This window comes from Streptomyces sp. NPDC005423 (genome assembly GCF_040606415.1).
GTDB lineage: Bacteria > Actinomycetota > Actinomycetes > Streptomycetales > Streptomycetaceae > Streptomyces.
This window is the reverse complement of sequence record NZ_JBEXET010000047.1, coordinates 1-51,663: the sequence shown is the minus strand read 5'-3', so window position 1 is coordinate 51,663 and position 51,663 is coordinate 1. Positions and strand designations below refer to the sequence as shown.

The 51,663-nt window shown below is 71.4% G+C and carries 50 protein-coding genes, 1 pseudogene and 1 riboswitch; of the genes and pseudogenes, 36 read left to right on the top strand and 15 right to left on the bottom strand.

Annotated features, from left to right (window positions below; all coding sequences use genetic code 11):
• The first annotated feature begins 147 nt into the window (after window positions 1-147).
• Entirely contained in the window at window positions 148-834 is a 687-nt protein-coding gene (locus tag ABZT12_RS33250; protein WP_356391514.1) for an NAD(P)-binding domain-containing protein, read from the top strand.
• Window positions 835-879: 45 nt separating this feature from the next.
• Here the strand turns inward: ABZT12_RS33250 and ABZT12_RS33245 are convergent, their stop codons facing one another.
• Both ABZT12_RS33245 and ABZT12_RS33240 read right to left on the bottom strand, forming a co-directional pair.
• Window positions 880-1,437: a glycoside hydrolase family 25 protein gene (locus ABZT12_RS33245; RefSeq protein ID WP_356391510.1), complete on the bottom strand. Its 558-nt coding sequence runs from the start codon at window positions 1,435-1,437 to the stop codon at window positions 880-882.
• Between the two features lie 92 nt (window positions 1,438-1,529).
• Window positions 1,530-2,579 (bottom strand): phosphatidylinositol-specific phospholipase C domain-containing protein, encoded by a 1,050-nt coding sequence (locus ABZT12_RS33240; protein ID WP_356391508.1) that lies wholly within the window; start codon window positions 2,577-2,579, stop codon window positions 1,530-1,532.
• 240 nt (window positions 2,580-2,819) lie between these two features.
• Between ABZT12_RS33240 and ABZT12_RS33235 the strand changes: the two genes are divergently transcribed.
• The 3 genes from ABZT12_RS33235 (at window position 2,820) to ABZT12_RS33225 (ending at window position 6,623) form a co-directional block, all read left to right on the top strand.
• Window positions 2,820-5,666 (top strand): AAA family ATPase, encoded by a 2,847-nt coding sequence (locus ABZT12_RS33235; RefSeq protein ID WP_356391506.1) that lies wholly within the window; start codon window positions 2,820-2,822, stop codon window positions 5,664-5,666.
• A 100-nt stretch (window positions 5,667-5,766) separates the two neighbouring features.
• Window positions 5,767-6,006 carry a hypothetical protein gene (locus ABZT12_RS33230; RefSeq protein ID WP_356391504.1) on the top strand — a complete coding sequence of 80 codons (240 nt, stop codon included), beginning with the start codon at window positions 5,767-5,769 and terminating at the stop codon, window positions 6,004-6,006.
• 185 nt (window positions 6,007-6,191) lie between these two features.
• A complete protein-coding gene (locus ABZT12_RS33225) occupies window positions 6,192-6,623 on the top strand; it encodes a hypothetical protein (protein ID WP_356391502.1) in 432 nt (143 codons plus the stop codon).
• A gap of 25 nt (window positions 6,624-6,648) precedes the next feature.
• On the opposite strand, the gene ABZT12_RS33220 is transcribed toward ABZT12_RS33225, so the two are convergent.
• Window positions 6,649-7,005, bottom strand: coding sequence for a PRC-barrel domain-containing protein (locus tag ABZT12_RS33220; protein ID WP_356391500.1), 357 nt, complete (start codon window positions 7,003-7,005; stop codon window positions 6,649-6,651).
• A gap of 266 nt (window positions 7,006-7,271) precedes the next feature.
• Between ABZT12_RS33220 and ABZT12_RS33215 the strand changes: the two genes are divergently transcribed.
• The 3 genes and pseudogenes from ABZT12_RS33215 to ABZT12_RS33205 all read left to right on the top strand — a co-directional run.
• Window positions 7,272-7,559 (top strand): hypothetical protein, encoded by a 288-nt coding sequence (locus ABZT12_RS33215; RefSeq protein ID WP_356391498.1) that lies wholly within the window; start codon window positions 7,272-7,274, stop codon window positions 7,557-7,559.
• Window positions 7,560-7,922: 363 nt separating this feature from the next.
• Window positions 7,923-8,246 carry a DUF6479 family protein gene (locus tag ABZT12_RS33210; protein WP_356391496.1) on the top strand — a complete coding sequence of 108 codons (324 nt, stop codon included), beginning with the start codon at window positions 7,923-7,925 and terminating at the stop codon, window positions 8,244-8,246.
• 85 nt (window positions 8,247-8,331) lie between these two features.
• Window positions 8,332-8,478 (top strand): annotated as a pseudogene (locus ABZT12_RS33205) (ATP-dependent DNA ligase); the annotation flags it as partial.
• Window positions 8,479-8,657: 179 nt separating this feature from the next.
• On the opposite strand, the gene ABZT12_RS33200 reads toward ABZT12_RS33205, so the two are convergent.
• Entirely contained in the window at window positions 8,658-9,200 is a 543-nt protein-coding gene (locus ABZT12_RS33200; protein WP_356391494.1) for a type 1 glutamine amidotransferase domain-containing protein, read from the bottom strand.
• 332 nt (window positions 9,201-9,532) lie between these two features.
• Here ABZT12_RS33200 and ABZT12_RS33195 point away from each other — a divergent pair, with 332 nt between their 5' ends.
• Window positions 9,533-10,357, top strand: coding sequence for a SigB/SigF/SigG family RNA polymerase sigma factor (locus tag ABZT12_RS33195; RefSeq protein ID WP_356391492.1), 825 nt, complete (start codon window positions 9,533-9,535; stop codon window positions 10,355-10,357).
• 202 nt (window positions 10,358-10,559) lie between these two features.
• On the opposite strand, the gene ABZT12_RS33190 is transcribed toward ABZT12_RS33195, so the two are convergent.
• The 4 genes from ABZT12_RS33190 to gcvT all read right to left on the bottom strand — a co-directional run bounded on the left by ABZT12_RS33190 (window position 10,560) and on the right by gcvT (window position 14,938).
• Window positions 10,560-11,927 (bottom strand): L-serine ammonia-lyase, encoded by a 1,368-nt coding sequence (locus ABZT12_RS33190; RefSeq protein ID WP_356391490.1) that lies wholly within the window; start codon window positions 11,925-11,927, stop codon window positions 10,560-10,562.
• Window positions 11,928-12,024: 97 nt separating this feature from the next.
• Complete coding sequence (gene glyA, locus ABZT12_RS33185) at window positions 12,025-13,281, bottom strand: serine hydroxymethyltransferase (RefSeq protein ID WP_356391488.1); 1,257 nt, start codon at window positions 13,279-13,281, stop codon at window positions 12,025-12,027.
• Window positions 13,282-13,295: 14 nt separating this feature from the next.
• Entirely contained in the window at window positions 13,296-13,670 is a 375-nt protein-coding gene (gene gcvH, locus ABZT12_RS33180; protein WP_356391486.1) for a glycine cleavage system protein GcvH, read from the bottom strand.
• Between the two features lie 110 nt (window positions 13,671-13,780).
• Entirely contained in the window at window positions 13,781-14,938 is a 1,158-nt protein-coding gene (gene gcvT / locus ABZT12_RS33175; protein ID WP_356391484.1) for a glycine cleavage system aminomethyltransferase GcvT, read from the bottom strand.
• Window positions 14,939-15,085: 147 nt separating this feature from the next.
• Window positions 15,086-15,184: riboswitch (glycine riboswitch) on the bottom strand.
• Window positions 15,185-15,355: 171 nt separating this feature from the next.
• Here gcvT and ABZT12_RS33170 point away from each other — a divergent pair.
• From ABZT12_RS33170 to ABZT12_RS33125, 10 genes are all read left to right on the top strand, one after another.
• A complete protein-coding gene (locus tag ABZT12_RS33170; RefSeq protein ID WP_356391512.1) occupies window positions 15,356-16,030 on the top strand; it encodes an AAA family ATPase in 675 nt (224 codons plus the stop codon).
• Window positions 16,031-16,102: 72 nt separating this feature from the next.
• Window positions 16,103-16,888 (top strand): enhanced serine sensitivity protein SseB, encoded by a 786-nt coding sequence (locus ABZT12_RS33165; RefSeq protein WP_356391482.1) that lies wholly within the window; start codon window positions 16,103-16,105, stop codon window positions 16,886-16,888.
• A 147-nt stretch (window positions 16,889-17,035) separates the two neighbouring features.
• Entirely contained in the window at window positions 17,036-17,824 is a 789-nt protein-coding gene (locus ABZT12_RS33160; RefSeq protein WP_356391480.1) for an enhanced serine sensitivity protein SseB C-terminal domain-containing protein, read from the top strand.
• Window positions 17,825-18,166: 342 nt separating this feature from the next.
• Window positions 18,167-19,165 (top strand): ABC transporter permease, encoded by a 999-nt coding sequence (locus ABZT12_RS33155; protein ID WP_356391478.1) that lies wholly within the window; start codon window positions 18,167-18,169, stop codon window positions 19,163-19,165.
• A gap of 55 nt (window positions 19,166-19,220) precedes the next feature.
• On the top strand, window positions 19,221-20,969 hold the full coding sequence (locus ABZT12_RS33150) for an ABC transporter substrate-binding protein (RefSeq protein WP_356391476.1): 1,749 nt from the start codon (window positions 19,221-19,223) through the stop codon (window positions 20,967-20,969).
• A gap of 76 nt (window positions 20,970-21,045) precedes the next feature.
• Window positions 21,046-22,053: an ABC transporter permease gene (locus tag ABZT12_RS33145; protein WP_356391474.1), complete on the top strand. Its 1,008-nt coding sequence runs from the start codon at window positions 21,046-21,048 to the stop codon at window positions 22,051-22,053.
• The gene (locus tag ABZT12_RS33140; protein WP_356391472.1) at window positions 22,050-23,156 is read left to right on the top strand and encodes an ABC transporter ATP-binding protein; all 1,107 of its coding nucleotides are present in this window, start codon (window positions 22,050-22,052) and stop codon (window positions 23,154-23,156) included. The genes ABZT12_RS33145 and ABZT12_RS33140 overlap by 4 nt, the downstream gene beginning before the upstream one ends.
• A complete protein-coding gene (locus tag ABZT12_RS33135; RefSeq protein ID WP_356391470.1) occupies window positions 23,153-24,463 on the top strand; it encodes a dipeptide ABC transporter ATP-binding protein in 1,311 nt (436 codons plus the stop codon). Before ABZT12_RS33140 ends, ABZT12_RS33135 begins: the two co-directional genes overlap by 4 nt.
• Window positions 24,464-24,561: 98 nt before the next feature.
• Window positions 24,562-25,953, top strand: coding sequence for a M1 family metallopeptidase (locus ABZT12_RS33130; RefSeq protein WP_356391468.1), 1,392 nt, complete (start codon window positions 24,562-24,564; stop codon window positions 25,951-25,953).
• Window positions 25,954-25,976: 23 nt separating this feature from the next.
• Window positions 25,977-26,633: a trimeric intracellular cation channel family protein gene (locus ABZT12_RS33125; RefSeq protein ID WP_356391466.1), complete on the top strand. Its 657-nt coding sequence runs from the start codon at window positions 25,977-25,979 to the stop codon at window positions 26,631-26,633.
• On the opposite strand, the gene ABZT12_RS33120 is transcribed toward ABZT12_RS33125, so the two are convergent.
• Window positions 26,542-27,780 (bottom strand): alpha/beta hydrolase-fold protein, encoded by a 1,239-nt coding sequence (locus ABZT12_RS33120; RefSeq protein ID WP_356391464.1) that lies wholly within the window; start codon window positions 27,778-27,780, stop codon window positions 26,542-26,544. The genes ABZT12_RS33125 and ABZT12_RS33120 overlap by 92 nt on opposite strands.
• Window positions 27,781-27,918: 138 nt before the next feature.
• On the opposite strand from ABZT12_RS33120, the gene ABZT12_RS33115 reads away from it, so the two are divergent.
• Window positions 27,919-28,779: a thioesterase family protein gene (locus tag ABZT12_RS33115; protein WP_356391462.1), complete on the top strand. Its 861-nt coding sequence runs from the start codon at window positions 27,919-27,921 to the stop codon at window positions 28,777-28,779.
• Window positions 28,780-29,002: 223 nt separating this feature from the next.
• On the top strand, window positions 29,003-29,362 hold the full coding sequence (locus ABZT12_RS33110) for a hypothetical protein (RefSeq protein WP_356391460.1): 360 nt from the start codon (window positions 29,003-29,005) through the stop codon (window positions 29,360-29,362).
• Between the two features lie 127 nt (window positions 29,363-29,489).
• On the opposite strand, the gene ABZT12_RS33105 is transcribed toward ABZT12_RS33110, so the two are convergent.
• Window positions 29,490-30,161, bottom strand: a complete 672-nt coding sequence (locus ABZT12_RS33105) for a TetR family transcriptional regulator (RefSeq protein ID WP_356391458.1) — start codon at window positions 30,159-30,161, stop codon at window positions 29,490-29,492.
• Between the two features lie 161 nt (window positions 30,162-30,322).
• On the opposite strand from ABZT12_RS33105, the gene ABZT12_RS33100 reads away from it, so the two are divergent.
• From ABZT12_RS33100 to ABZT12_RS33090, 3 genes are all read left to right on the top strand, one after another.
• Window positions 30,323-30,490: a hypothetical protein gene (locus tag ABZT12_RS33100; RefSeq protein ID WP_356391456.1), complete on the top strand. Its 168-nt coding sequence runs from the start codon at window positions 30,323-30,325 to the stop codon at window positions 30,488-30,490.
• A 43-nt stretch (window positions 30,491-30,533) separates the two neighbouring features.
• A complete protein-coding gene (locus tag ABZT12_RS33095; protein ID WP_356391454.1) occupies window positions 30,534-30,848 on the top strand; it encodes a DUF4190 domain-containing protein in 315 nt (104 codons plus the stop codon).
• Between the two features lie 84 nt (window positions 30,849-30,932).
• Complete coding sequence (locus ABZT12_RS33090) at window positions 30,933-32,102, top strand: cysteine desulfurase family protein (protein ID WP_356391452.1); 1,170 nt, start codon at window positions 30,933-30,935, stop codon at window positions 32,100-32,102.
• 66 nt (window positions 32,103-32,168) lie between these two features.
• On the opposite strand, the gene ABZT12_RS33085 is transcribed toward ABZT12_RS33090, so the two are convergent.
• Together ABZT12_RS33085 and ABZT12_RS33080 are read right to left on the bottom strand one after the other, a co-directional pair.
• Window positions 32,169-33,758: a multicopper oxidase domain-containing protein gene (locus ABZT12_RS33085; RefSeq protein ID WP_356391451.1), complete on the bottom strand. Its 1,590-nt coding sequence runs from the start codon at window positions 33,756-33,758 to the stop codon at window positions 32,169-32,171.
• 213 nt (window positions 33,759-33,971) lie between these two features.
• Window positions 33,972-34,631: an N-acetylmuramoyl-L-alanine amidase gene (locus tag ABZT12_RS33080; RefSeq protein ID WP_356391450.1), complete on the bottom strand. Its 660-nt coding sequence runs from the start codon at window positions 34,629-34,631 to the stop codon at window positions 33,972-33,974.
• 80 nt (window positions 34,632-34,711) lie between these two features.
• Between ABZT12_RS33080 and mnmA the strand changes: the two genes are divergently transcribed.
• On the top strand, window positions 34,712-35,842 hold the full coding sequence (mnmA, locus tag ABZT12_RS33075; protein ID WP_356391448.1) for a tRNA 2-thiouridine(34) synthase MnmA: 1,131 nt from the start codon (window positions 34,712-34,714) through the stop codon (window positions 35,840-35,842).
• Between the two features lie 64 nt (window positions 35,843-35,906).
• Here the strand turns inward: mnmA and ABZT12_RS33070 are convergent, their stop codons facing one another.
• Window positions 35,907-36,053, bottom strand: a complete 147-nt coding sequence (locus ABZT12_RS33070) for a hypothetical protein (RefSeq protein WP_356391446.1) — start codon at window positions 36,051-36,053, stop codon at window positions 35,907-35,909.
• Window positions 36,054-36,710: 657 nt separating this feature from the next.
• Between ABZT12_RS33070 and ABZT12_RS33065 the strand changes: the two genes are divergently transcribed.
• Window positions 36,711-37,259 (top strand): ATP-binding protein, encoded by a 549-nt coding sequence (locus ABZT12_RS33065; RefSeq protein ID WP_356391444.1) that lies wholly within the window; start codon window positions 36,711-36,713, stop codon window positions 37,257-37,259.
• Between the two features lie 429 nt (window positions 37,260-37,688).
• Here ABZT12_RS33065 and ABZT12_RS33060 read toward each other — a convergent pair whose 3' ends face one another.
• Together ABZT12_RS33060 and ABZT12_RS33055 are read right to left on the bottom strand one after the other, a co-directional pair.
• Window positions 37,689-38,471, bottom strand: a complete 783-nt coding sequence (locus ABZT12_RS33060) for an alpha/beta hydrolase (RefSeq protein ID WP_356391442.1) — start codon at window positions 38,469-38,471, stop codon at window positions 37,689-37,691.
• Window positions 38,472-38,508: 37 nt separating this feature from the next.
• Entirely contained in the window at window positions 38,509-38,832 is a 324-nt protein-coding gene (locus ABZT12_RS33055) for a DUF427 domain-containing protein (protein WP_356391439.1), read from the bottom strand.
• A 50-nt stretch (window positions 38,833-38,882) separates the two neighbouring features.
• Between ABZT12_RS33055 and ABZT12_RS33050 the strand changes: the two genes are divergently transcribed.
• From ABZT12_RS33050 to ABZT12_RS33000, 11 genes are all read left to right on the top strand, one after another.
• The gene (locus tag ABZT12_RS33050; RefSeq protein ID WP_356391437.1) at window positions 38,883-39,422 is read left to right on the top strand and encodes a TIGR00730 family Rossman fold protein; all 540 of its coding nucleotides are present in this window, start codon (window positions 38,883-38,885) and stop codon (window positions 39,420-39,422) included.
• Between the two features lie 7 nt (window positions 39,423-39,429).
• Window positions 39,430-40,128: an SDR family oxidoreductase gene (locus tag ABZT12_RS33045; protein ID WP_356391435.1), complete on the top strand. Its 699-nt coding sequence runs from the start codon at window positions 39,430-39,432 to the stop codon at window positions 40,126-40,128.
• Window positions 40,129-40,421: 293 nt separating this feature from the next.
• Window positions 40,422-41,429, top strand: coding sequence for a methionine synthase (locus ABZT12_RS33040; protein WP_356391433.1), 1,008 nt, complete (start codon window positions 40,422-40,424; stop codon window positions 41,427-41,429).
• Window positions 41,430-41,444: 15 nt separating this feature from the next.
• Window positions 41,445-43,667, top strand: a complete 2,223-nt coding sequence (ligA, locus tag ABZT12_RS33035; RefSeq protein ID WP_356391431.1) for an NAD-dependent DNA ligase LigA — start codon at window positions 41,445-41,447, stop codon at window positions 43,665-43,667.
• A 317-nt stretch (window positions 43,668-43,984) separates the two neighbouring features.
• Window positions 43,985-46,264 (top strand): bifunctional diguanylate cyclase/phosphodiesterase, encoded by a 2,280-nt coding sequence (locus ABZT12_RS33030; protein ID WP_356391429.1) that lies wholly within the window; start codon window positions 43,985-43,987, stop codon window positions 46,262-46,264.
• A gap of 227 nt (window positions 46,265-46,491) precedes the next feature.
• Window positions 46,492-46,788 carry an Asp-tRNA(Asn)/Glu-tRNA(Gln) amidotransferase subunit GatC gene (gatC, locus tag ABZT12_RS33025; RefSeq protein WP_007384860.1) on the top strand — a complete coding sequence of 99 codons (297 nt, stop codon included), beginning with the start codon at window positions 46,492-46,494 and terminating at the stop codon, window positions 46,786-46,788.
• A gap of 6 nt (window positions 46,789-46,794) precedes the next feature.
• On the top strand, window positions 46,795-48,303 hold the full coding sequence (gatA, locus tag ABZT12_RS33020) for an Asp-tRNA(Asn)/Glu-tRNA(Gln) amidotransferase subunit GatA (RefSeq protein WP_356391427.1): 1,509 nt from the start codon (window positions 46,795-46,797) through the stop codon (window positions 48,301-48,303).
• A complete protein-coding gene (locus tag ABZT12_RS33015) occupies window positions 48,300-48,542 on the top strand; it encodes a hypothetical protein (RefSeq protein ID WP_356391425.1) in 243 nt (80 codons plus the stop codon). The genes gatA and ABZT12_RS33015 overlap by 4 nt, the downstream gene beginning before the upstream one ends.
• A 14-nt stretch (window positions 48,543-48,556) precedes the next feature.
• Window positions 48,557-50,071 carry an Asp-tRNA(Asn)/Glu-tRNA(Gln) amidotransferase subunit GatB gene (gene gatB / locus ABZT12_RS33010; protein ID WP_356391423.1) on the top strand — a complete coding sequence of 505 codons (1,515 nt, stop codon included), beginning with the start codon at window positions 48,557-48,559 and terminating at the stop codon, window positions 50,069-50,071.
• A gap of 255 nt (window positions 50,072-50,326) precedes the next feature.
• On the top strand, window positions 50,327-50,899 hold the full coding sequence (locus ABZT12_RS33005; protein ID WP_356391421.1) for a GNAT family protein: 573 nt from the start codon (window positions 50,327-50,329) through the stop codon (window positions 50,897-50,899).
• A 35-nt stretch (window positions 50,900-50,934) separates the two neighbouring features.
• Entirely contained in the window at window positions 50,935-51,546 is a 612-nt protein-coding gene (locus tag ABZT12_RS33000) for a hypothetical protein (RefSeq protein WP_356391419.1), read from the top strand.
• Window positions 51,547-51,663: the final 117 nt, after the last annotated feature.

Here is a 51,663-nt window from a genome sequence, read left to right as displayed (position 1 = left end):
ACCCCCACTCCTCCGGCCCGGGGGGGGCCCCCCCCGCCCCCCGGCCCCCCCCCCCCCCTCCGTCATGTCGCCTCACCTGATCGGCGCAGCGCCGGAATAGGGGGTGGCGCGCCGGGGTTGACACCCCAGACGCATGCGCGTGCATCGATCCGGAACGGCGAAAGGTCTGTCATGAAGATCGGCATCATCGGCGCGGGCAACATCGGCGGCAACCTGGCCCGGCGGCTCACCGCCGTCGGTCACGACGTCCGCGTGGCCAACTCCCGCGGCCCGCAGACGCTCACCGAACTGGCCGAGGAGACGGGCGCGACCCCCGTACCGGTCGAGGAGGCCGCGCGCGGTGCCGAGGTCGTCGTGGTCACGATCCCGCTCAAGGCGGTCCCCGGCCTTCCGTCGGGCGTGCTGGACGGCGCGGCGGAGGGGCTCGTGGTGATCGACACCGGCAACTACTACCCGCAGCAGCGCGACGGCAGGATCGCGGCGATCGAGGACGAGGGCCGCACGGAGAGCCGCTGGACGGCCGAGCACCTCGGGCACACCGTGGTCAAGGCGTTCAACGGCACCTACGCCCAGGACATCCTGGACCGCCACCGCCCGGCCGGCGACCCCGAGCGCATCGCGCTGCCCGTCGCCGGTGACGACGAGGCGGCCAAGCGCGTGGTGCGGGCCCTGATCGACGAGCTCGGCTTCGACACGGTCGACGCCGGCCCCCTCGACGAGTCCTGGCGCCAGCAGCCCGGCACCCCGGTGTACGGCCTGCGCGAGGGCGTCGACGGCGTCACCAAGGCCCTGGCGGAGGCCTCCCCGGAGCGGACGCCGGACTTCCAGGGCTGAGGGCTGACCCCACCGACCGGACAGCCGGGACCGGGGGCGCCCCCTTCAGGCGTCCTCGGCCCAGGCGCGCAGCGCCGCCGCGTCGGCGAAGTCCGCGACGTTCTTGTCGTGCGGGTCGCTGCTGTACTGGTGGAACCGCCACTTCGCCTTGATCCGCGGCTTGCCCGCCGTCGTGTAGTCGGCGATCCACAGGCCGTCGCCCGCGTACGACGTCTTGTCCACGGTGAGCCAGAAGTTGCGGTCGCAGTACAGCACGACCCGGTTGCCCGGCCGCAGCGACTTCACCTTGCGGATGAAGCTGTCCTTCTCCGCGTTGCTCGCGTGGGTGCCGTCGGCGGTGGTCTCCCAGTCGACGGCGAGCAGGTCGCCCTCCTTCTCGGGGGCCTTGCTCACGAAGTACTCCGCCTGGGCCGTGAGGTCGCCCGGCCAGAGGAAGTGGTAGAAGCCCGTGACCAGGCCCGCGTCGCGAGCCGTCTTCGTCTGGGCGGTGAGCCGTGGGTTGACATACGAATGGCCCTCCGTCGCCTTGATGAAGGCGAAGGAGAGGCCGTCCGTGTCGTAGGCGGTGGACTGGAACGCGCTCACGTCGATGCCGCGCAGCATGGAAGCTCCTGAGGTACCGGTGGGGGAGGGGAGTCGAGTGGTCGTCGGGTTCCCCACACTGACAGGGCTGATTCCCGCTCGCGGCCGGAACGTCACCCCCGGGCGGCCACCGAACTCAGGACCGAGACCGGCTTCGCGGACCAGTCCGAGGTGATCACGCTCGCGTGGTACCCGGCCAACTGGGCCAGTTTGGCGGCGACTTCCGCATCGGTCGGGGTGGTCGACGAGATCGCCGGAGCCACCTGGGCGGCGTCCGTCATGATGAGGACGTAGTGGCCGGCCGAGTAGAACGACGTGTCGTAGCCGTTGTTGACGTACGTCGCCGCGTCACCGTCGAAGAAGACGAACCAGGGCTGGATCGAGGCGTCGTAGCGGCTGGTGCGCGGGTCGCCGCCGGCCGCGCCGAGCACCGCCGGGAAGGCCTGCGCCGCCGCGATGCCGCCGGTCGCGTACAGGTCGCGCAGATGGTCGCCGTACTCCTCGTCGGTCCAGTAGTGGTCGAAGGGGTTGGCCTCCTCCACCGTGCCCGGGATCAGCTCGAAGAGGAACTTGCCCTTGAGCGCGTCGCGCGAGGGCCACGCGTCCGCCCTGGCCGCCGCGTCCGCCGTGGCGTACGAACCGCCCAGCAGATCGGCCGGCTTGTACACGCTGTCGCCGAGCTTCCGCGCCACCAGGGTGTCGAACTCGTCCGGTCCGAGGCCCACGTTGTTGTTGAAGCCGGCCTTCATCTCCACCTTGAAGATGATCGGCGCGTGGTCGGGGTGGAGCTGGTTCCAGGCGGCGATGTTGTCGAGGCAGCCGCCGAGATCCTGGTTGCGGACCTGGCCGTACAGCTCGCTCGGGGTGTCCGCCTTCTCGCAGTTGTTGTCGTCGCCGAACGGGTTGCTGTGGCTGACCCGCCACCGCTTGCTCAGGCTGTCGGCGTAGACGTCGAGTTCGAGCAGCGAGGCGCCGGAGTCCAACGCCTGGGCGAAGTACGTGTACTTGGCCTTGTCGTACGCGTTGTGCGTGCCGATCGTCGTCGTCTCGGAGAGTTTCGGCGCCGCCGCGTGGGCGTTGCCGGGTGCCGTCATCAGCAGGGCGGCGGCACCCAACAGTGCCGCCAGCCGTCGTGTCGCTCCTGCCGCGCGCGAGCTTCGCATGAGACCGATCCCCTTCGCTGTCGTCCGGTTGGCGGCAGCGTAGGAGCAAGCGGTTACCGCACGGTAGCCCCGGGAGGAACACATCCTGGCTACGAAAACTTCCAACTCCCGTACCGCGCAGGCTCTTTGGACTGCCGGGACGGAGCTGGTCCGGCCATACTGGGCGTCCTTCGCCGGGGGTGGCGGACGGCGGACGAGTCGCGGGCGGCCGTCCGGGCGCGGGTGGGAAAGGGCAACGCAGTGGGCTCCAGCAAGGACTTGTTCGACCTGTACTCGGGTCCGCCGGCCGGACGCGAACCGGAGCTGGCCGCACTGACGGCCGCCTGGCGCGACACCCTGCGCAACCGGCCCACCGTCGTGGCGGTGGAGGGACCCGCGGGGATCGGCAAGTCGGCCCTGGTCGCCGGTTTCCTGCGCCGGACCGCACCACCCCTGGTGGCCCGTTCCTACGGCGACGAGGCCTGGGAACGCCGGCCCTGGGAAGTGGTGCGCCAGCTCACGCACGACCTGCCCGACGCCCCGGACACCCATGGCGGGGCCACCGCGGACACCCTGACCGAGCTGGCCGACCCCGCCCTGGTGGCGCGGGCGCTCGCCGCCGACCTGCGCCGCGCCGCCCCGCTCGTCGTGGTCGTCGACGACGCGCACTGGGGGGACCGGCCGTCGATGACGGCGCTCCGGCTGGCCGCCCGGTCACTGCGCACGGAACCGGTCCTCTTCGTCGTCGCGCACGTACCGGTGGACGCGGTGAGCGCCGGGGAACGCCCCTGGGCCCGCGCCCACGACGGGCTCCACGAGGGCTGGCGGCGGCTGTTCGAGTCCGAGGGCGGCGCGGTCGTACGGCTCGGCGGACTCAGCGCCGACACCCTGCTGCGGCTCGCCCCGGAGTGGGGCCAGCCCCGGCTCTCCCCGGCCGGCGCCGCCCACCTGCACGAGCTGACCGGCGGAAACCCGCTGCACGCACGGCAGTTGCTGCAACAGGTCGACCCGCACACCCTCGCCTACGGCCGGGGTCCGCTGCCCGCCCACCGCAGCATGCCGCTCACCCTCATCTCCCGGCTCGGCTCCTGCGCGCCCGCCACCCGCGACCTGATCGCCGCCGGTGCCGTACTGGGCCGCCGGTTCGCGCTCGCCCAGGCCCGCGAACTCGCCGGACTCACCGGCAGGGAAAGCGAGTTGGACGAGGCGCTCGACGAGGCCGTGCGCTCCGGGCTCGTGGTGGAGGCACCGGGCACCGGCGGCCGTACGCTCGCCTTCCCCAACGGGGTGATCGGCGACTACGTCTACAGCGACATGAGCCCCGGCCGCAGACGCCGGCTGCACGGCGGCGCCGGCCGGCTCGGCGGCCCCGACGCGCTCTGGCACCGGATCGCCGCCGAACAGGGCCGGGACGAAGCCCTCGCGACCGAGGCCGAACGCGAGTCACAGCGGCAACTCTCCCTCGGCAACCTGCGGTTGGCCGCCGTGTACGCGGGCCACGCCCTGGAACTGACCCCGCCCGGCCCGCACGTGCGGGCCCGCCTGCTCACCGCCGTCGAGGCGCTCCTGGTCAGCGGTGACGCGAGCACGGCCCGGCGGTACGCGGGCGACCTCCCGGCACAGGCACCGGGGCCCTGGCTGGACTACGTGCACGGCTACCTGGTGCTGCTGGACGGGCAGGTCGCGGAGGCGGGGAAGCTGTTCCGGCGGGCGCTGGACGCGGTCCGGGAGGGCGTGGCGGACCCGGCCGGCACCGCGCGGGAGGGGCGGACCGGGGCGCCGGCCGACCTGGAGGCCCGGGTCACCAGCCAGCTCGCGATCATCGGCGTGGTGCAGCTGGACTACCGGGACATGGTCGAGTACGGCGTCGCGGCCGTCGCCGCCGAGACCCGCGAGGCGTGGGTGCGGGCGTTCGCGTGGTTCGCGAAGACCGTCGGCACGGCGCTCGCCGGGGACGCGCCGGGGGCGCTGCGCGACCTCGGCGCCGTCCACCTGCCGGGGGCCGCCGCCGGGCTGGACGGGCTGGTCGCGCGGGGGATGATCCGGCTGTGGTCCGACGACCTGGCGGGCGCGCACGCCGATCTGAGCGGGGCGGTGGAACGGGCCACCCGGGGCGAGGCGTTGCGCGTCGGACAGGCGCTCGGCTTCCTCGGCGAGACGGAGTACCGCCGGGGCAACCTGGCGGAAGCGGCCCGGCTGACGGCGTCCGCGATCGGCGACGCGGCCGAGAACGGACGGGTGTGGGACTACCCGCTGCTGCACGCCCTGGCCTGCTATCCCCTTGCCGCACAGGGGCGTTGGGAGGAGGCGGCGCGGCACACCCGGCAGGCGACCGACTGGTCCCAGCTCATCGCCAGCCCGATGAGCTTCGCGTTCGCCGCCGCCGCCCGCGCCGCCGTCGCCCAGGCCGCCGAGGACCTGCCCGGCCTGCTCGACGCGGCCGAGGCGATGGAGACGCACTACTCCTCCCGCGAACCCGGCACCCATCTCTTCGGCCCCGTCCGCGCCGACGCCCTGTCCCGCCTGGGCCGTACCGGCGAGGCCGCCCGGTCCCTCGCGGACTTCGTCGCTCGCACCGACGCCGTCGGACGTACCTCGGCGCGGCTCGCCGTGGCCCGGGTACGGGCGCAGATCAGCGCCGCCGAGGGCGCCCCGGCCGCCGCCGTCGCCGACTGCGAAGAGGCCCTCCGCCTCGCGGAGCGGGCCGGACTGCCCCTCGAAGGCGCCCGGGTCCGATTACTGCAAGCCGGCCAACTCGCAGCCCTGGGGCAGGGGTTGGCGGCCGAGAAAGCCCTGCGTTCGGCGCTGCGAGTGTTCGAGGAGGCCGGGGCGACGGCCTACGCCGACCAGGCCCGGCGCCTCGCGGAGGAACTGGGGCTGCGCCTCACCGGACCGGTCTCGGCACTCGCCGTACTCACCCGGCGCGAGCGGGAGGCCGTACAGCTGATGCGCGGCGGCCTCTCCAACCAGGCCATCGCCCGGCGGCTGGGCGTCGCCGAGAAGACGGTCGAGTCCCACCTCCAGCACGCCTACGACAAACTCCACCTGGGCCGGGAGCAGTTGAGGGCGCTGAAGCTGGACGACGACGAGGCTACGACGGCGGATTAGGGGGCGGCCCCGGGGTTTCTCGGGGGCCGGTACCGACGCGGCCGCGACACCGGCGATCTACCGTGGCCCGGGGGCATTCCCGCCAGGAACGGAGTCCGACGTGCTGGTCCTCCTCGAAGTGCGCAGATCGGCCAAGGGGCATCTGGAGGGCACCGTGAAGGCCGGCCCCCAGGACCCCGGGGACCCCTTCCACGGAGTCGTGGGGCTGGTGTCCGCGCTGGAGTCCCGGCTGGACGAGGCCGGCTCCCCGGAGCCCGAGCCCCCGTGCGACCGGACGCCGTACCCGTTCCCGGGCCGCTTCTCAGGAGGTCCGGGGGAAGAACCGGGGGGCGGCCCCTGAAGACCGTCGAGCACTCACGGGCTTACGGTGCGCGGGCGGCCGGGGCGGTACGGACCGGGGAGCCGACGCGCGGACGGCCGCACCGGGGGACGGGCAGGGGTCCGTGCCTCACTGGGCCGGCCGGTGCAGCGGACGTCGGGACTCCGCACCCGGCCGGCCCCACGCAGGATGCGACGGGGGAGCACATGGAGAGGGAACCGGCAGGTCTGGTGGCGACCGCGGCGAGCGCGCTCGTCGATGCCCTGGCAGGTGACGACTGGGAACGGGCCCGCGCGCTCGTCGGCCGTCTGTGGGGACACCACGAGCCGCACCGCAGGAGCGACACGGACCGCGAAGTCGCCCGCGACCGGGCGATGTTGCTGATCGAACCGGACGACGAGGCGAACATCGCCGACCTCACCGCCGCCTGGCGCGTGCGGTTCCGCCGGCTGCTCGCCGCCGAGCCCGCCGCCGCCCGCGCCCTGCTCGGACTCCTCGCGGAACTGACGGCCGGCGACGGCTCCTCCGACGCCCGCACGGCCCAGCACGTCAACCTGGGCGCGGCCGGCCGCGGCCGGGTGCCCATTCCGGTCGTGCACCGGGCCAACGGCGACATCACACGTCTCAGGTACAGGTGACGGCCGACCTGACGACCAACCACCCTCAGCGGCGCGCCAGTTGACGTTCGCCGGCCGCACCGGGCCGGTAGGGGAGACCGTAGTGGCGGAAGATCTCCTCCTCGTTCTCGGCCGGCAGCACGTCGTCGGTGCCGATCGAAGGGGCCTGCTTCACCAGCGACTTGGGATAGGCGACCTTGAGGTAACCCGGCCCGGCGATCACGTCGTGCAGCGGCACGAAGAGCAGTCGGTGCCGGGTGGGCAGCCCGGTCCGTACCGTGGCCATGGCCGGTTCGTCGGTGGCGGTGTCCACGTAGATCGCCTCCAGCACACCGATCTTGTGCGCCTCGGCGTCGACGACATCCTGCTCGCGCCACTCCCGGAGATCGGCGGTCTGAATCATGGCTTCTCCTCGCCTGGACTACTGACTGGACAACGAACTGCTGGGCAACCGGCTGGGACCGCCGACGGGTGGGGCAACTGGCAACCGAACGGGGCATTTCACCTGCTGAAAGCGTAGCTCCGCCCCGGAACCGCGGACGCCGGGTGACCACCGTCGCCCCTCCTACCGCATGCCCCGCCCGCCGACGCCGACGCCGAAACCTGTGAATCGGCAGCCGGATCCGGCCGGTGAGGTTTCAAATCCCCGGTCGGGGCCAGTTGTTGGGCATGTCCAGACGCTATGGCGGAAGCCCCGTGGGGACGGTCATATCCGTCATCGCGGACCTCGCCGCACTCATCCTGATCCTGTGGATCGCCTTCTACCTGTTCGACGCCAACACCGGAAACGGTCTGGTGTCATGGGTCCACCACGCCGCGAACTGGCTCGCGGGCTGGTCACGCGACCTGTTCACCATCCACTCCGACGACTGGCGCACCGTGGTCAACTACGGTCTGCCCGCGGTCGTCTACCTGGCGATCGGCCACACCCTGGCCGGTCGCACCGGCCGCTCCTAGTGCCGCAACAGGCAACATCCACCCCGTCGCGACGCCCTGCACGCTCCCCCACTGCCTTGAGGGCGTGGGAGGTGCCCCCACTCGCGCCGCACCGGCCGAAAGCCCGAGTACGTCCAGTACGAGGACTTCCGGCCGGCCCGCCGAGAGCACGCACCTGACGCCGCTCCTTCACGGGCAAACGTTGCCTGCCGCGGCACTAGCCGTCCCCGTTTCCTCGTCGGCCGCCGGGAAAGCACCACCTCCCGGCGGCCGCACTCCCTGACCCTCGGTGGTGCCGGTCAGTCATCCGGTTGACCGGTCGGGCGGGTTGGCCGCGCCGGGCCGGGGTACCCGGGTCCCATGATGATCGCCCAACATGAACCCGTGGAAATCGCCGCGTCCGGTGCCGCCGTAGGTGTGGCGGTCGCTTTCGTCGGCGGCCTGGTCGTGGTCGCGCTGCTCATCTGGGCCGTGCGCGCCGGTATCGGTGTACGTCGCCATGAATCGAGGCGGCCCCGCCCGGAGGAGCAGCCCAGACTGCCGGAGTCGGGCCCCGTCGGGGAGATCCACGAAGTCCGCGAGCCCAACGAGATGCCGCAGGTCGGACCGGACGGGGAGCGACTGCTGCCGCACCAGATCGACCAGGCCGGCAGCAGGCCGAACGAGGACCAGAAGCGCCGGCGCTGGAGCGGCTCCGGAGGCGTGTGAACCCGGTCCGCGCGCACGGGCGGCCCCCCGCACCCACACCGCGGGGAGGCCGCCGGGGCGCGGGCCCGCTTGACCGGAGAGCGGCATGAGCGACACCCGAACGGTACGGGCCGGTCGGCGCGGCCTCGACATCCACCGGCCCGACAAGGTGCTGTTCCCGGCCGAGGGGACCGGAGGAGTGGCGTACGCGAAGAGTGACCTCGTCGCGTACCACCGGGACGTCGCCCCCTTCAGAGCCTGCGGGGCTGACCGGGCAGGCGACGCGGGCCGACGGCGGGCCCCACACCGGGGGCGACAGAGCCGACGACGGACGGGCGGCCCCCCCGTGCGGGTCCCACCGTGCGCCACGCGAACCGTGCGCCTCGCCCGCCTCGCGCCTCGCCCGCCTCGCGCCTCGCGCGCGACTGACGCCTAGCCGGCGGACTTCTTGAACTCGGTCAGGAAGGTCTCGCAGAACGCCTTGAGATCATCGGGCTTGCGGCTGGTGATCAGCGTGTTGGGACCCTCCACGCAGACCCGCACCTGCTCGTCGACCCAGGTGCCGCCCGCGTTGCTGATGTCGGTACGCAGGCTCGGCCACGAGGTGAGCACCCGGCCCGCGAGCACGTCCGCCTCGATCAGCGTCCAGGGGGCGTGACAGATGGCGGCCACCGGGCGCCCCAGCTCGAAGAAGGACCGGACGAACGACACGGCCGTCCCGTCCAGCCGCAGCACGTCCGGGTTGGCCACCCCGCCCGGCAGCACCAGCCCGTCGAAGGACTCCGCCGTCACCTCGCCGACCACCTGGTCCACCGGGAACGTCTCACCCCGGTCGAGATGGTCGAAAGCCTGTATCTCACCGGGCTCCGTCGACACGAGGACGGGTTCGCCCCCCGCGTCGGTCACCGCCTGCCAGGGCTCGGTGAGCTCGATCTGCTCGACGCCCTCCGGCGCCATCAGGAATGCGATACGCACGCTGGCTCGTCTCCTCTCCCGGCCGTCCGCCGGACGTCACCGCCGACTCGCACACCCGGTCCGTCCAGAGCTCCGGTCCGGTCGGGTCTCTCCCGCTCGTGTGCCTTTCGCGGCCTTTCGTGCCGCTGGACGCGTACCCCCGGCTTGGGAGCCGACACGTCCGTTTCGACTGCTCCCGTTGGGGCAGGCGGAGTAATGAGTGCTTCGGACAGGAGGCACGTCCGTGGGAGTCGGCGTATGCCGGATCGCGGGTGTGCGCCTTCACCTGTTCCGCCGTACGCCTCTCCCAGGGGACCGCCATCCGGCAACCCCGTCAGGGAGTTGTGAGCACCATGCGTACACCCGCAGCCAAAGTCACCGGTGTGACGACCACAGGGTCCCGCAGGCGCCACCCGCACGACGACGCCCCCCGCACCGCCGCGGACTTCGGCCGCCTCTCCCGCCTCCCCGACGGACCCGAGCGCGACGCGCTGCGCGGCGCCCTCGTGGAGGCCTGGCTCCCCATGGCGGAGCGCATCGCCGGCCGCTACCGCGGCAAGGGCGAGCCCTACGAGGACCTGTGCCAGGTCGCGGCACTCGGCCTGGTCAAAGCCGTCGACGGCTACGACCCCGACCGCGGCCACGCCTTCGAGAGCTACGCCGTACCGACCGTCACCGGCGAGATCAAGCGCCACTTCCGTGACCACATGTGGGCCCTGCACGTCCCGCGCCGCGTCCAGGAGGTCCGCAACCGGGTACGGCTGGCGCTGCGCGAACTGGCCCCCCTGGAATCCGGCCGGCGCCCCTCCGTGGCCGCCATCGCCGCGTACGCCCAGCTCAGCGAGGACGAGGTACGGGCCGGACTGGAAGCGCTGGACAGCTTCGCCACCCTGTCGCTGGACGCGGAGCTGCCCGGCGAGAACACCGGCATGACGCTCGCCGGCGTACTGGGCCGCAGCGACGCCGGATTCGACCTGGTCGTCGACCGCGAGGCGGTCAAACCGGCCCTGCGCTGCCTCCCCGAGCGCGAGCGCACCATCCTCTACCTGCGCTTCTTCCGGGGCATGACCCAGAGCTGCATCGCGGAGCAGCTCGGCGTCTCACAGATGCACGTCTCCCGCCTCATCAGCACCTCCTGCGCCACCCTGCGCGAACGGGTCATGGCCGACGTCCGGTGACCGCCACCCGATGACGGCGATCCGGCCGCCCCGGTGAAACGCGCCCCGGGACGGCCGGCGGCGAGCTCACTGCCGAACCCTCCCGGGAGCGGTTGGCCAGCGCGACGCCACTCTCCGGACTACCGGGCTGCGGCCGGTTCAAACGGCCCGGAGATCACAGAAAGCGAGGACCCGGGATCTCGCGGGCCCCCAAGGCGGTCCCTCAGCACTCGATGATGTTCACCGCGAGCCCGCCCCGGGCTGTCTCCTTGTACTTGACGCTCATGTCGGCCCCCGTCTCCTTCATGGTCTTGATGACCTTGTCCAAGGAGACCATGTGGGAGCCGTCGCCGCGCATGGCCATGCGGGCGGCGGTGACGGCCTTGGCGGCGGCCATGCCGTTGCGTTCGATGCAGGGGATCTGGACGAGGCCGCCGACCGGGTCGCAGGTGAGGCCGAGGTTGTGTTCCATGCCGATCTCGGCGGCGTTCTCGACCTGCTCGGGGGAGCCGCCCAGGACCTCGGCCAGGGCGCCGGCCGCCATCGAGCAGGCGGAGCCGACCTCGCCCTGGCAGCCGACCTCGGCGCCGGAGATGGAGGCGTTCTCCTTGAAGAGCATGCCGATGGCGCCGGCCGCCAGGAGGAAGCGGACCACGCCCTCCTCGTCCGCGCCGGGTACGAAGTTGACGTAGTAGTGGAGGACGGCCGGGATGATGCCGGCGGCGCCGTTCGTGGGGGCGGTGACGACCCGGCCGCCCGCCGCGTTCTCCTCGTTGACGGCCATCGCGTAGAGCGTGATCCACTCCATCGCGTGCGCCAACGCGTCGCCCTCCGCCCGGAGTTGGCGTGCCGAGTGGGCCGCGCGCCGGCGTACCTTCAGGCCGCCGGGCAGGATGCCCTCGCGGGACATGCCCTGGGAGACGCAGGCCCGCATGACCCGCCAGATCTCCAGCAGCCCGGCCCGGATCTCCTCCTCGGTGCGCCAGGCCCGCTCGTTCTCCAGCATCAGCGCGGAGATGGACAGACCGGTCTCGGCGGTCAGCCGCAGCAGCTCGTCGCCGGTCCGGAAGGGGTACTTGAGGACGGTGTCGTCGAGCTTGATGCGGTCGGCGCCCACCGCGTCCTCGTCGACGACGAAGCCGCCGCCCACCGAGTAGTACGTCTTCGACGTCAGCTCGGTGCCCGAGGCGTCGTACGCCCACAGCGTCATGCCGTTGGCGTGGTAGGGCAGCGCCTTGCGGCGGTGCAGTTTCAGGTCGGAATCGTGGTCGAAGGCGATCTCGTGCTCGCCCAGCAGCCGCAGCCGCCCCGAATCCCGGATCGCCGCGACCCGTTCGTCGGCCTTCTCCACGTCCACCGTGCGCGGCGACTCGCCCTCCAGGCCGAGCAGCACCGCCTTGGGCGTGCCGTGACCGTGCCCGGTCGCGCCGAGGGAGCCGTACAGCTCGGTCCGTACCGACGCGACGGAGTCCAGCACTTCCTCGTTGCGCAGCCGGCGGGCGAACATCCGGGCCGCCCGCATCGGGCCGACCGTGTGGGAGCTGGACGGGCCGATGCCGATCGAGAACAGGTCGAAGACCGAGACGGCCACGGTGACTCCTCATAACGGGGTGGTGCGGGGCCCGCACGGGCGGGGCGAGGGCGGGGCACCCGCGCGCCTTCGGGCTGCGGGTGCCCCCGGGGGCCTGCTACAGCCCGGGGTAGAGCGGGTGCTTCTCGGCCAGCGCGGTCACGCGGGCCTTCAGCGCGTCGGCGTCGTAGGACGGCTTGAGGGTCTCGGCGATGATGTCCGCGACCTCGGTGAAGTCCTCGGTGGTGAAGCCGCGGGTGGCGAGGGCCGGCGTGCCGATCCGCAGCCCCGAGGTCACCATCGGCGGTCGCGGGTCATTCGGGATCGCGTTCCGGTTGACCGTGATGCCGACCTCGTGCAGCCGGTCCTCGGCCTGCTTCCCGTCCAGCGCGGAGTCGCGCAGGTCCACCAGGACCAGGTGCACGTCCGTTCCGCCGGACAGGACGTCGACCCCTACGGCCTGCACGTCGTCCCGCACCAGCCGCTCGGCCAGGATCCGCGCCCCCTCCACGGTACGCCGCTGGCGCTCCTTGAACTCCTCCGAGGCGGCGACCTTGAAGGAGACGGCCTTGGCGGCGATCACGTGCTCCAGGGGACCGCCCTGGAAGCCGGGGAAGACGGAGGAGTTGAGCTTCTTCGCGAACTCCTTCCGGGCCAGGATGATCCCGCCGCGCGGGCCGCCCAGCGTCTTGTGGGTGGTGGAGGTGACCACGTCGGCGTACTCGACCGGGTTGGGGTGCAGCCCGGCCGCGACCAGGCCGGCGAAGTGCGCCATGTCCACCCAGAGGTGGGCCTCGACCTCGTCCGCGATCCGGCGGAACTCGGCGAAGTCCAGCTGCCGCGGATACGCCGACCAGCCCGCGATGATCACCTTCGGCCGGTGCTCCTTGGCGAGCCGCTCGACCTCGGCCATGTCGACCAGTCCGGCGCCGTCCACGTGGTAGGCGACCACGTCGAACTGCTTGCCGGAGAAGTTCAGCCGCATCCCGTGGGTGAGGTGGCCGCCGTGCGCGAGGTCCAGGCCGAGGATGGTGTCGCCGGGCTGGGCCAGCGCGAAGAGCGCGGCCTGGTTGGCGGAGGCGCCCGAGTGCGGCTGCACGTTCGCGTACTCGGCGCCGAAGAGCGCCTTGACCCGGTCGATGGCGATCTGCTCGGCGACGTCCACGTGCTCGCAGCCGCCGTAGTAGCGGCGGCCCGGGTAGCCCTCGGCGTACTTGTTGGTGAGGACCGAGCCCTGCGCCTCCATCACCGCGACCGGAGCGAAGTTCTCCGAGGCGATCATCTCCAGCGTGGACTGCTGGCGGCGCAGCTCGGCGTCGACGGCGGCGGCGATGTCCGGGTCGAGCTCGTGCAGGGGGGTGTTCATGACGGACATGTGGCTACGACTCCTCAGCCGGCGAAGGCGGTGTACTCGTCGGCGGAGAGCAGGTCGCCCGGCTCGTCCGTGACCCGTACCTTGAACAGCCAACCGCCTTCGAAGGGGGCGGAGTTGACCAGCGAGGGGTCGTCCACGACGTCGGCGTTGGTGGCGACGATCTCGCCGGTGACCGGCGCGTACAGGTCGGACACCGACTTGGTCGACTCCAGTTCGCCGCAGGACTCGCCCGCGGTCACCGTGTCACCGACCTCCGGGAGCTGGACGAAGACGACGTCACCGAGCGCGTTGGCCGCGTGCTCCGTGATGCCGACCGTCGAGACGCCGTCCTCGGCGTCCGACAGCCACTCGTGCTCCTTGCTGTACCGCAGCTGCTGGGGGTTGCTCATGGCTCGGATTCTCCTGTACGCGGTGATGTGCTGATGACGGTGGAGCGGGGAAACCGCGGGTGGGCAGGGGTGATGTGCCCGACGTCACGCGGTCTGCCGTCGGAACGGTGTCACTTCTGGCGCTTGTAGAAGGGCAGCGCCACGACCTCGTACGGTTCGTGACTGCCCCGGATGTCCACGCCGACACCGGTCGTGCCCGGCACCGCGTGCGCGGCGTCGACGTAGGCCATGGCGATGGGTCTGCCCAGCGTGGGGGAGGGGGCACCGGAGGTGACCTCGCCGATCACCTCGCCGCCGGCGACGACCGGGTATCCGGCGCGCGGCACCCGGCGGCCCTCGGCGATCAGGCCGACCAGGAGGCGCGGCGGGGTCTCCCGGGCGCGCTCGGCGGCCTCGGTGAGCGCCTCGCGGCCCACGAAGTCACCGTCCTTCTCGAACTTGACCACCCGGCCGAGCCCCGCGTCGAACGGGGTCAGCGAGGTCGACAGCTCGTGCCCGTACAGCGGCATGCCCGCCTCCAGGCGCAGCGTGTCCCGGCAGGACAGACCGCAGGGCACCAGCCCGGCCGGGGCGCCCGCCTCGGTCAGCGCCTGCCACAGCCGCTCGGCGTCCTCGGGCGCGACGAAGAGTTCGAAGCCGTCCTCGCCGGTGTAGCCGGTGCGCGCGATCAGCGCGGGGACGCCGGCGACCGTGCCGGGCAGGCCCGCGTAGTACTTCAGGCCGTCGAGGCCGGCGTCGGTGAGCGAGCCGAGGATGCCGGCGGACTCGGGGCCCTGCACGGCGAGCAGCGCGTAGGCGTCACGGTCGTCGCGGACGACGGCGTCGAAGCCCGCGGCCCGCTCGGTGAGCGCGTCCAGGACCACCTGGGCGTTGGATGCGTTGGCGACGACCATGTAGGTGGGGGACGCCGTGTCGGGGGACGCGGCATCGGCGGTCCCGCTCGCCGCGAGCCGGTAGACGATCAGGTCGTCCAGGATGCCGCCGTCGGCCCGGCAGATCATGGTGTAGCGGGCGCGGCCGACGCCGACGGAGGAGATGTTCCCCACCAGGGCGTAGTCGAGGAGTGTCGCCGCCTGCGGGCCGCTGACCGTGATCTCGCCCATGTGCGAGAGGTCGAAGAGGCCGGCTTTCGTGCGGACGGCGAGGTGCTCGTCGCGCTCGGAGCCGTAGCGCAGGGGCATGTCCCAGCCGGCGAAGTCGGTCATGGTGGCGCCGAGCGCGCGGTGTACGGCGTCGAGCGCGGTGAGACGGGGTGCGTTACTGCTCATCGGTGTGGCTCCCAGGGCATGACGGCGAGGTCGTTCCTCCCCATCTGTCATCGGAACCTGAGAGGTTCGTCGTGACCGCGCAGGGCGGTGGACACGACTTGCACCTTGGGTGGAGCCGCTGGAGAGCGGCCCGCTTTTCAGATGTGCCTCGCCCGCGCGGTAACGGGGCCTGAGAGATTCAAGGGAGGGACTTGCTCCTTCGGCGCCCCACCAGGACGTGGCTGGGGACTCTCCCGCGCGGATTCAAGCGGCCGGTATGCAGTTGGCGGGCACATCATCGCACGCCTCGTCCGGGCGCGGCAGGCCCGCGTCCGTGACCGGCCCGTGGCGGTTCGGGTACGAAAACACGAGACATCGCGCATTACCTTCTCTTTACACTCGACGGGGACGGGGAACTCCGCACCCAAGGGGAGGACGATCACGGTGAACAGGCCCTCGGCATACGCCACTTGCTCGGCACTCGCGCTGCCCGAGCAGCAAGCCGCCGCGGCCGGGGAGGTGAGCCGGGACCGCCCGGCCCCCGTCGTCCGCGACCTGCGCGAGCGCGGCGGACGCAGCCCGCACGGGCTGCTCTTCGGCTCCCGCGACCTGGTCGTGATCACCGGTCTGCCCGGCAGCGGCAAGTCGACCCTGATGCGGCGCGCGGTCGCCGGGCCGCGCGTCGACTCCCAGGACACGCGCGACCGCTGGGACGCCCGCGCACCCCGTTCCCTGCCGTACGCCCTTTACCGCCCCTTGGTGCGCCTCGCGCACTACGCCGGTCTCGCCCGCGCCCTGCGCTCCGGGGCCGGGGTCGTCGTGCACGACTGCGGTACCCAGCGCTGGGTACGAGGCTGGCTGGGCCGCGCGGCCCGCCGCCGGGGCGGCACCCTGCACCTGGTCTTCCTCGACGTCGCCCCGGTCACGGCCCTGCGCGGCCAGCGCGAGCGGGGCCGTGTGGTCTCGCGGTACGCGTTCCTGCGCCACCGCGGGGCGGCCGGCCGACTGCTGCGTGCCGTGGAGCGAGGCACACTGCCCCAGGGGTGCGGTTCGGCGGTGCTGCTCGACCGGGACGCGGCGGACGTGCTGCGCCGGATCGACTTCGCGCGGTGAGCGGACGGGTGCGCCGGCGCGGCACCCGATAGCCTTTTCAGCCACAGCAGGTTTACAGCAGGCGGTAGGAAGATGGACTTCCCGGCGGACTTCCCCGGACAGGCGCAACCTCACCCGCATCCGCACGGCGGATGGCCGGGCAACGAACTGGAAGAGGTGCTCTCGGCGTCTCTCGGTATCCCCTCGGCCGGCGGCCGGATCATCGAGGTGCTCGGCCGCAGCTTCGTCTGGGTGCCGTTGCCGGGCGGCGGCGGCCCGCACAGCGGCCCCCTCGATCTGCCCACCCTCGACATCGACGGCCAGGCCTACGTCCCGGTCTTCAGCTCCGAGGAGCAGTTCCGCCAGGTCGCGGGGGGCCACATGTCGTACACCATCGCGCCCGCGGTGGAGTTCGCCCGCGGGCTGCCCCCGCAGGTGGGCATCGCGCTCAACCCCGACGGCGTGGTCGGCGTGCCCCTCCCGCCGCCGGCCGTCGCCGAACTGTGCCGGACGGGCCGTACCGCGCTCGACGGCCCCACGAGCGGCGGTCGGGTCCGGCTCTTCGAGCCCGACTGGCAGGACGATCCGGTCGACTTCCTCGCCGCCGCCTCCGCCGAGTTCGCCGGCACCGGCGTGGTCCGCACGGCCCGCCGCTGCCTCGCCGCGATCGAGACGGCCGAGCCCGTCATGTTCGTCGGTGTCGAACTCGCCACCTGGGAGGGTGACTTGAGGGCGGCCCCGATGGACGCCCTGGCCAGGGCCCTGAACCGGGTGGCGGTGCCGTGGCCGGTCAACCTGGTCCTGCTGGACGTGGCGCAGGATCCGGTGGGGGACTGGATGCGGGCGCAGGTCCGGCCCTTCTACCAGTACGGCCAGTAGGAAAGGCGGCGGGGAGGCGGGAGACGGCACGGCGGACGGCTGTGTCCCGCGCCCGAAGATCGCCGCGAGCCCCGGCTCCCGACGGCCAACACCCGGCACCGCCTAAGCTGTTACACATCCAAGGGTCACAACAGAGGGACGGTACAGGTGAGCGCCAGCGGCACCGCGGCCGGGCAGGTCGAGCACATGCTGCGCCAGGTGACGCCCGGGCGCTACGACGCCTACGAGGCACTCCTGCGCGCGCTCGCCACCCCCAATTCCGGCCAGGTATGGATGCTCCTGTGGCACGGCCAGGCCGGCTCCCCCGATGCCCAGTACGGAAACATGGAGGTGGAGGGGTACGGCTACGCGCCGTGCGTCACCTCCGCGCAGGAGCTCTCCGCCAGCGGCTGGAACCGCTCCTACGAGGTGGTCGACGGGGTCGACGTGGCCCGCACCCTCTATCCCGACCACTTCGGCCTCTGGCTCAACCCGCACGCCCCCGGCGGCGGAGTCGGCATCCCGTGGCTGGATCTGCGCCGGATCGCCACCGGCCTGGAGCGCCAGCCCGCGGGGCCCCTCAGCCTCTCCGAACCGGCCATCGAGATCCCGCAGTTCTACGCCCTGCTCACCCAGAACGCCCACCGCACCCCGGCGGTCCGCGCCCTGCGCCGGGCCTGGGTGCAGCCCGCGCTCGGAGCGCCGTATCTCGCCATCGGCCTCGATGTCTACGACACCCGTCCGGCCGCCGTGGACTCGGTGCGCGCGATGATGCAGCAGTCGATCGGCGCGGTGCCCGAGGGGCTGCCGGTGTCGACCGTGGCGATGTCCGACGAGTACGACCCGGTCGCCCTCTGGCTGCGGGCGAACGCCCGCCCGTTCTACGACCGTGAGGTCCACCCGGCCCCCGTCCAGACGGGCGGGTACGGCTACCCCCCCGCGCGTGGTGGATACTGACTCCCGAGCCCCTTCCCCGCTTCTCCGCACTTTTTACGTCTACGACACATTTCTTCGCGCGTAGACAGCGGTGAAGTGCCCCGGAAGGCGCCGAATCGTCGTTCTGCCCCAACTGTCCCGCGTCCGGGGGCCGTTACCCACTGTTCGGATAACGGAATCCTTTTTTAAGCATCACGGTTGCGCATACTTTCGCCGTCAGGCCTGGCGGGTGATCGCGGCCACGCTGAAGACTCGCGACTCAGACCCGGGGTCGACGACTCCGTATCTGCATGCAAGTCGACAAAGCCGCTGATCCGCGGCAGGCGTAGGCCGGTCACCACCGGCGAGAGGGGTCGGGTCACAGTGACCGCACCGATCGAGACCACCGGGGCGGAAGCCGGGGCGCAGCCAGAGGCTGTGCTGGCCGGCGCCGATAAGGGGCAGATCGAGGGCCGTTCCCTTGGGCAGATCGCCTGGTCCCGTTTCAAGAAGGACAGAGTCGCCGTCGCGGGCGGCGTGATCGTCGTCCTGCTGATCGTGGTCGCCGCGCTCTCCCGGCCCATCCAGGCGATGCTGGGTCTCGACCCCGACGCCTTCCACCAGAACCTGATCGACGCCAACACCTCGCTGCCGAACGGCGGTTGGGGCGGCATGAGCTGGAGCCACCCGCTGGGTGTGGACCCGCAGTTCGGCCGGGACGTCGCCTCCCGCATCCTGGAGGGCTCCTGGGTGTCGCTGGTCGTCGCCTTCGGCGCCACCGTCCTGTCGAACGTGATCGGCACGATCCTGGGCGTCGTGGCGGGCTACTACGGCGGCCGGGTCGACTCGGTGATCAGCCGCCTGATGGACACCTTCCTCGCCTTCCCCCTGCTGCTCTTCGCCATCGCGATCTCGGCCACGCTCCAGGGCGGTGCCTTCGGCCTCAACGGGCTGCCGCTGCACCTGAGCGTGCTGATCTTCGTCATCGGCTTCTTCAACTGGCCCTACCTGGGCCGGATCGTCCGCGGCCAGACGCTCGCCCTGCGCGAGCGGGAGTTCGTGGACGCCTCCCGGGGCATGGGCGCCAGGGGCCCGTACATCCTCTTCCGGGAGCTGCTGCCCAACCTGGTCGGCCCGATCATCGTCTACTCGACGCTGCTCATCCCGACCAACATCCTCTTCGAGGCCTCCCTCAGCTTCCTCGGGGTCGGCATCCAGCCCCCGCAGGCATCGTGGGGCGGCATGTTGCGTGACGCGGTCACCTACTACGAGGTCGACCCCGCGTACATGATCGTTCCTGGCCTCGCCATCTTCGTGACCGTCCTGGCGTTCAACCTGCTGGGTGACGGTCTCCGCGACGCTCTCGACCCCCGCAGCCGCTAGGGCCCGCACCCGAGAGTCCCATCGAGTTTCCGACATAAAGGGGAAGCAGACCATCATGCGAAGGTCAGCGCTGGCCGCAGTTGCGGCCATCGGCTCAGCGAGCCTGCTCTTGGCAGGTTGCAGCAAGGCCGATGACAACAAGAGTGACAACGGGACGAAGGCTGCCGGGGCCAACGCAGCGACCACGGACGTCGTCAACGTCTCGACCCACAAGGGCGGGACGGTCACGTACGAACTGTCCGACGTTCCGGACTCGTTCGACCCGGGCAACACGTACTACGCGTACATGTACAACTTCAGCCGGCTGTACGCCCGCCCGCTGATGACGTTCGAGCCCGGCCCCGGTTCCAAGGGCAACACGCTCGCCCCGGACCTCGCCGCGAGCAAGGGTGTCTCCAGCGACGGCGGCAAGACCTGGACGTACAAGCTGCGTTCGGGCCTGAAGTACCAGGACGGCACGGCGATCACGTCCAAGGACGTCAAGTACGCCGTGGAGCGCTCCAACTTCGCGCGTGACGTGCTCTCCCTCGGCCCGAACTACTTCCAGCAGTTCCTGGTCGGCGGCAAGGACTACAAGGGCCCGTACAAGGACAAGAGCGCCGGCGGCCTCAAGTCCATCGCGACGCCGGACGACACCACGATCGTCTTCCACCTGAACACGGCCTTCCAGGAGTTCGACTACCTGGTCGCGGCGCCGCAGACGGCTCCGGTGCCGCAGGCGAAGGACACGGGCGTCGACTACGTCAAGAACATCGTCTCCTCCGGTTCGTACCAGTTCCAGAGCTACCAGGACGGCAAGCAGGCCGTCCTCGTGCGCAACAAGAACTGGGACGCCTCGACGGACCCGCTGCGCAAGCAGTACCCGGACAAGATCGTCGTCAACCTCAAGGTGAACGCCGACACGATCGACAAGGACGTGCTGGCCGGCAGCGCGATCGACCTCGGTGGTACGGGCGTCCAGTCCGCCACCCAGGCGCAGCTGCTGACCTCCGCCGACAAGAAGGCGGGCACGGACAACACCTACGGTGGCCGTCTCGTCTACACGGCGATCAACACCAAGGTCGCGCCGTTCAACAACGTGCAGTGCCGCAAGGCCGTCGAGTACGCCATCGACAAGGTCTCCGTGCAGACCGCCGAGGGCGGCCCGGTCCGCGGTGACGTCGCCACCACCGTCCTGCCGCCGGACATCACCGGCTACGCCAAGGACGACCAGTACGCGAGCACCGGCAGCAAGGGTGACGTCACCAAGGCCAAGGCCGCGCTGAAGGCCTGTGGCAAGACGTCGATCTCGACCAACCTCTCGGCCCGCAGTGACCGCCCGCAGGAGATCTCCGCGGCCACCGCGATCATCAACTCGCTGAAGGCGGTCGGCATCAACGCCAGCCTGAAGCAGTACCCGTCGGGCAAGTACTTCACCGACTACGCGGGTGTCCCGAAGTTCACCGAGAAGCAGAACATCGGCCTGATCATGATGCAGTGGGGTGCCGACTGGCCCTCCGGCTACGGCTTCCTGCAGCAGATCCTGAACGGCAGCGCGATCGGCGCCTCGGGTAACACCAACCTGTCGCAGTACGACAACAAGACCGTCAACGGACTGCTGGCCAAGGCCATCGGCACCGAGGACGCGTCGGCCCGTAACACCATCTACGCCCAGATCGACAAGCAGACCATGAGCGACGCGGTCATCGTCCCGCTGACCTACTTCAAGGTCCTGCTGGCGCGTCCGGCGAACTACAGCAACCTGGTGTCGACGGCGGCCTTCAGCGGCCAGTACGACTACCTCAACGTCGGCACCACGAAGTAGTTAGCAGCCCCGGAAGGCAGGTGAAGGCATTGGTGCCCGCGGGCTCAACGGCCCGCGGGCACCAGCGCCGATCCCCGTGATCTCGTACATTCTCCGTCGGACGGTCGCAGCGGTGATCCTGCTGCTGGTCGTCTCCGCGGTCACCTTCGGCATCTTCTTCCTGCTGCCACGGCTCGCCGGCCAGACCGCGGACCAACTGGCCCAGCAGTACATCGGGAAGAGCCCGTCGGCGGCGGACATCGCCGCCGTCAAGCACAACCTCGGTCTGGATCAGCCCCTTTACCTGCAGTACTGGCACTTCATCAAGGGGATCGTGGCGGGCGCCACCTACAACCTCGGCCCCACCACCGTGCACTGCGACGCGCCCTGCTTCGGCTACTCCTTCAAGGACCACGTCGAGGTCTGGCCGCAGCTCACCTCCCGCCTCCCGGTGACCATCTCGCTGGCGGCGGGCGCCGCCGTGCTGTGGCTGGTCTCCGGCGTGACGGTCGGTGTGATCTCCGCGCTCAAGCCGCGGTCGTTCTTCGACCGCGCCTTCATGGGCGTGGCGCTCGCGGGTGTCTCGCTGCCCATGTTCTTCACGGGCAACCTCGCCATCCTGCTCTTCACCTACCAGTGGCCGATCTTCGGCCGCACCTACGTCCCGTTCACCGAGAACCCCGGGCAGTGGGCCAACACCCTGTTCCCGGCGTGGTGTTCGCTCGCGCTCCTCTACTCCGCCATCTACGCGCGGCTGACCCGCTCGGGCATGCTGGAGACGATGAACGAGGACTTCATCCGCACGGCCCGCGCCAAGGGTCTGCGGGAGCGCAAGGTCGTCGTCAAGCACGGTCTGCGGGCCGCCCTGACGCCGATCATCACCGTCTTCGGCATGGACCTCGGTCTGCTGCTCGGCGGTGCCCTGATCACCGAGTCGGTGTTCTCCCTGCACGGCATCGGCCAGTACGCGGTGCAGTCGATCGAGAGCAACGACCTGCCCCCGATCCTCGGCGTGACCCTGCTCGCAGCGTTCTTCGTCGTGATCGCCAATCTCCTGGTGGACCTGCTCTACGCCGCCGCCGACCCGCGGGTGAGGCTCTCGTGACCGACCTTGATCCCCTGTCCGCGACCGGCGCCGCGGTCGGCGAGCCTGTCGCCGCGGCCGGGACCGCCCCGAACGCGTTCCTGGAGGTCCGCGACCTCAAGGTGCACTTCCCGACCGACGACGGCCTGGTGAAGTCCGTCGACGGGCTCAGCTTCTCGCTGGAGAAGGGCAAGACCCTCTCCATCGTGGGCGAGTCGGGCTCCGGCAAGTCCGTCACCTCGCTGGCGATCATGGGCCTGCACCGGCTCGGCGCACGGGGCAAGAACGTGCGGATGTCCGGTGAGATCTGGCTCGACGGGCAGGAGCTGGTGAACGCCCGGCCGGACGAGGTGCGCAAGCTCCGCGGCCGGCAGATGTCCATGATCTTCCAGGACCCGCTCTCCGCGATGCACCCGTACTACAAGATCGGCGACCAGATCGTCGAGGCGTACCGGGTCCACCACGACGTCAGCAAGAAGGTCGCCCGCACCCGGGCGATCGAGATGCTCGACCGGGTCGGCATCCCCGAGCCGGCCAAGCGCGTCGACGGCTACCCGCACGAGTTCTCCGGCGGTATGCGCCAGCGCGCCATGATCGCCATGGCCCTGGTGAACAACCCCGAACTGCTCATCGCGGACGAGCCGACGACCGCCCTGGACGTCACCGTCCAGGCGCAGATCCTCGACCTGATCCGGGACCTGCAGAAGGAGTTCGGCTCCGCGGTCGTCCTGATCACCCACGATCTCGGTGTGGTCGCCGAGATCGCCGACGACGTCCTGGTGATGTACGGCGGCCGGTGCGTGGAGCGCGGCCCGGTCGACGAGATCTTCGAGAAGCCCCAACACCCCTACACCTGGGGCCTGTTGGGCTCGATGCCGCGTATCGACCGCGACACCTCGGACCGGCTCATCCCGGTCAAGGGCCAGCCGCCGAGCCTCATCAACGTCCCCTCGGGCTGCGCCTTCCACCCGCGCTGCCCGTACGCGGACATCCCCAAGGGCGACGTCACGCGAACCGTGCGCCCCGAGCTGGCCCAGGTCGACGGCGGGCACTGGTCCGCCTGCCACCTCCCGGCCGAGGACCGTACGCGGATCTGGACCGAAGAGATTGCGCCGAAGCTGTGAGTGAGACGAAGAAAGAGACCGCCGCCGCGGCCGTACCGCACCAGGCGTCCTCCCCGGAGGACCGCGAGGTGCTGCTCAAGGTCGAGGGCCTGAAGAAGCACTTCCCCATCAAGAAGGGGATCCTGCAGCGTCAGGTCGCCGCGGTGAAGGCCGTCGACGGCATCGACTTCGAGGTGCGCAAGGGCGAGACCCTCGGCGTCGTAGGCGAGTCGGGCTGCGGCAAGTCGACCATGGGCCGGGTCATCACCCGGCTCCAGGACCCGACCGGCGGCTCGATCCACTTCGAGGGCCAGGACATCACGCGGCTGAACTCGGCCGGGATGCGTCCGCTGCGGCGGGACATCCAGATGATCTTCCAGGACCCCTACGGCTCGTTGAACCCGCGGCACACCATCGGCTCGATCGTCTCGGCGCCGTTCCGGCTGCAGAGCGTGGAGCCGGAGGGCGGGGTCAAGAAGGAGGTCCAGCGGCTGCTGGAGCTGGTGGGCCTGAGCCCGGAGCACTTCAACCGCTACCCGCACGAGTTCTCCGGCGGCCAGCGCCAGCGCATCGGCATCGCCCGCGCGCTCGCCCTGAAGCCCAAGCTCGTGGTGGCGGACGAACCGGTCTCGGCGCTCGACGTGTCGATCCAGGCGCAGGTCGTCAACCTCATGGACGACCTCCAGTCGGAGCTCGGCCTGACGTACGTGATCATCGCGCACGACCTCTCCGTCGTACGCCATGTCTCGGACCGTATCGCCGTGATGTACCTCGGCAAGATCGTCGAACTCGCCGACCGCAACTCGCTGTACCGGGCGCCGATGCACCCGTACACCAAGGCCCTGATGTCGGCCGTGCCGGTGCCGGACCCCAAGCGGCGGGGCGCCAAGAGCGAGCGCATCCTGCTCAAGGGCGACGTCCCCTCGCCGATCTCCCCGCCGAGCGGCTGCCGGTTCCACACCCGGTGCTGGAAGGCGACGGAGATCTGCCGGACGGCCGAGCCCCAGCTGGTCGAGTTGCGCCCCGGCCAGCGGGTCGCCTGCCACCACCCGGAGAACTTCGCGGACCAGGCCCCGCAGGACACCGTCCTGCTGTCCGCCGCGAAGGAGGCGGTGACGCTGGTCGGTCCCGCGGTGCTGGAGAAGCCGGCGGAGACGCCCAAGGCGGTGGCTCCTGAGGCGGAGACGCCGGAGGCGGTGGCCCCCGAGGTGGCGGCTCCGGCTCCCAAGGCGGCGGCTCCGGCTCCCGCGGCGGAGATTCCCGCTCCGGCGGCGGAGTCCTCGGCTCCCGCGGCGGAGCCCGGTGAGCAGGAGTCAACCGGCCAGTAGGGCATGACGAGTTGGCAAAGTCATGGCCATGACCAAACGGGAGAGTGCAGAGTCTGGCGTGTCCGACTGATCGGAAACACGCACCGAAGGGACGACTCATGGCACTCTCCCGTTCGGCACGTCTGGGGGCCCTCGCTACCGCGGCGGCCTCTTTTCTTGTCATAGCCGCCTCCTCCGCCCCCACCCCCGGCGCCGACGGCATCGGCGACAGCTACTTCCCGCAACTGGGCAACGGCGGCTTCGACGCCCGCCACTACGGCCTCGACATCGCCTACAACCCCGACACCGACCGCCTCGACGGCCGTACGACCCTCACCGCCCGCGCCACCCAGAACCTCACCTCCTTCGACCTGGACCTCCAGCAGTTGGAGGTCACCCGGGTTCAAGTGGACGGCAGACCGGCCCAGTTCACCCGCACCGGCGACGAACTGCGCGTCACCCCGCGCGGGTTCCTGCGCAAGGGACGGGACTTCACGGTCGAGGTCACCTACGGCGGGGTCCCCGAACCCCTCAACGGACCGATCGTCTTCGGCTCCGACTACGGCTGGATGAAGACCACCGACGGCGTCTTCGTCGCCTGCGAACCCAACGCCGCCTCCACCTGGTTCCCCTCCAGCGATCACCCCTCCGACAAGGCCACCTACGACATCCGGATCAAGGCGCCCAAGGGCCTGACCGGCGTCTCCAACGGGCGGCTCGTCTCGACGTACGACAAGGGCGACTCGACGTACACGCACTGGCGCGAGTCGAAGCCCATGGCGACCTACCTGGCCACGGCCACGATCGGCAAGTTCGACGTGCAGACCGGCCGGACCCCCGGCGGGACCCCGATCTACGTCGCCATCGACCCCGTCCTCGCCAACAGCAACAGCGTGGACGTGTACGCCGTGACGGCCGCGGCCACCGACTACTGGTCGCAGGTCTTCGGGCCGTATCCCTTCGAGGAGACCGGCGCGATCGTGGACGACATGCCGCAGGCCGGGTTCTCGCTCGAAGTGCAGAGCAAGCCCGCCTACTCGGCCGTGCGCAGCGAGTCGACGATCGTGCACGAGCTGGCCCACCAGTGGTTCGGTGACTCCGTGTCGGTGGCGCACTGGAAGGACATCTGGCTCAACGAGGGCTTCGCGACCTACGCCCAGTGGCTGTGGGCCGAGCACCAGGGCACCCGGTCGGCGCACGACTCCTTCCTCGCCGCCTACAACGCCCGCCCCGCCGACAGCGCCTTCTGGCAGACCGTGGTCGCCGACCCGCAGCGGGACACGATGTTCGCCTCGGCGGTCTACCAGCGCGGCGCGATGACCCTCCAGACGCTGCGGGAGCGGATCGGGGACACCGCCTTCTTCGAGCTGCTGCCCGCCTGGACGAAGCTCCACCGCTACGGCAACGGCTCCACGGCCGGCTTCGTCAGGCTCGCGGAGAAGATCTCCGGACAGAACCTCGACGACCTGTTCCAGAAGTGGATCCACACGACGGGCAAGCCCGCCCTGTAGGAGCGCCCGAGTAACAATGTGGGGTGCTCCAGCAACTGTTCAGCCCCTCCGTCCAGCACACGCTCGACCTCGTCGGCATCTTCGTGTTCGCCATCTCCGGCGCGCTGCTGGCCGTCCGAAAGAACTTCGACGTCTTCGGCATCGCCGTGCTCGCCGAGGTTACCGCGCTGGGCGGAGGGCTGTTCCGGGACCTCATCATCGGGGCCGTACCCCCGGCCGCCTTCACCGACCTCGGGTACTTCCTCACCCCGCTCTTCGCCGCCCTCCTGGTCTTCTTCCTCCACCCGCAGGTGGAGCGGATCCAGTTGGGCGTCAACGTCTTCGACGCGGCCGGCCTGGGCCTGTTCTGCGTCTCCGGCACGGTCAAGGCGTACGACTACGGGCTCAACCTCACCTCCTCCGCCGCCCTCGGTCTCGCCACGGCCGTGGGCGGCGGTGTGCTCCGGGACGTCCTCGCCAACGAGGTCCCCTCGCTGCTCCGCTGGGACCGCGACCTCTACGCGGTACCGGCGATCGTCGGCGCCACCCTGGCCGTGCTGTGCATCCGCTTCGACACGCTGACCCCCTTCACCAGCGGGTTCGCCGTCGTCACCGCTTTCGTGCTGCGTCTGCTCGCGATGCGGTTCCACTGGCGAGCGCCGCGTGCGTGGCACCGCCGTTCGACGGTGCGCGAGGAGTAGTCGGCCCGGCCGGGGCCTTCGGCCGGTTCTTGCCCATCTCCAGGGTGAGCCAGCGGAAGACCGTCGTCACCTGCGGACGCCACAGCGACATCGTGTGGCCGCCCGCGCTGCGCGGCAGGAACACCGCGTGCACGGTGGTCGGCGCCTTGGCGACCGCCTCCAGCGCCACGCCCGCCTCGTAGCCGTCGCCGGCCTCGCCGGAGAGGTAGAGGGCGATCGGCGGCGGGGTCGCCTTCTTCCGCAGCAGCAGGTACGGGTTGTTCTCGGCGCGCAGGGCCGGGCTCTGCGCGGCGAGCGAATTGCGTTCCCCGATCGGGTCGTTGTAGCCGGACATGCCGACCGCCGCCCGGTAGCGGTCGGGGTGGGCCACCGCCAGCTTGACCGCGCAGTGCGCCCCGGCCGAGTAGCCGGCCACCGCCCAGCCCGCGGGCCCCGGTTCGGCGCGGAAGTTGTCCCTGACCATCTTCGGCACGTCGACGCTCAGCCAGCTGTCCGCGTTCACGGTGCCCGGGATGTTGGCGCACCCCGTGTCCACGCCGGCCAGCAGGTTGGTCCGCGGGGCGACCAGGATGAACGGCGCGACCTGGCCGCTCCGCATCAGCGGCAGCAGCTGCTCGTGCGCCTTCAGCGACCCGAACCAGGCCTTGGCGGAGCCGGGGAAGCCGGGCAGCAGTTCCACGACGGGGAACCTGTGGTGCCGGTAGGCCGGCCTGTCGTACTGCGGCGGCAGCCAGACGTAGACCTCGGCGTTGACGCCGGACACCCGGCCCTTGAGCTGGGTTTCGAGCACCCCGCCGGCGGCGCGCATGCCGGCGCCCTGGGCGCGGCCGAACCTCTGTCTGACCCTGGGCAGCTTGGTCAGCGCGATCCCGCCGGTGCCGTTCGCCCCGAGGTCGGCGGCCTGCTGGACGTGGTTGCCGGTGCCCAGCAGGTCGGCCCAGTTGTCGTAGAGGTTGTTCTGGTTGTTGACCAGGACGAAGACCAGCGCGACGGCCGTGCCCTGGGCGAACAGCAGCATCAGCGCCCGCGCCGCGACGCGCACGACCCTGGGTCCGCGCATCCGCGTCCACAGCGCGAGCGGCAGTATCAACGCGACGAAGGAGAGCACGACGGTGGTGTAGAGGAAGGGAGTCCCGGTGAGGCTCATGTCCCCATAGAGGGGGAGGGCGGGCCCGGGGTTACGGACGAGTTCGGACACTTACCAAGAAATTGCCGGAATCTCACCCAGGAGGCGGCGGTTCGTCAAAAGCTACCGCTTAGTAATTTCACATTGTATGGTTCACCCATGGCAGACGCAGCTTCCGCACCGGCCACGCGGGCCACGATCGGCGACAGCGAGTTCGACCGTGACACGGCACTCACCCGCCGCGCCCCCGGCGTTCACGACCTCGACCTCTCGGCCGGCTGGACCGTCCTCGGCGCCGTCAACGGCGGCTACCTCCTCGCCGTCCTCGGCCGGGCCCTCGCCGACACCCTGCCGCACAGCGACCCGTTCACGGTCTCGGCGCACTATCTGACCGCCTCCCGCCCCGGCCCGGCGGTCGTCCGCACCGAGACCGTCCGCACCGGCCGCACCCTCTCGACCGGCCAGGCCTCCCTCTTCCAGTACGACGACCGGGGCGAGGAGGTCGAACGCATCCGCGTCCTCGCCTCCTACGGCGACCTGGACACGCTCCCCGACGACGTCCGCACGACGGCCCGGCCGCCCGCGATCCCGCCCATGGAGCGGTGTTTCGGCGCGGAGGACGGTCCGGCCCCCGTCGACGGGGGCTCCGCCATCGCCGACCGTCTGATGCTCAAGCTCGACCCCGCGACCCTCGGCTGGGCCCTGGGCGCGCCCTCCGGCAAGGGGGAGATGCGTGCCTGGTTCGGCCTCGCGGACGGCCGGGACGCCGACCCCCTGTCCCTGCTGCTCGCGGTGGACGCGCTGCCGCCGACCGCGTTCGAGATCGGGCTGCGCGGCTGGGTGCCCACGGTCGAGCTGACGGTCCACGTCCGCTGCCGCCCCGCGCCCGGCCCGCTCCGCGTCTCCATCACCACCCGCAATCTCGCGGGCGGTTTCCTGGAGGAGGACGCGGAGGTCTGGGACAGCGCGGACCGACTGGTCGCGCAGTCGCGGCAACTGGCCCGGGTCAGGCTCGGCTAGCGGCTAACTCCCCTGACGGGTGCGCCAGTTGGCCTGCTTCCGTCAAGGAGTCGTACCAGTCCGTACCGCGCGCCGGGAACCGAACTCCCTGGTGGGGAGGGTCTCTTGGGGTCCGCTTTACCCGACGCACAGGGTGGCGACAGGACACCCCCAACCGGGGCCTATGCGGCGTTGATTGAGTGCCCGCTTCAAGACTTCCTCATCGTTTTCGGAGCTGTCTCTCATGAAGCGTGTGCGTCTCGTCCCCGCGGTGGCCCTGCTGGTCCTCTCGCCCCTCGCCCTGGCGGCCTGCGGATCGGGCGACTCGTCGTCCTCCTCCGGCGGCGGCACCTCCGGCTCGCAGTCCTGCCAACGGCCCTCCGGCATGCCGACCGGCAACGCCTCCGGCCGTCCCTCCGGCGCCCCGAGCGGCGCACCCACCGGCGCCGCGGCCTCGGGCATGCCGACCGGCCGGCCCTCGGGCATGCCGACCGGCAACGCCTCCGGCGGCCCCGGCGGCGGCCAGGGCGGATTCGGCGGAGGGCAGGGCGGGGGCTGCGGCGGCCCCGGCGGCGGGATGAGCGGCGCGCCGCAGCAGGGCTGACCCCGGTCCCGTACGGCGGACGACGGGGGCAGGGGTGATCCCGGTCCCGTGCGGCGGCGTACGACAGGGGCGGCGCGTCCGGGACACGGGCGCGCCGCCCCTGTCGTACGAGCGGAGCCGGTGTCCGTCAGTCGAGCCAGTGCCGGCGGCCGAGGGCGACCAGCCTCAGCCGACGCTCCGCCATCTGCGTCACGCGCCGTCGCTCCTCGTCCGGCCGTCCGCTGCCCTCCTGGGCCTTGTGGGCCGCCTGGGTCTCGCGGGTCTCCTGGGTCTCCAGGAAGAGGGAGGCGGTGCTGAGCATCTGGTCGACGTAGAGGTGGGCGAGCATCAGCAGGTCCTCGTCGTGCCACCCCCGCGACTCGGGATCCTTGGCGAGTTCGTCCCTCACCTCCTCGGCGAACCGGGCGAGTTGGTCCCGTATGGCCTCCCGTACCGGCTGCACCCCGCCGTGCCGTTCGCGGGCGACGAAACGGACGTGGGCGGGGTGGGCGTCCACATGACCGGCGATCAACTCGATGGCCCGCCTGATGCGTTCGTCGCTGTCCTCCGCCGTGGAGACCGTGCTGCGGATCATCGCGTGCAGACTGCCCAGCGCCTCCTCCACCAGCGCCACGCCGAGGTCGGCCGTCGAGCGGAAGTGCCGGTAGAAGGCGGTCGGAGCGACGCCCACGGCCCGGGTGACCTCGCGCAGGCCCAGGCTGCTCAGGCTCTGCTCCTCCAGCAGCCCCAACGCGGCGTCCAGCAGCGCCTGTCGGGTCTTCTGCTTCTGCGCCTGCCGGAGGCCGAGAGTGTGACTCATGTCATCCAGTTAACAACTGTTCTCCGGAAATGGAAAGCCGTCGGAGGGTTAGACTCAAGAGTCAGTGAACAACTGTTACTACAGCCGTTCACCGAACCGAGCGGGACGGGACTCGTCCCCGACCTCTCGGAATCCCGGACTCTCGGAGGGAGATCCATCCCATGCTGTTCCTCGTCGTCGCGCTGCTGCTGTTCGGTGTCGTGATGGGCGCCGTGGCCCACGCGCCGTTCGCCTTCACCGCCGTGGCAGCCGTCGTCATCGCCGTCTGGCTGGGCGTCTTCGCGCTCCGCGAGCGCCACGGCCGCCGCGGTCGTCCGTCCGCCGGCTGACCACCCCGTCCACCCCATCCGTTCCGTCGGGAGCTGATCCACCATGCGACTCACCGCACCGGCCTCCAGCACGACCACCGCCGCCACCAGCACCACCGGCACCAACGCCGTCGCCCCCGCCACGGGCCGTCGTGACGCCGACGGCATGGCCGTCGCCTCCTTCATCCTGGGGCTCGTCGGCCTGCTGGTCCTCAACGTCTTCCTCGGCCCGATCGCCATCGTCCTCGCGGGTGTGGCCCTGTGGCGCGGCACCGCGCGCCGCGGCCGTGCCTGCCTCGGTCTCGGCCTGGGCATCGCCGACCTGCTGGTCCTGGTCGCCTTCATGCAGGCGGACAGCACGGTCTCCTGGAGCTTCTAGCGGTTCGCGGGAGCCCGCGGGTGCGGCGACGGGACCGCCCGCCACCCCGGGCCGCTCACCGGGGCCCGTAGAATCGGCGGCACCATGGCATACCTCGACCACGCCGCGACCACCCCGATGCTTCCCGAGGCAGTCGAGGCGATGACGGCCCAGCTGAGCATCACGGGCAACGCCTCCTCCCTCCACGCTTCCGGCCGCCGGGCCCGCCGTACGGTCGAAGAGGCCCGGGAAACCCTCGGCGAGGCGCTCGGCGCCCGCCCCAGCGAGGTGGTCCTCACCTCCGGCGGCACCGAGGCCGACAATCTCGCCGTGAAGGGCCTGTACTGGTCCCGGCGCGACGCCGACCCGGCCCGTACCCGTGTCCTCGCCAGTCCCGTCGAGCACCACGCGGTGCTGGACGCCGTGCACTGGCTCGGCGAACACGAGGGCGCCACCGTCGAGTACCTTCCGGTCGACGCCCACGGCCGGGTCCACCCCGAGGCGCTGCGCGAGGCGATCGCCCGCAACCCCGACGATGTGGCCCTGGCCACCGTCATGTGGGCCAACAACGAGATCGGTACGATCCTGCCGGTGCGCGAACTCGCTGACGTAGCAGGGGAGTTCGATGTCCCGCTGCACGCCGACGCGGTGCAGGCGTTCGGTCAGGTGCCCGTCGACTTCGGCGCCTCCGGACTCGCCGCGATGACGGTCTCCGGTCACAAGGTCGGCGGCCCGTACGGCATCGGTGCCCTGCTCCTCGGCCGTGAGTACACCCCCGTGCCCGTCCTGCACGGCGGCGGTCAGGAGCGCCATGTCCGCTCCGGCACCCTCGACGTCCCGGCCGTCGCCTCCTTCGCCGTCGCCGGCCGGCTCGCCGTCGAGCGGCGCGAGTGGTTCGGCCGCGAGATCGGCGCGCTCCGTGACGTCCTGGTCGAAGCGGTCCGTACGGCGGTGCCGGACGCGATCCTCGGCGGCGACCCCTCGCCCGCGGGCCGTCTCCCGGCCAACGCCCACTTCACCTTCCCGGGCTGCGAGGGCGACTCCCTGCTCCTCCTGCTGGACGCCCAGGGCATCGAGTGCTCCACCGGCTCCGCCTGCACCGCGGGCGTCGCCCAGCCGAGCCATGTCCTGCTGGCCACCGGCACCGCCCCCGACCTCGCGCGCGGGACCCTGCGCTTCTCGCTGGGCCACACCTCCACCCGGGCCGACGTCGACGCGGTGGCCAAGGCGATCGGACCGGCGGTGGAGCGGGCCCGCGCGGCCGGCCTGGTTTAACCGCCTCCGTCCCAACTGCCGTAGGGGCGGGCGCCGTTCAGGTGGGCCCCCGCCCCGGCCACGACCCTAGCTGTCCGTGACCATGAGGGCGGCCATCATGCCCTCGTCCTCGTGTTGCAGCAGATGGCAGTGGAGCATGTACATGTACGTGTCGTCGGCGAAGTCGGTGAACTCCATGGCGACCTGGATCGAGCCGCCGCCGACCACCTCGTAGGTGTCGTACCAGCCCAGTTGGACCCCGGTCGGGGCGGCGCCGTTGATCGATATCAGCTGGTACGGCACGTCGTGCAGGTGGAAGGAGTGTTCCAGCTGGGTGCTGTTCTTGATCGTCCAGATCTCCTTGGCGCCCAGCGTGGTGCTGATCATGGCCATCGAGGACATGCTGGTGCCGGCGGAGCCGTTGATCAGCATTTTCGTGCCGCTCTGGCCGAGCGTGATGGTGCGGGCGGTGAAGTCGGAGGTGTCGTACCGGTCGATGGTGTTGAGGGTGCTCGGCAGGTCGTCGGGGGTGTCGGTGCCGTTCGCGGTGACCGTCAGGACGTCGTACGTACCGCTGCCGCCGCGTACCCAGCCGGTGGTGATGACCGCCTGGAGGGTGGCGTCGGCGGTCAGGTCCAGCACGAACTCGGCGCGCGCGCCGGCCACCAGCCGGATGGAGTCCACCTCCGCCGCCGTGGCCAGGTACCCCTGGTCGGAGGCGATCTGGGTGAGGGTGCCGCCGTCGCTGCGCTGGATGGTGATGATGTCGGACGGCGAGGCGTTCAGCGCCCGGAAGCGGGTGCGGGTCTTGGTGGCGGTGAAGCCGAGGGTGGTGGAGTCGACGTTCGTGCCGTTGAGCAGGAGCGGGTAGCTCAGGCCGTTGGTGAGGTAGCCGGCCAGGTCGTACTTGATGTCGCCGGCGCTGTCGGTGGCCAGGCACTGGAAGATCAGCGGGACGTCGTCCACGCCGTAGTCACTGGGCAGGGCGGCCGAGGTGTCCGACGCGTCCTCGACGATGATCATGCCGGCGAGTCCGTGTACCGCCTGCTCGGCCGTGGTGCCCAGCGCGTGCGGGTGGTACCAGAGGGTCTTCGCGTCGTCCTTGACCGTGAAGGTGGGGGCCCAGGTGGTGCCGTCGGAGAAGGCGACCTGGGGGCCGCCGTCCATCTTGGCCGGGACGTGGGCGCCGTGGAAGTGGACGGTGGTGTCGGCGCCCAGGCTGTTGGTGATGTTGAGGAGGACGGTGTCGCCGTCGGTCCACTTCAGGGTGGGGCCGAGGAACGACTGGTTGTAGCCCATGGTGTCGCTGGTGACGCCGCTCAGTACCTCGGCGGTGCCGGTCCTCGCCTCCAGGGTGAAGGTGGTGGTGGAGCCGGAGGTGGTGCCCTCCAGCAGGTCGGGGATGGTGAGGGTGGCGTCGGCGGCGGACGCCTTGTCCGGTGCGCCGCCGCTCAGCAGCGAGAAGGTGGCTCCCGCGCCGGCCACGGCCGCGACGCCGGCTCCGGCCATGCCGCCGAGGAACCTGCGCCGGTGCAGTCCCCTGCCCTTGGTGTGCTCGGTCTTGGCCGGGGCGCTGGTGGTGTGCTCGCCCTTCGCCGCCCTGGCCTTGCGGTGGCCGCTGTCGCCGGTGTCGGTTTCTCTGCCCGCTTCGGAGGCGGGGTCAGTGGAGTGCGTCATGGCCCGGGATGCTCGACCCGGGGCCTGTGTGCGGACTGGGCCCGGCATAGGAGGAAGCCGCGTTGGCTGTGAATGCCGCAGGAGCTTCAACCCGCCCCAACTCCGTTGCGGTGGCGCCGAGTTGAGGTGCTCCTGGTCACGTCCGGAGCGGGGGACGCAACGGACATGCCCGTCCCGCGAGTTATTCACAGCCGCGCGACGATGTGACGTGGCTCACGCTGCGGTGTGTGATGCCCCTCTTACCAGCCGTATGTACCGGTCCCAGTCCCAGAACGGCCCCGGGTCCGTGTGATCGGTGCCCGGCACCTCCACATGCCCGATGATGTGCTCCCGGTCGACGCCGATGCCGTGGCGCCGGCATATCCCGGCCGTGAGCCGTGCCGAGGCGGCGTACATCGCGTCCGTGAACGAGGAGGCCCGGTCCACGAAGCCCTCGTGTTCGACGCCGACGCTGCGTTCGTTGTACGCGCGGTTGCCCGCGTGGAACGCCACGTCCAGCTCGCGGACCAGCTGAGTGATCCGTCCGTCCCTGCCCACGATGTAGTGCGCGGCGGCCTGGTGTCCCGGGTCCTGGAAGGCATTGACCGCGCTGTCGAGACTGCCCTGGGTGACATGGACGACCACCCGGTCTATCGCGTAGTCGTCGGGCCGGTCGGCGTGCCGGTAGTTCGCCGGGGACGCCGCCGCCCAGTGGGCGCCCCGGAAGTCCACCGCGCCCGTCACCCGTGCCCGCTCCACTCCCGGCAGCCGCCACCACAGCCGCGTCAGCTCGCCGCGGGCCAGCGCCGCCGTGCCGACGGCGGCCACCGCCCCGCCCACCAGCAGCGCCCGCCGGCCGAGCCGCCGGTCCGCGTCGCCCGTCATCTCCCCCATACGACCCCCAGGTGTCCCCTGCGATCTTCAACGGATACGCGCGGGTGCCGGTTCCCGCCGACCCGTACCCTGGAGGGGTTATGACTGAGACCTCGCAGCGCCCCCGTCCCCTTCGCGTACTCGCCGCCATGTCCGGCGGGGTCGACTCCGCCGTCGCCGCCGCCCGCGCCGCGGAAGCCGGCCACGACGTGACCGGCGTCCACCTCGCGCTCTCCGCGAACCCGCAGTCGTTCCGTACGGGCGCGCGGGGCTGTTGCACCATCGAGGACTCGCGCGACGCCCGCCGGGCCGCCGACGTCATCGGCATCCCCTTCTACGTCTGGGACCTCGCCGACCGCTTCCGCGAGGACGTCGTCGACGACTTCGTCGCCGAGTACGAGGCGGGCCGCACCCCGAACCCGTGTCTGCGCTGCAACGAGAAGATCAAGTTCGCCGCGCTGCTCGACAAGGCGCTGGCCCTCGGCTTCGACGCGGTCTGCACCGGCCACTACGCCCAGGTGGTCGTGGGCGAGGACGGCACGCGCGAGCTGCACCGGGCCTCCGACATGGCCAAGGACCAGTCGTACGTCCTCGGTGTGCTGGACGAGCGGCAGCTCGCGCACGCCCTGTTCCCGCTGGGCGACACGGTGACCACGAAGGACGAGATCCGCGCGGAGGCCGAGCGCAGGGGACTGGCGGTCGCCAAGAAGCCCGACTCGCACGACATCTGCTTCATCGCCGACGGCGACACCCAGGGTTTCCTCGCGAACCGTCTGGGCCGCGCGGAGGGCGCCATCGTCGACGAGTCCGGCTCGGTCGTGGGCACGCACGAGGGCGCGTACGGCTTCACCATCGGCCAGCGCAAGGGCCTGCGCATCGGCACCCCGGCCGCCGACGGCAAGCCGCGCTACGTCCTGGACATCTCTCCGGTGGACAACACGGTGACGGTCGGCCCGGCGGCCTCCCTCGACGTCAGCGCCCTGACCGCCGTACGCCCCCGCTGGTGCGGCACCGTCCCGTCCGGCCCCGGCACCTACACCGCCCAGCTCCGCGCCCACGGCGGCGAGACCGAGGTGACCGCCGAACTGACCGACGGCACCCTGGAGGTCTCCTTCACCGAACCGGTGCGGGGCGTCGCCCCCGGCCAGGCGATCGTCCTCTACGACGGCACGCGCGTGGTGGGGTCGGCGACGATCGCGACGACCGTGCGCGCGGCGACGGCGGCTGTCTGATCGTCAGGGGCCGGCTCCGGACGTCTCCGATGCGAACCTCACCATCCGCCGCCGAGTGGGCAGTTCACCGCGCTGCGAGCGGAACGACGACCGCGCGCATCTGTAGGGCGGCGTCCCCGTCACCGAAGTCGCCGCACCGCAGGACCAGTTCGCCGCGTACGACGTCGACACGACGTCGCTGTTCGCGGTAGGGGAGGACGCCCCCGCTCACCACGGCTTCCCGCCGGAGGGCCCGGAGGCGAGCGCGGCCCGCGTTCCCGCGCCGGCGGTATCGCGGAAGGCGGGGTGGCGGGGTTGCTGGAGGAGTTCGGTTATGGACGGTGTGCGTCGGGTGGTTCCCGAGGTGCGGTTGGGCGACGTGCCGTGCTGGGGATCAGAAGCGGTGCCTGGCCACATACCTGGCGATCGCCTGAGCTCCGCTTGGGGGGTTGGCGGAGAGGTGACGGCGGGAGCTCGGGAACCAGCGCGAACTTGGTGAAGCAGCGCGGAGTTGGTCAAGAGCGACTCGGCGGCCTGACACGCTCGTTGACCCGGAGCTTTCCTGCGTTCTCGCAACCTGAGCGGCGCGGTCCCGTGCCGGCGCCCTCCAGGGGGGAGCCTCCTTGCGGAAGTGTGACACTTCAGCGCCAGGTGTCACGCTTCCGCGCCTCACCCCCCGGTCCGGCCCAGCCTCACGCTCGTTCTGCTCCAGCAAGTGTTCGAGCTGCCCGCGCCACTCGCTTCCGAGCCGGAACCGGAAGCGCACCGCACGCCCTGCCCGCCAGGGACGGCAGGCGCGGCGGCGGTAGAGCCACCGGCAACAGGCGGCGAACAGCCCTTGGCGCACGTCCAGTGGAAGGCCACGACCACGCACCCCAGGAGGTGCAACGTGAGTACAGATGGCGACCGCAACCAGAACCGGAGCCAACGCCGGACCACGACCGCCCCCGCGCCCCCGAGCCCCACCATCAAGGGCCCGAACTCGCCCCCGCTGCACGCGATCCCCTACCTCCTCCCCGCCCTCGATCCCCTCACCGGCCTCGCGCACCCCCCACCCTTCCCCTTCACCGCCCCCTGGCACTACGAACTCCGCTTCCCCTGCGACCCGCGAGGTCCCGGCATCGCCCGCGTCACCCGTCGAGCCGTGCTCACCGCCCACGGACTGGCCGAACTCGCCGACCGTGCCGAGCTGTTGACGTCCGAGCTGGCGACGAACTCCGTACGGCACACCAAGGGCCCCGCCTCCGTGACGCTCCAGTGGCTGCACCCCGTACTGCGCGTCAGTGTCCGGGACATGAGCCCCGATCTGCCCGATCTGCCCGCGCTGCCCGGCCCGCTCGGGGCCCCGACCGTCTCACTGGGGGCCTACGCCGACGGCGGGCGCGGCCTGTTGATCCTCGGCAAGGTCGCCGACCGTTGGGGCGGTTGCGTGCCGTAGGCGACGAACCGCACCGCGGGCAGCGGACGACCCCGACGGCCCCGTCGGGCCCACCGGCCCCGGGCGCTGTGCCCGCCCCGACGCCCCGGCCCCTCTGTCGCCGAGTGACGACGTTCACCCCGTTCAAGCACCGCGGCCGCGCCGGCCGACGGAACCGACGCTCCCGACGGCCCTGGCCTCTCCGTCGCCGAGTGACCACGTTCACCCCGTACAACCACCGCATCATCCGGCCGCCCCGGCCAACGAAACCGATGCTGCCGGCAGTTGCTCCCAGTTCTGGTCGGTCTCGTCCTCGTCCTCGTCCGCGAACCGACCCACCTGAGGACGGTCGGTCATGGTGCCGCTTCTCGGCGTGCCACGAGCGCGGTCCTCACCGACTTCGACGATCTGAGGGAGCGGTTGGCGCGGGCTGTGGCGTGGAGCCGTAAGTCAGCCTCCGAAGAACTCCGCCAGCACCGGTGCCAGCACCTCCGGGTCCACCCGGTGGGTCTGCCCGTCCAGCGTGCGGTACGTGCCCCGGGGCGCCGTCTCGGCCACCACCCTGGTGGCGTCCTTGATCCACGCCTCGCTCGCGCCCCCGGCGACCGCCAGCACCGGCACGCCGATCGCGGCCACCCGCTCCCGGGGCACCAGGCCGTCGCCCAGTACGGCGTCGTCGTGGGCGAGGCTCGGGGCGACGGCCTCCATGCCGGGCCACCCGGGGGAGCGCCGCATGCCCGCGATCGCCTCCTCGGGCATGCCGGTGAGGGCGAGGAAGAGGGCGACCGCGTCACCGGGCCGGCCCTCCGCCAGCACCTGGTTCAGCTGCCGGGTGTACGCGGCGCGCTCCTCGCCGCTGCCGCCCCGGAAATCGGCGAACGGAGCCTCGTAGACGGCCACTTGACGGACCGGCAGACCGCTCGCCGCCGCCTCCAGGACGAGTGCGCCGCCCGAGGACATGCCCCACAGCGACGCCTCGCCCCCCACCGCCTCGACCAGCGCCGCGAGGTCCTCGACCTCGCGGGCGACCGCGTAGGGAGCGGTGTCGCCGCTCGCGCCGCGGCCCCGGCGGTCGTAGGCGACGACCGTGAAACGGTTCGCGAGGAGCGAGGCGACGGGCACCGTGGAGGCCCCCGTCGACATCGCGCCGCTCACCAGGATGACCGCCGGACCGTGTCCGACGACTTCGTACGCGATCGGAGTGCCGTCGCGGGAGATGGTCTTGTTGTCCATGCCAGGGGTGACTCCCGCGGGGCACGGAGTTAATCGGTCACACCACCTCGACTTCGTAGAAGCAGAGGTGGTCCTTGATCCGGGCCACGTCCGGCTTGGGGTCGGGGTACGCCCAGACCAGGTCGGCCGCGTCCGGCAGGGACCAGTAGGACGCGGTGCCCTTGAACGGGCAGTACGTGTGGGTGTCGGAGGGGGTCAGCAGATCCAGTCGTACGTCCTCGGCGGGGAGGTAGTAACGGACCGGAGAGCCGGTCTCCCTGAGGACGAGGGGCCGGTCGCTCTCGGCCAGCACCTGGTCGCCGTGGACGACCCGGACCCGCCGGTCGCCCTGTTCGATCGTGATCGTGTGTCCATCAGCCATACCGGAAGAGCACCCGCGGGGCCCCGGTTCTTCCCGCGTACGGTGATCGCATGAACATCTGCGTCTTCCTCTCCGCCGCCGACCTCGACGAGCGCTACACACGGCCCGCGAGGGAGTTCGCGGAACTCGTCGGCGCCGGCGGTCACACCCTGGTGTGGGGCGGCTCCGACGTCGGCCTGATGAAGGTCGTCGCCGACGGGGTGCACGAGACCGGCGGGCGGCTGCTCGGCGTCACCGTGGACTTCCTGGCGGCCACCGCGCGCGAGGGCGCCGACGAGATGGTCGTCACGGAGAGCCTCGCCGAGCGCAAGAGGCTGCTCCTCGCGAAGGCCGACGCCGTAGTGATCATGGTGGGCGGGACCGGGACGCTGGACGAGGCGACGGAGATCCTTGAGCTGAAGAAGCACGGCCACACCGCCATGCCCGTGGTGCTGCTCAACACGGAGGGCTTCTACGACGGCCTCAAGGAGCAGTTCCGGCGCATGGAGGACGAGGGATTCCTGCCCGTCCCGCTCACGGACCTGGTCTTCTTCGCCGAGGAGCCGGTGGGCGCGCTGGCCTACCTGGAGGAGAGCGTCGGCATCGAGTGATGCGAGCATGGCGGACATGGCTACACATGTGATCACCGGGGCGGGCTCGGGCATCGGCGCCGCCGTCACCCGCCGGCTGCACGCACGCGGGGACGAACTCGTGCTCCACGCGCGCGACGCGGGCCGCGCCAAGGAACTGGCCGCCGCCTACCCGGGCGCGCGGACCCTGGTCGGCGACCTCGCGGAGCCGGAGCGGCTCAGCTGGGCCTTCTCCCACCAGTCGCTCCCCGACCGGTTGGACGCCCTCCTGCACATCGCCGGAGTGGTCGACCTGGGCCCGGTCGGCGAACTCACCCCCAAGTCCTGGCGCCACCAGCTCGACGTCAACCTCGTCGCCCCCGCCGAACTGACCCGCCACTTCCTGCCCCAACTCCGCACCGCCCGCGGCCATGTGGTGTTCGTCAACTCCGGCGCGGGTCTGGCCGCCCACGCCGACTGGGCCGCGTACGCCGCCTCCAAGCACGGCCTGAAGGCGCTGGCCGACTCGCTCCGCCACGAGGAGCACGGCAACGGCGTCCGCGTCACCTCGGTCTACCCCGGCCGCACGGCCAGCCCCATGCAGGCCAAGGTCCACCAGCAGGAGGGCAAGGAGTACGACCCCGAGCGGTGGATCGACCCGGAGTCGGTCGCCACGGCGATCCTGATGGCGCTCGACCTGCCCCGCGACGCCGAGGTCAACGACCTGACGGTACGGCCGGGGCGCTGAGCGCGGCCGCCGGCGAAGGCTCGTAGGCGCTCCTGTCCTCAGCCGGACGGCGCCGACTCCGACGCTCGACCCGCCCGACGCCCGGCACCCGGCACCGCGCACCCGGCACCCGGCATCCTGTGCCGAAGTCGGTGAACGGCGCGCGCCAGGGGACGAGTTGGCGATCCCGACGACCGTGCCGGCCGAGTGCCTGGTCGGAGCCGGACGACATCCGACCGGCGGTCAGGGCGCTGCGGGCCGCCCGAGGCCATGGGCCGTGACAGGGCGGCCGGTCGCGCGCATACGATTCCGGTGTGAGCGAAAACAGCCAGTTCAGGTTCGGCCCGGCCACCGGCGTCGGCTCCCTGCCGGGCGATGACGCCCTTGAGGCCGTCAAAACCGCGACCGGCGCCGTGGAGGAGTTCCCCTTCCTGCCCGAGCTGCCCGCGCGCGGCCCCGGCGCCGACATGACCGGACGGACCGCGGGGCTGCTCGTCGACGTCTACGCGCGCGTGGAGCCCAGCGGCTGGCGGATCGGCGACCGGCCCGGCCGGGACACCAAGCGGGCGTGGGGGTGGCTGCGCCAGGACCTCGACGCGCTGGAGGAGCGCACCCAGGGCTACGAGGGCCCGCTGAAGGTGCAGGCCGTCGGCCCCTGGACGCTCGCCGCGAGCCTGGAGACGAGGAACGGCGAGGCCGCCCTCGCCGACCCCGGCGCCACCCGCGACCTCGCCGGTTCGCTCGCCGAAGGGCTGCGCAACCATCTCGGCGAGCTGCGCCGCCGCGTACCCGGCGCCCGCCTCGTGCTCCAGCTCGACGAACCGTCCCTCACCGCCGTGCTGCAAGGCCGGGTCAGGTCCGCCAGCGGCTACCGGACCTACCGGGCCGTCGACCGCCAGCTCGTCGAGGGCACCCTCCGCGACATCGTCGCGGTGCACGGCGAGGACCCGGTCGTCGTCCACTCCTGCGCGCCGGACGTCCCCTTCGCCCTGCTGCGGCGGGCGGGCGCGGCCGGGGTCTCCTTCGACTTCTCCCTCCTCACCGAGCGTGACGACGACGTGATCGGCGAGGCGGTGGAGGCGGGCACCCGGCTCTTCGCCGGTGTCGTCCCGGGCACGGACACCCCATTGTCAGACCCTGCCGGTAGCGTCATGGGGGTCAGGACGCTGTGGCGCAGGCTGGGGCTGCAACCGGGGCTTCTCACGGAGGCCGTCACCCTCACCCCGACGTGCGGACTCGCGGGAGCCTCCCCGGAGTACGCGCGCCAGGCGCTCGCCCACTGCGTCCGGGCGGCGAGATCCCTCGCGGACAACCCTGAGTAACGGGAGGACCATACGGTGGCCGGCGACAAGGAAGCGGAGACGACGGTGCCCACCGAGGCACGGGAGAAGCACGCGCAGCTCGCTGAGCGGATCGAGGAGCACCGCTTCCGGTACTACGTGAACGACGCCCCGGTCGTCAGCGACGCCGAGTTCGACAAGCTCCTGCGCGCCCTGGAGGCGCTGGAGGAGGAGTACCCGGAGCTGCGGACGCCGGACTCGCCGACGCAGAAGGTCGCGGGGGCGTACGAGACGGAGTTCACCTCCGTCCGCCACCCCTCCCGGATGCTCTCCCTGGACAACGCCTTCGACGACCTGGAGCTCGCGGCCTGGGCCGAGCGCGTCCACAAGGACGTCGGCGCCTCCGGCCACCACTTCCTGTGCGAACTCAAGGTCGACGGCCTCGCCGTCAACCTGACCTACGAGCACGGCCGTCTCGTGCGCGGCGCGACCCGCGGCGACGGCCGCACCGGTGAGGACATCACGCCCAACGTCCGCACGATCGCCGAGATCCCCGACCGGCTGACCGGTGACCGGGTCCCCGACCTGGTGGAGATCCGCGGCGAGGTCTTCTTCCCGATGGAGAAGTTCGAGGAGCTCAACGCCCGCCTGGTCGAGGCCGGCGACAAGCCCTTCGCCAACCCCCGTAACGCGGCGGCCGGTTCCCTGCGCCAGAAGGACCCCCGGGTCACCGCCGCCCGCCCGCTCCACATGGTCGTCCACGGCATCGGCACCCTGGAGGGCTTCGACGGCCTCGGCCGCCTCTCCCAGGCGTACGACCTGCTGAGCAGCTGGGGTCTGCCCACCTCCCCGCACAACAGGGTGGTCGAAGACCTCGACGGCGTACGGGAGTTCATCGCGTACTACGGCGAGAACCGGCACTCCGTGGCGCACGAGATCGACGGCGTGGTCGTCAAGCTCGACGAGATCCCGCTCCAGGGCCGCCTCGGCTCCACCTCCCGCGCGCCGCGCTGGGCGATCGCGTACAAGTACGCGCCGGAGGAGGTCAACACCAAGCTCCTCAACATCCGTGTGGGCGTGGGCCGTACGGGCCGGGTCACCCCGTACGCCCAGGTCGAGCCGGTCACCGTGGCCGGCTCCGAGGTCGAGTTCGCCACCCTGCACAACCAGGAGGTCGTCAAGGCCAAGGGCGTCCTCATCGGCGACACGGTGGTGCTGCGCAAGGCCGGTGACGTCATCCCGGAGATCCTCGGGCCGGTCGCCGACCTGCGCGACGGCAGCGAGCGGGAGTTCGTGATGCCGGCCGAGTGCCCCGAGTGCGGCACACCGCTCAGGCCGATGAAAGAGGGCGACATCGACCTGCGCTGCCCCAACGCCCGTGCCTGCCCTGCCCAGTTGCGCGAGCGGCTCTTCTACCTCGGCGGCCGCAAGGCACTCGACATCGACCACTTCGGCTACGTCTCGGCGGCGGCCCTCACCAAACCGCTGGAGCCGGCCGAGCCGCCGCTCGCGGACGAGGGCGACCTGTTCGACCTCACCATCGAGCGGCTGCTGCCCATCAAGGCGTACGTCCTCGACCAGGACAGCGGGCTGCCCAAGCGCGACCCGAAGACCGGCGAGGAGAAGATCGTCACCGTCTTCGCCAACCAGCAGGGCGAGCCGAAGAAGAACGCGCTCGCCATGCTGGAGACCATCGCGGCGGCCAGGGAGCGCCCGCTCGCCCGGATCCTCACCGGCCTGTCGATCCGTCACGTCGGCCCGGTCGCCGCCGAGGCGCTGGCCCGCGAGTTCCGCTCGATCGAGCGTATCGAGCAGGCCGGTGAGGAGGAACTGGCGACCACGGACGGGGTCGGTCCGATCATCGCCGCCTCCCTCAAGGAGTGGTTCGCCGAGGACTGGCATCAGGAGATCCTGCGCAAGTGGCGGGCGGCCGGCGTCCGGATGGAGGACGAGCGGTCCGAGGCCGACGAGGGCCCGCGCCCGCTCGAAGGGCTGACCGTGGTGGTCACCGGCACCCTGGAACACTTCACCCGCGACGGCGCCACCGAGGCGCTCCAGAGCCGGGGGGCGAAGGTGACCGGTTCGGTCTCCAAGAAGACCTCGTTCGTCGTGGTGGGCGACAACCCCGGTTCGAAGTACGACAAGGCGATGCAGGTCAAGGTGCCCGTGCTGAACGAGGACGGCTTCACCGTCCTGCTGGAGCGGGGACCGGAAGCCGCCGCCGAAGTCGCGCTGCCGGCCGAGGCCGAGGCCGAGGCTGAGGTCGAGGCTGAGGAGTAGTGAGGCGCAGCGGGGAGCAGCCGGGGATACCGGGAGTACCGAGGAGCAGCGGGGGCGGTGGTTGAAGGTCACCCGATCGGCGCATACCAGATGCATACGGGTGGCTGGGGCGCATTCGGGCAACCGTCGGCGACCGCTGCCCCTGGAAGCCTTCCGCGGCCTACTGTTGACGTGTGCGCCTGCCGTGCCCGGCTGCGGTTGGCGCATCCCCCTGCTTCTGGAGGGTCGGGGGAGGGGTTTCCCCACACGGCCCCGTTGACGGATGTCGGGCATCGGGCCGTGTGGCGTGGACACCGCCGGCTGTGAGAGGGACGGGAATGGAACCGACCGAGAGCGCCGCCCCGGACTCACGGCTGCGCCGGCTGGCCGACGCCGTGCGCGGGAGCCGTACGGTGGCGCCGAGTTCGGGGCCGAGACCGGGGCCGAATTCGCGGCCCCCGGGCACGGAGGGGCGGATCGCCGGACAGTTCGGCGCACCGGACGCGCGCTCCGCCCACCTCACCGCCGAGCACTCCCCGGGCGGAACGGGCGCCGCACCACGGCGTCGGCTCTCCTGGCCCGCACTGCCCACCACGGTCGTCGCGGCGGCCACCGTCGTCCTCGGCGCCGGCTTCTGCCGCGCCTTCACCGGCCACCACGCGCTCTTCCCGGCCGGCACGGTCGGCTGGTCGCTGGCCGTGCTGACCGGCGTCATCGTCGGCCACCTGGTCGCGCTCGGCCGCGCCCGCTGGTGGGGCGGCACCGGCTCGGGCGCCGCCCTCACCCTCGCCGTACTGCTGCTCTTCGGGTGGGTGCCCGCCGGGATGGTCAGCCTCACCGTCGTCGTCCTGGTCGGCGCCGCCCGGCGCAACCGCTGGCGGCAGGGCGTGCTGCACGGCGCGGTCGACATCCTCGGCATCGGCACCGGCGCGCTGCTGCTCTACGCCTTCGGCCGGGTGCCGACCGTCGAGCACCCCTGGTCCCCCGCCACCTGGACCGCCTGCACCGCCCTGGAGGTGGTGCTCGTCGCCGTCGCGTATCTCGCCGTCACCCGTGTCCTGCTCTGGTTCGTGCACGCCCCGCACCACGACGGACTGCCCACCGTCGCCCGCACCGCCCTGGTCAGACAGGGCCTGGTCGCCGTCGCGCTGCTCGGTATCGCCCCGCTGATCTGCGTGGTCGCCGTCGCCCGGCCGGTGCTGCTGCCGCTCTTCTCGATCCCTCTCGTCGCGCTCGACTCCACCCTGTGGATGGCAAGAGCCCGGGCCGAGGAACAGCTGCGCGATCCGCTGACCGGACTGCCGAACCGGCAGTGGCTGCTGGAGCGCATCTGGACCGCCCTCGACGACGCCGAACGCATCGGCGCCCGGTCCGCCCTGATGCTGATCGACCTGGACCGGTTCCGTTCGGTCAACGACACCCTGGGCCACCTCGCGGGGGACCGGCTGCTGCTCCAGATAGCGGACCGGCTGCGGGTGACGCTGCCGCGCGGGGCGGAGGCGGCGCGGCTCGGCGGCGACGAGTTCGCCGTGTTACTGCCGGTCGCCGACTCCATCACGTCCGCGAACCGGGTCGCCCGCGGCATCGTGACCGCGCTCAGCTCCCCGCTCGACCTCGACGGCCTGACGCTCGTCCTGGAGGCCAGCGCCGGCGTCGCCGTCTTCCCCGACCACGCGCTCGACGCCGAGGGGCTGCTGCGCCGGGCGGACGTGGCGATGTACCAGGCGAAGCGGGACCGTACGGGCGTAGAGGTCTACGAGTCCAAGCGGGACTCCAACACCCCCGACCGGCTGGGGCTCCTGGGTGATCTGCGCCGGGCGCTCGACGCGCACGAGGTGCAGTTGCACTACCAGCCCAAGGTCCGCTTCGACGGGCAGGTCGCCGGACTGGAGGCGCTCGTGCGGTGGGTGCACCCCGAGCGGGGGAGGGTGCCGCCGGACGAGTTCATAGCGATCGCCGAGTCGTCCGGGCTCATGCCGCACCTCACCGAGTACGTGCTGGACACGGCGCTCGGCCAGGTCGCCAGGTGGCGGGCGCAGGGGCTGTACGTACCGGTGGCGGTCAACGTGTCGCCGCGCGATGTGCACACGCCAGGCTTCGCGGGTTCGGTGGCCGCGCGGCTCGCCCGGCACGGGGTTCCGGCGGCCTCGCTCCAGCTGGAGATCACGGAACACGTCCTCCTGGAGGACCCGCAACGGGCCGCCGACACCCTCGCCGGGCTCACCGGACACGGCGTGAAGATGTCCCTGGACGACTTCGGCACCGGCTACTCCTCGCTGGTGCACCTGCGGCGACTGCCCGTCAGCGAGCTGAAGATCGACCGTTCCTTCGTGGCCCGGCTGGCCATCGACAACGAGGACGCGGAGATCGTGCGCTGCACGGTCGACCTCGCCCACTCGCTCGGACTGCTCGTCGTCGCCGAGGGCGTGGAGGACGACGAGACGTGGGAGCGACTGCGCGACCTCGGCTGCGACGCCGTACAGGGGTGGCTGGTCGCGGCGGCGATGCCCGCGGACGAGACGACGGCGTGGCTGCGGGCGCGCGGGTCGCGCGGCTGGCAGCGCCCCAGGGCCGCGCTCCCGGCGGCCACGGCCGAAGACCCGGGCCGAATCGGCTAGAACGGTTCCGCAGGCACGCGAAACCGGCCCCCGAGGCGGCCGGTCCGCCCCCACCGCACCCGCCCCGGAGCCGCGCCGGACCCCACCCCACGCGGCCCGTCCCCGCCCGTCGTGCAGGGACCCGCGCGCCCGGGGAACGGCTCCCGGGGAAACCGTTTAACGGCCGGGGCGCCGCGCCCCATAGGATTGGCCCCACACCACACGCACTCACCCCAGAGGAACGCCGCATGCCTGGCATCACGCGCGAGGAGGTCGCCCACCTCGCCCGGCTGGCGCGTCTGGAGCTGAAGCCCGAAGAGCTCGAACACTTCGCGGGACAGCTGGACGACATCATCGGCGCGGTCGCCCGCGTCAGCGAGGTCGCCGACCAAGACGTACCGCCGACCTCCCACCCGCTCCCGCTGACGAACGTCATGCGCGCGGACGAGGTCCGTCCCTCGCTCACCCCCGAGCAGGCGCTCTCCGGCGCCCCGGCCCAGGAGCAGCAGCGTTTCAAGGTGCCGCAGATCCTGGGGGAGGACTAGAACACCATGACGGCCAACAAGCACGACTACTGCATCAAGCTCACCGCGTCCGAGATCGCCGGGAAGATCGCCGCCGGCGAACTCACCGCTGTCGAGGTCACCGAGGCCCACCTGGCCCGTATCGAGGCCGTCGACGAGAAGGTGCACGCCTTCCTGCACGTCGACCGCGAGGGCGCCCTCGCGCAGGCCCGCGCCGTCGACGAGAAGCGGGCGCGCGGCGAGAAGCTCGGCCCGTTGGCCGGCGTCCCGCTCGCGCTCAAGGACATCTTCACCACCGAGGGCATCCCGACCACGGTCGGCTCCAAGATCCTCGAAGGCTGGATCCCGCCGTACGACGCGACGCTCACCAAGCGGCTGAAGGCCGCCGACGTCGTCATCCTCGGCAAGACCAACATGGACGAGTTCGCCATGGGGTCCTCGACCGAGAACAGCGCCTACGGCCCGACCGGCAACCCGTGGGACCTCACCCGCATCCCCGGCGGCTCCGGCGGCGGCTCCTCCGCGGCCCTGGCCTCGTACCAGTCGCCGCTCGCCATCGGCACCGACACCGGCGGCTCCATCCGCCAGCCGGCCGCCGTCACCGGCACGGTCGGCGTCAAGCCGACGTACGGCGCGGTATCCCGGTACGGCATGGTCGCCTTCTCCTCCTCCCTCGACCAGGGCGGTCCCTGCGCCCGTACGGTCCTGGACGCGGCGCTCCTGCACGAGGTCATCGCCGGGCACGACCCGCTGGACTCCACCTCGATCGACGCCCCGGTCCCGCCGGTCGTCGAGGCGGCCCGCAACGGCAGTGTCGAGGGCATGCGCGTCGGCGTCGTCAAGCAGTTCCGCGGCGAGGGCTACCAGGCCGGCGTCATCCAGCGCTTCGACGAGTCCGTCGCCCTCCTGAAGGAGCTGGGCGCGGAGATCGTCGAGCTGGACTGCCCGTCCTTCGACCTCGCCCTGTCGGCGTACTACCTGATCGCGCCGTCCGAGTGCTCCTCCAACCTCGCCCGCTTCGACGGCCTGCGGTACGGCCGGCGCACCGGCGACGACGGTACGCACTCCGCCGAGGAGGTCACCTCCCTCACCCGTGAGGCGGGCTTCGGCCCCGAGGTCAAGCGCCGCATCATGCTCGGCACCTACGCCCTCTCCAGCGGCTACTACGACGCGTACTACGGCAGCGCCCAGAAGGTCCGTACGCTCATCACCCGCGACTTCGAGAAGGCCTTCGAGCAGGTCGACGTGATCGTCTCGCCGACCACGCCCACCACCGCCTTCCCGATCGGCGAGCGCGCCGACGACCCGATGGCGATGTACCTGGCGGACCTGTGCACCATCCCGACCAACCTGGCGGGCAACGCGGCCATGTCGCTGCCCTGCGGTCTCGCGCCGGAGGACAACCTGCCGGTCGGGCTGCAGATCATCGCCCCCGCGCTGAAGGACGACCGGCTCTACAAGGTCGGCGCCGCCGTCGAGGCCGCCTTCGTGGAAAAGTGGGGGCACCCGCTGCTTGAGGAGGCTCCGTCGCTGTGAGCAACACGCTGTCGAAGGCCAAGGGCTTCAAGAAGTCCCGGTCCGGCACTTACCTGTCCATGGCCACCACCGTGTTCGGCGCCCTCGGCGTCGCGAAGTCGATCAAGAAGGCCCGCACCGAGCAGGACACCCTGCGGCTGATCGACGCGGCCGTGTCCGCCGTCTCCATCGTCACCGGCCTCGCCATCCTGTACCGCGAGCTGAAGCGGCTGGGCGACGACGACGTCCTGCTGGGCTGAGAGGGAAGTTCACCGTGACCACCACGACCGACCTGGTGTCGTACGAGGACGCGCTGGCGTCGTACGACCCCGTCATGGGCCTTGAGGTCCATGTCGAACTCGGCACCAGGACCAAGATGTTCTGCGGCTGTTCGACCGAGCTGGGCGCCGAGCCCAACTCCCAGACCTGCCCGATCTGCCTCGGCATGCCCGGCGCGCTCCCGGTCGTCAACGCGATCGGCGTCGAGTCGGCGATCAAGATCGGTCTCGCGCTGAACTGCGAGATCGCCGAGTGGTGCCGCTTCGCCCGGAAGAACTACTTCTATCCGGACATGCCGAAGAACTTCCAGACCTCCCAGTACGACGAGCCGATCGCTTTCAACGGCTACCTCGACGTCGAGCTGGAGGACGGCGAGACCTTCCGGGTGCAGATCGAGCGCGCCCACATGGAGGAGGACACCGGCAAGTCGACGCACGTCGGCGGCGCGACGGGCCGTATCCACGGCGCCTCGCACTCGCTCCTCGACTACAACCGCGCCGGCATCCCGCTGATCGAGATCGTCACCAAGCCGATCGAGGGCGCCGGCGCGCGCGCCCCCGAGGTCGCCAAGGCCTACGTCGCCGAGCTGCGCGAGCTGATCCGGGCGCTCGGTGTCTCCGACGCCCGGATGGAGCAGGGCCAGATGCGCTGCGACGTGAACCTGTCGCTGCGCCCGCACGGCCGGGAGAAGTTCGGTACGCGGAGCGAGACCAAGAACGTCAACTCGCTGCGTTCCGTGGAGCGTGCCGCCCGCTTCGAGATCCAGCGCCACGCCGCGGTGCTGGACTCCGGCGGCACGATCATCCAGGAGACCCGCCACTTCCACGAGGACACCGGGTCCACGACCTCGGGCCGGGTGAAGGAGGAGGCCGAGGACTACCGGTACTTCCCCGAGCCCGACCTCGTCCCCGTCGCGCCGTCCCGCGCCTGGGTCGAGGAGCTGCGTGCCGGGCTGCCCGAGCAGCCGCTGGCCCGCCGCAACCGGCTGCGCGAGGAGTGGGGCGTCAGCGCCTTCGACATGCAGTCGATCCTCAACGCCGGCGCCATCGACCCGATCGTCGCCACGATCGAGGCCGGCGCCGACGCGGCGTCCGCCCGCAAGTGGTGGATGGGCGAACTCGCCCGCAGCGCCAACGAGTCGGGCAAGGCGCTCGACGAGCTGGCCATCACGCCGGAGCAGGTCGCCCGGGTCGCCGCGCTGGTGAGCGCCGGCGAACTCAACGACAAGCTGGCCCGCCAGGTCATCGAGGCCGTGCTGGCCGGCGAGGGCACCCCGGACGAGGTCGTCGAGAAGCGCGGTCTGAAGGTCGTCTCCGACGAGGGCGCGCTGACCGCCGCGGTCAGCGAGGCGATCGCCGGCAACCCGGGCATCGCCGAGAAGATCCGCGGCGGCAAGGTGGCCGCGGCCGGCGCCCTGGTCGGTGCCGTCATGAAGGCCACCCGGGGCCAGGCCGACGCGGCCCGCGTCAAGGAACTCGTCCTGGAGCAGCTGGGCGTCAGCGAGGGCTGACCCAGCGGCACGGCCTGATCCCCGGGGGGACGCATCGGAAGCCGATGCGTCCCCCCGGAGCCGTGCCCGGACGTGTGAGCGGACGCGTGCCCGGACGTGTGCCCGGACACGGTGCCTGCCCCGCCGCCGCCCCCTCCCCACGTCCTCGCGACCTACGACGGCACCGAACCCACCGGTGCCGCGCCGCCCGTGAGAGGCTGGCCGCCGCGACGGACGCCGAGGTGGCGGACGTACTGGCGAAGGGGCGGGAGCCGGATGTACGCGATTTCCCTGGGCGACGGTGCGGAGCTACGTCCGCTGGAGCCGTGGCACGCGGAGGAGTTCCTGGCCCATCTGGACCGGGGGCGGGAGTTCATCGGACAGTTCATCGCCTTCGGAGCCAAGGAGACGGACGTCGACTCCGCGCGGGCCATGCTCCAGCGGTACGCCGACCTGCGCGCCGCCGACAGCGCGTCCCTGCACGGCATCTGGCTGGACGGGACGCTCGTGGGCGGAGTCCTCTTCCTCAACTTCCATGCGGACCAAGGCAATTGCGAGGTCGGCTGCTGGCTGGAACCCGCCGGCACCGGACGCGGGCTGATCACCCGGGCGATGCGGGTCCTCATCGACTTCGCGATCGAGCGGCGCGGTATCCACCGCGTCGAGTGGGTCGCCGCCGCGGGCAACGTACCGAGCCTGAACGTGGCCCGCCGACTCGGTATGACCAGGGACGGAGTGCACCGCGAGGCCCACCCCTACGGTGGCGTACGGCACGACTTGGAAGTGTGGTCGGTGCTGGCCCCGGAGTGGCGCGAGGCACGCGCGCGTCACGCGCACAGCGATCATTAAGGAACCTCTCAGACAGCATCCGTACGGTGCGACGCATGGGTACCAAGACTGTTGACGAGGCCGCGAACGAGGCCACCGAGGTGAAGAGCGACGCGGAGACCGTCGACGTCGCCAAGACCGACCAGGAAGTGACCGCGAAGGAAGCCGGCGAGCGCCCCGAGGACGGGACCGCCGGGACCGTCGAGGAGGACGACGTCACCGACGAGGAGCTCGCGGCGTACGCCGCCGAGGCGGCGCGCGCCCAGGAGGGCAACCCCGGTGTCGGCCAGGGCGCCGCCGCCGTGGTCTCCGCGGCGCTCGGCTTCGTCTCGCTCTCCGGTGGCTGGATCGGCACCGTCGCCGCCGCCCGCGAGACGCTCGTCGGCCAGCTCCGGACCTCGTCCAGCGCGAGCGTCACCACCCAGATCAAGGAGGTCTACGGCGACGCGTGGCACACCACCGCGCTCTGGGCCGGCCTCTTCGCGCTGGTCGCCGCGATCGTCGGCGTGGTGGTCCTGGTCCGGCCCGCCTTCGGCACCCCCGGCAGGCCGCAGGCCACCTGGATCAAGTCGGTCGCCTGGGCCGGTGTCTCGCTCGGTGTCCTCGGCCTGCTGCTGGCGGTCCTCAAGTACACCGACATCCTGCTCAGCCTCCCGTCGGCGAGCTGACGACAGGGACGTACCGCCGCAGGTCCTCAGGGGTCCCGGGCCGCTCCGTAAGCATGCTTACGGAAATACGAATAGTCTACGTGCCGCGGGGATCGCCTCCCATGAAAGGGCGTACCA

Excerpts from the sequence above, each read along its gene's own strand:
- glyA (WP_356391488.1), bottom strand. The coding sequence starts at position 13,281 with ATGTCCGTCATGAACACCCCCCTGCACGAGCTCGACCCGGACATCGCC.
- ABZT12_RS33150 (WP_356391476.1), top strand. The coding sequence starts at position 19,221 with ATGCGAAGGTCAGCGCTGGCCGCAGTTGCGGCCATCGGCTCAGCGAGC.
- ABZT12_RS33000 (WP_356391419.1), top strand. The coding sequence starts at position 50,935 with ATGGGTACCAAGACTGTTGACGAGGCCGCGAACGAGGCCACCGAGGTG.
- ABZT12_RS33220 (WP_356391500.1), bottom strand. The coding sequence starts at position 7,005 with ATGATTCAGACCGCCGATCTCCGGGAGTGGCGCGAGCAGGATGTCGTC.
- ABZT12_RS33240 (WP_356391508.1), bottom strand. The coding sequence starts at position 2,579 with ATGCGAAGCTCGCGCGCGGCAGGAGCGACACGACGGCTGGCGGCACTG.
- ABZT12_RS33090 (WP_356391452.1), top strand. The coding sequence starts at position 30,933 with ATGGCATACCTCGACCACGCCGCGACCACCCCGATGCTTCCCGAGGCA.
- ABZT12_RS33120 (WP_356391464.1), bottom strand. The coding sequence starts at position 27,780 with ATGAGCCTCACCGGGACTCCCTTCCTCTACACCACCGTCGTGCTCTCC.
- ABZT12_RS33105 (WP_356391458.1), bottom strand. The coding sequence starts at position 30,161 with ATGAGTCACACTCTCGGCCTCCGGCAGGCGCAGAAGCAGAAGACCCGA.
- ABZT12_RS33195 (WP_356391492.1), top strand. The coding sequence starts at position 9,533 with ATGCGTACACCCGCAGCCAAAGTCACCGGTGTGACGACCACAGGGTCC.
- ABZT12_RS33225 (WP_356391502.1), top strand. The coding sequence starts at position 6,192 with ATGGAGAGGGAACCGGCAGGTCTGGTGGCGACCGCGGCGAGCGCGCTC.
- ABZT12_RS33215 (WP_356391498.1), top strand. The coding sequence starts at position 7,272 with ATGTCCAGACGCTATGGCGGAAGCCCCGTGGGGACGGTCATATCCGTC.
- gcvH (WP_356391486.1), bottom strand. The coding sequence starts at position 13,670 with ATGAGCAACCCCCAGCAGCTGCGGTACAGCAAGGAGCACGAGTGGCTG.
- ABZT12_RS33245 (WP_356391510.1), bottom strand. The coding sequence starts at position 1,437 with ATGCTGCGCGGCATCGACGTGAGCGCGTTCCAGTCCACCGCCTACGAC.
- ABZT12_RS33055 (WP_356391439.1), bottom strand. The coding sequence starts at position 38,832 with ATGGCTGATGGACACACGATCACGATCGAACAGGGCGACCGGCGGGTC.
- gcvT (WP_356391484.1), bottom strand. The coding sequence starts at position 14,938 with ATGAGCAGTAACGCACCCCGTCTCACCGCGCTCGACGCCGTACACCGC.
- ABZT12_RS33080 (WP_356391450.1), bottom strand. The coding sequence starts at position 34,631 with ATGGGGGAGATGACGGGCGACGCGGACCGGCGGCTCGGCCGGCGGGCG.
- ABZT12_RS33130 (WP_356391468.1), top strand. The coding sequence starts at position 24,562 with ATGGCACTCTCCCGTTCGGCACGTCTGGGGGCCCTCGCTACCGCGGCG.
- ABZT12_RS33165 (WP_356391482.1), top strand. The coding sequence starts at position 16,103 with ATGGACTTCCCGGCGGACTTCCCCGGACAGGCGCAACCTCACCCGCAT.
- gatC (WP_007384860.1), top strand. The coding sequence starts at position 46,492 with ATGCCTGGCATCACGCGCGAGGAGGTCGCCCACCTCGCCCGGCTGGCG.
- ABZT12_RS33005 (WP_356391421.1), top strand. The coding sequence starts at position 50,327 with ATGTACGCGATTTCCCTGGGCGACGGTGCGGAGCTACGTCCGCTGGAG.
- gatA (WP_356391427.1), top strand. The coding sequence starts at position 46,795 with ATGACGGCCAACAAGCACGACTACTGCATCAAGCTCACCGCGTCCGAG.
- ABZT12_RS33030 (WP_356391429.1), top strand. The coding sequence starts at position 43,985 with ATGGAACCGACCGAGAGCGCCGCCCCGGACTCACGGCTGCGCCGGCTG.
- ABZT12_RS33085 (WP_356391451.1), bottom strand. The coding sequence starts at position 33,758 with ATGACGCACTCCACTGACCCCGCCTCCGAAGCGGGCAGAGAAACCGAC.
- ABZT12_RS33095 (WP_356391454.1), top strand. The coding sequence starts at position 30,534 with ATGCGACTCACCGCACCGGCCTCCAGCACGACCACCGCCGCCACCAGC.
- ABZT12_RS33050 (WP_356391437.1), top strand. The coding sequence starts at position 38,883 with ATGAACATCTGCGTCTTCCTCTCCGCCGCCGACCTCGACGAGCGCTAC.
- ABZT12_RS33045 (WP_356391435.1), top strand. The coding sequence starts at position 39,430 with ATGGCGGACATGGCTACACATGTGATCACCGGGGCGGGCTCGGGCATC.
- mnmA (WP_356391448.1), top strand. The coding sequence starts at position 34,712 with ATGACTGAGACCTCGCAGCGCCCCCGTCCCCTTCGCGTACTCGCCGCC.
- ABZT12_RS33115 (WP_356391462.1), top strand. The coding sequence starts at position 27,919 with ATGGCAGACGCAGCTTCCGCACCGGCCACGCGGGCCACGATCGGCGAC.
- ABZT12_RS33060 (WP_356391442.1), bottom strand. The coding sequence starts at position 38,471 with ATGGACAACAAGACCATCTCCCGCGACGGCACTCCGATCGCGTACGAA.
- ABZT12_RS33110 (WP_356391460.1), top strand. The coding sequence starts at position 29,003 with ATGAAGCGTGTGCGTCTCGTCCCCGCGGTGGCCCTGCTGGTCCTCTCG.
- ABZT12_RS33100 (WP_356391456.1), top strand. The coding sequence starts at position 30,323 with ATGCTGTTCCTCGTCGTCGCGCTGCTGCTGTTCGGTGTCGTGATGGGC.